Genomic DNA, 55837 nt, shown 5'->3' with positions numbered 1-55837 from the left:
CATGGCGGTCCGTTCCGCAACGCGGTGCTGGACGGCGTGCTCGATCCATCGCGCACGATCCAGATCGGCATCCGCGGCTCGGCCGAATATCTGTGGGAATTCACCTACGAGTCCGGCATGACCGTCGTGCATGCCGAGGAGGTGACCGGCCTCGGCATCCCGGCCATCATCGAAAAGGCGCGCAAGATCGTCGGCGACGGCCCGACCTACATCTCCTTCGATGTCGACAGCATCGATCCGGCCTTCGCGCCCGGCACCGGCACGCCGGAAGTCGGCGGGCTGACGACGCGCGAGGTGCTCGAATTGCTGCGCGGGCTGAAGGGCCTCAACATCGTCGGCGGCGACGTGGTCGAGGTGGCGCCGCAATATGACGCGACCACCAACACCGCCCATGTCGGCGCGCAGGTCCTGTTCGAGATTCTGAGCCTGATGGTGTTCAGCCCAGCGATCAAGAAGGGCTGATGCCTCGCGCAATTCCAGACGGACGCTATGGCCAAGGCGCCAAGCCTAAACCGCGTCTTCCGGAATTGCTCTCCCAACACGACCGCCGCGCTGGAGCCGGCGGCCGGTTTCAACAACAAGCTTCCAGCAGGGGAATAACAATGTTACTTCGCAACGCACTGAAATCCGTAATCACAGCGGCGATGATACTCAGCGCCGCCGGCCTCGCCACGCAGGCGAAAGCCGACGCCGTCGACGACATCACCAAGGCCGGCGCCATCAATGTCGGCATCTTCTCCGACTTCCCGCCCTTCTCCTCGGCCAGCGCCGACATGAGCATCAAGGGCTATGACATCGACGTCGCGCAGGCGATCGCCGATTCACTCAAGGTGAAGCTCAACCTGGTCAGCGTCACCGGCCAGAACCGCATCCCTTATCTCACCGACAAGCGCGTCGATATATTGATGAGCGTCGGCTACTCCAAGGAGCGCGAGCAGGTGATCGATTTCGCCGCCGCCTACGCGCCCTACTACATCGCCGTCATCGGCCCGGCCGAGCTTGCCGTCAAAGGCAAGGAAGACCTTGCCGACAAGTCGGTCGCCGTCAATCGCGGCACGCTTGAGGATACCTCGCTGACCCAGGCGGCGCCGACTTCCGCCGACATCCGCCGCTTCGACAACTACAATTCCGTCATCCAGGCCTTCATCTCCGGCCAGACGCAGCTGATGGTGGTCGGCAACGATGTCGGCGCCCAGGTGCTGGCCAAGCAGGATGCGCTGAAGCCGGAGCAGAAATTCCAGCTGCTCACCTCGCCCTCGCATATCGGCCTCAACAAGAATGAAGACCGGCTGAAGAAGGCGGTGAACGACGCCGTCGCCAAGATGCTGGCCGACGGCAAGCTAGACGAGAGCTCGAAGGCCTGGCTGAAGACCCCGCTCAATCCGGACAACCTCAAGGATTGATCTCGAGAGCGGCCCAGCCATGACGAGCGCTGAGCCGCTCCGACTGTTCCAAAAAGGTCAATCGCCATGGGCTACAGCCTGGACTTCGGCTGGCTTGCGGGCGCCGTGGGCGCGATCACGCGCGGCGCGGCGACGACGATCCTTCTGATCGCCGTCACCACGCTGGCGGGCACGTTCCTCAGTATCCTGGGCGCGGCCGGCAAGAGAAACGGCCCGAAGCCGCTTCAGCTGGCGATCGGCATCTATGTCGAGGTGATGCGCAACACGCCATTCCTGGTGCAGCTGTTCTTCATCTTTTTCGGACTGCCCAGCCTAGGCGTCAGGCTCGACCCGATCCTGGCCGCGATGCTGGCGATGACGCTCAACATGGCGGCCTATACGATCGAGATCGTCGGCGCCGGGCTCGACGCCGTGCCACGCGGGCAGACGGAAGCCGCGCTGGCGCTCGGCCTCAGGCCCCGCCAGGTGTTCGTCAAGATCGTGCTGCCGCAGGCGCTGAAGGTGATCTATCCGGCGCTGACCAGCCAGATCGTCATCATGATGCTTGAATCGGCCGTGGTGTCGCAGATCGCGGTGCGCGAATTGACCTACGAGGCCGACATGCTGCAGGCGCGCACTTTTCGCGCCTTCGAGACCTATTTCGTGGTGACGATGGTGTATCTCGGCCTGTCTATGGGGCTGCGCCGGCTGCTGGTCGGCGGCGGCCGCCGTGTTCTGGGGGCGGGCGTGTCATGATCGAATTCACCTTCTGGGACATCGTCCGCAACCTGCTGCTCGCCGCGCGCTGGACGGTGCTGCTGTCGCTCGCCGCCTTCATCGGCGGCGCGCTGGTCGGGCTGGCGGTGCTGTTCTTTCGCATCGCCAAGAACAAATGGGTGAAGCGGATCGCGTCAGGCTATATCGCGCTCTTCCAAGGCACACCGCTCTTGATGCAGCTCTTTTTGATGTTCTTCGGCCTGCCGATGCTGGGGTTGCGCATCGAGCCATGGACGGCGGCGGCGCTCGGGCTGACCTTTTTCGCCAGCGCCTATCTGGCCGAGATCTGGCGCAGCGGCGTCGACGCGCTGCCGCGCGGCCAGTGGGACGCCGGCGCCAGCCTCGGGCTGCACTATCTGCAGGAGCTCAGGCTGATCATCCTGCCGCAGGCCTTCGCCATCACCCGCGCGCCGACCGTCGGCTTCCTGGTGCAGCTCATCAAATCGACGGCACTGACCTCGATCATCGGCTTCGAGGAACTGGTCAGGACCTCCAACGCGATCAACAACGCGACCTTCGAGCCGTTCAAGGTCTACGGGCTGGTGGCGCTGATCTTCTTCGTGATGTGCTTCCCGCTGACGCAATATGCACGGCGGCTGGAGCAACGCGCGGGGGCGCGCTGAGCCGACGAAGGCTGCCGACTGGACCCGCAGCCTTGTCGATCAATGCCCGAAGGCGAGCGCCGGCGCGATGCGGTCGCGCCTGAGCCAGCGCGCGAGCAGCAGCGCCGCCACCACGGCCAGTCCCGAGGCCAGGCCGATCCAGATGCCGACGCCGTTTAGGCCGAAATGGAAGGCGAGCAGCACGCCGAGCGGCAGGCCGACGCCCCAATAGCCGATCGCGGCGTAGATCATCGGCACCTTCGTGTCGTGCAGGCCGCGCAGCATGCCGGCCGCAACGGCCTGGGCGCCATCGAAAATCTGGAACAGCGCGGCGAAGGCAAGGAACGAGACGGCAAGCGTGATCACCCGGGCATTGGCGGGATCGGCAAGATCTATGAAGGCGCTGATCAGCGTGTGCGGCCAGAGAATCATCACCAATCCCATCAGCGCCATGAAGGACACGCCGATGACGAAGGCGGTCCAGCCGGCGCGCGATACGCCTTCCGGGTTGCCGGCGCCATGCGCCAGCCCGACCCGGACCGTGACCGCCTGGTTGAGACCGAGCGGCACCATGAAGGAGATCGAGGCGATCTGGATGGCGATGGCGTGGGCGGCCAGCGAATCCGCGTCGATCAGGCCCATCAGCAGGGCCGCTGCGTTGAAGATCGTCACCTCGAAGGCGAGGATGCCGGCGATCGGCAGGCCGAGCCTCAACAGGCCGCGGAAGCGCGGCCAGTCGGCGCGCCAGAAGCGGCCGAACAGACGGTAACGGCGAAACTTTTTCTCCTTGATCACCACGGCGGCGAGGCCGACGAACATCAGGGTGCTGGACAAAGTCGTGGCGAGGCCCGAGCCGGCGATGCCCATCGACCTGACGCCGAGATTGCCGAACATGAACACCCAGTTGAAGAAGGCGTTGCAGGCGACCGCGACGAAAACGATGATCAGCGCCCAGCCCGGCCGTTCCAGCGCCGAGATGAAGGAGCGCAGCACGATATAGCCATAGAAAGGCAGCACCGCCCATTGCAGCCAATGCAGATAGATGCCGGCCTCATGCGCGAGCTCCGGCTTCTGGCCCATGGCCAAAAGCACCGCTTCGCCATGCCAGAGAAAAATCCAGATCGGGATCGAGATGAGGATCGCCAGCCACAGGCCCTGGCGCACGGTGCGGCGCAGGTCGCGCACCGAATGGCGGCGACGTCCGAGCTCGGTCGCCAGCATCAGGCCGAGGCCGAAGATCAGCGGCATGAAATAGAGATTGGAGCCGAGCGCGCCGGCGGCGAGCGTATCGGGCCCGAGGCGGCCCATCATCATGACGTCGGTCGCGGTCATGGCGGTCTGGCCGAGATTGGTCAGCACCATCGGCCAGGCGAGCGCGATCGTTGCCCTGATTTCCTGACGCCAAAGGTTTTCCGGCGCGCGAGCGCCGGCTTCGATCGCAGACATTGTTCCGCTCTTTCAGAACACGGCGCGTCGGCCAAAGGGCCGGAAGCCGCACAACAATGGCGCAAAATGGCGCCATTTGCGTCGCCTTGTGAACGAAATGCGACATGTTGGCAAGGGACGAGGCCCGGCTGGCGATTGATCCAGGCGGAGCCGGGATTCCGCGACGCCTCTTTCATTTGCCGGCCGGGGGCTGCTACGGATGCCCTGGCATATGCAGCCGGCGCGCCATGCCGGGAGGAACGAATGCCGTTCAGGCGCAGAAAGAACACAGCCGCGATCCCGCGCACGGTACCTGCCTTCGAGCACATCGTGACCGAGGCCAGCGAGAGCTTCCTGTGGCGGCTGGACGATTATCCGTGGGAGCGCAATGTCTGGAATTTCCATCCCGAATACGAAATCCATCTCTTGCGGAAATCGTCCGGCGTCGTGCTGGTCGGCGACCATATCGGCGAGTTCGGACCGGGCTATCTAACCATCGTCGGCGGCGGGCTGCCGCATGACTGGGTGACGGCGGTGCAACCCGGCGAGCTCATCGAAGGCCGCGATATCGTGCTGCAATTCGATCCCGAACGGCTGCGCGGCTCCTCGGGGCTGCTGCCGGAGCTGCGCGAGCTGGAGCCGTTCCTGGAACGCTCGCTGCGCGGCATGGTCTTCCATGGCCAGACGGCGCTCGACGGCGCCGAGCTGATGGAACGAATGGGCGAGGTGCATGGGCTGGCGAGGTTCCGCATGTTCCTCGAACTGCTGGACCTTCTGGCCACCACCCAGGAATACGAGCTTCTGTCGTCGCCGGATTTTTCTCCGCTTCTCGACGCGGAATCGCTGGATATTATCCAGCGCTCGCTGACCTATCTGTTCCAGCACTTTGCCGAGGATCTGAAGCTGCCGGAGGTGGCGGCGTTGGCCGGGATGAGCGAAAGCACTTTCTCGCGCTTCTTCCAGAAGAACACCGGCAACTCGTTCAGCGACCACGTCGCCAAGCTCAGGCTCTGGCAGGCCTGCAAGCTGCTCGCCGACACCGAGATCCCGATCACCGACATCTGCTTCCAGGTCGGCTATATGAACATCTCGAACTTCAACCGCGCCTTCCTGCGCAAGCACAAGATGACGCCGTCATCCTACCGCAAGCTGTCGCGGCAGCGGCTGACGCTGCGGGCCTGATTTCGCCACCTAGCTTTTTGTTTCATCGCAATTCCGGACGGAAAACCGCTGCACACTTTTCCTGGAATTGCTCTAATCGTACTGATACTCGTGTGACGAGCAGACTCTGCCGGCGCCGTTTTTTGCGCCGCACAATGCATAAAAGTACAGGTCTGCTGCAACGGGGCTTCTAGTCTCGCCCCTTCCAACTCCTCATTTTGGCGGCGGGTCGCAGTCATGCGGGCGACGGTGAGGGTCGCTTAGCCCGCGGACTTGCTTGTTCCTGGAGGAGAAACATCAATGAAATCAAACCGGCTCGCTGCCAGCCTCGGTGCAGCTTTCGTGCTTACCGCTTCCGTTTCAACCGCAGCACTGGCGCAAGCGCCGGTCTGCTCGGCGCCGGTCAAGGTGCTGGCGCAGCCGCGCGACGGGCTGACGCTTCTGGAGGACTCCAAGGACGAGTTCAAGAAGCTGTCCGGCGCCTCGTTCCAGATCGACTATCTCAACGAGAACGACCGCCGCGCCAAGTCGCGCGCCGACGCCTCGACCGTCGGCAACTACAATGTCTACTATGTCGACGAGGCGAACGTCGCGCTGTTCGCTTCCTCGGGCTGGATCGCGCCGCTGACCGATTATTATCCGGCTGAATACGATTTCGCCGATTTCGATCCGGGCCGCCAGAAGGTCGCCACCTATGACGGCAAGGTCTGGTTCGCGCCGCTGACCGGCGGCGGCGACCTGATGGTCTACCGCAAGGACGTGCTGGAGGCCGCCGGCATCCAGCCGCCCAAGACGCTGGACGAGCTGATCGCCGACGTGCCGAAGCTGACCAATGCCGACAAGGGCATGTACGGCATCGCGCTGCGCGGCGCACGCGGCTCGGGCGCCAATGTCTGGCGCTGGATGCCGTTCTTCAAGGCCTATGGCGGCAAGTGGTTCGACGGCGACAAGCCGGCTTTCAATTCGGACGCCGCCGTGAAGGCGACCGAGGCTTATTTGAAGCTGTTCAAGGACTCGGCCCCCGGCACGCAGACCGGCAGCTGGGACGAATCGACCGGCGCCTTCCTCTCCGGCCAGGTCGCCATCCTCGTCGAATCGACGCCGCTGTCGGGCATGGCGGTGGACCCGAAGACCTCGCAGGTGGTCGGCAAGGTCGGCTTCCTGCCGCCGCCTTCGCCGCTGCCGGGCGGCGGCTATGGGCATGGGCTTGCCATCGGCACCAAGGCCAATGCGGATGACGCAGCAAAGAAATGCGCCGGCCTGTTCATCGCCTGGGCGACCTCGAAGGAGAATGAGAAGCGCCGGCTCGATGCGCATCAGTTCGGCGAGCTCAACCGCACTAGCGTTCTCTCCAGCAAGGAATTCGCCGACATATACGGCGCCGACCTCGGCAAGGCGCTGGCCGACACCGGCAAGGTGACGGCGGTGAACTTCTGGCAGGATCCGCGCTGGCCGGATCTCGGCGACCGCTGGGGCATCATCCTGGAAGAGCTGGTCACGGGCACCCGCACCGACATCAAGGGCGGCCTCAACGAGCTCGAGGCCTACGCCAATGAACTGGTGAAGAAGAAGTAATCCTCCCGCCTGCGGCGCGCGATCCACGGCATTCGAAGGAATGCCGGGATCCGTGCGCCGCGGGACCTTCACCAGACAGCAGTAAAAAATCCGAGGAGGCCATGCGCCGACGTTCTTCCCTGCCGGTCACATTTCTGGTTCCTACTCTCGCCATCCTTCTGGTGCTGTCGATGGTGCCGACGCTCTACGCCATCGTGATCGCCTTGCAGAACCGCGAGTTGAGCACGACCGGTTACTCCTGGGTCTGGTTCTCGAACTTCGCCGATCTCTTCCTCGACCGCCGTTTCCTCAACGCCGTCTGGGTTTCGGTGAAATGGGAGATCGTCACCGTGGTAGCGACGATGGTGGTGGCGATCGGGCTGGGTGTGCTGATGTTCGAGGTCGCCGGCCCACGCCTGCGCAATTTCTATTGCCTTTTGTTCATCATCCCGGTGCTTTTGCCGCGCGTCTCGGCCGCCTTCGTCTGGAAGTTCGCCTATCATCCGCTCTACGGCATCGCCACCTATCCCTACCGGCTGATCACCGGCGGGCTGATCTTCGATCCGCTGTCGAAGCCCGCCACCGCATTGTTCGCCGTCGCTTCGGTGGACGTCTGGCAATGGGGGCTGTTCTTCGCCGTCATCGTGCTGAAGCTGCTTGAAACCTTGCCGCCGCAGCCGATCGAGGCGGCCAGGCTCGACCACGCCAGGCGTTGGCAAATCCACGCCTATGTCACCTTGCCGATGCTGAAGGCGCCGCTGATCAGCCTGATGTTCGTCAAGATGATCGAGTCGCTGCGCTCCTTCGACCTGATCTATGTGATGACGCGCGGCGGGCCCGGCGTCGCGACCGAAACGCTCGACATGTACGCCTTCTCGCAAGGCTTCATCGAGTCCGGCAAGGTCTCCTACGCATCGGCCATGGCGGTGCTGATGATGATCGCGACGGTCATCACCTTCACCATGCTGTGGAAGCGGGTGCAGGCATGAAGCCATATCCGATAAGACCGGGCCGTCTGGTCGCCAAGGCCATCCTGGCGCTGGCCGGGTTCCTGGCCGTGTTCCCGCTTCTGTGGACGGCGCTCAACGCACTGAAGAACAATGTCGACATCATCACGCGGGTGCCGAAGGTGATCTTCACGCCGACGCTCGCCAACATCGGCTACATCCTCGGCCGCGACAGCGTGCTGACCGGGCTCTACAACTCGGTCGTCGCCTGCGGTTCGGCGGTGCTGATCGGCGTCGTGCTCGGCCTGCCGGCGGCCTATGCGGTGGCGCGCTATCCCAACCGCTTCGCCGGCGACATCCAGTTCTTCGTCTTGTCGCTGCGCTTCCTGCCGCCGGTGGCGGTGGCGATCCCGCTGATGGTGATCTGGCTGCAGGTTGGCCTCTACGACACTTTGCCGGCGCTGATCGTCACCTATTCGCTGCTGACCATATCGGTGATCATGTGGCTCGCCATTCCCGCCTTCCAGGGCGTGCCGAAAGAGATTGAGGAGGCGGCCTTCGTCGACGGCTACGGCGCCTATTCGGTGTTCTGGCGGATCGCGCTTCCCGTCGCGGCGCGCTCGCTGATCGGCGCCATCGCCTTCAGCTTCGTGCTGGTCTGGAACGAGTTCCTGATTGCGCTGATGCTGTCGAGCTCCAACGCCAAGACGCTGCCGATCGTGGCTTCCGAGCTCTCCCAGCAAGGCATGAACGTGCCCTGGGGAATCCTCAACGCCTCGGTCGTGCTTCTGTCGCTGCCGCCGCTTTTGTTCCTCGGCGTTTTGAGCGGCTTCCTGAATTCCGTTTTCCGGCAAAAGAAAAGTTGATGCGAGGATAACCCGATGCGGGCACTGGTGCTTGAGAAAAAAGGCGAACTGTCGCTGCGCGAGATCGCGCTGCCGCAAGACGTCGGACCGGACGATGTCAGGATCGCCATCCACACGGTCGGGGTCTGCGGCAGCGACGTGCATTACTACACGCATGGCGCCATCGGCAGCTACATAGTTCGCGAGCCCATGGTGCTCGGCCATGAGGCTTCGGGAACCATCGTCGAGGTCGGCGCCAATGTCACGAATCTCAAGGTCGGCGACCGCGTCTGCATGGAGCCAGGCGTGCCGAACCTTTCATCGCGCGCGACCAAGCTCGGCATCTACAATGTCGACCCGGACGTCCGCTTCTGGGCAACGCCGCCGGTGCATGGCGTTCTCGCGCCCTACGCCGTCCATCCGGCGGCCTTTACCTACAAGCTGCCGGACAATGTCTCCTTCGCCGAGGGCGCGATGGTCGAGCCCTTCGCCATCGGCATGCAGGCGGCAGCGCGCGCGCGCATCGTGCCCGGCGATGTCGCCGTCGTCGTCGGCTGCGGCCCGATCGGCATCATGATCGCGCTCGCCGCGCTGGCGGGCGGCTGCTCCAAAGTGCTGATCTCGGACTTTTCCGCGCCGAAGCTTGCGGTCGCTGCCCAGTATCCCGGCATCGTGCCGGTCGATATCGGCAAGCAATCGCTGGTCGACGCCGTCGCGGCGGCCACCGACAATTGGGGCGCCGACATCGTGTTCGAGGCGAGCGGCAGCCCGAAGGCCTTCACCAACCTGTTCGACGTGGTGCGGCCGGGCGGCGCGGTGGTGCTGGTCGGGTTGCCGGTGGAGGCGGTCGAGCTCAACGTGCCGGCGGCGATTTCCAAGGAAGTGCGCATCGAGACCGTGTTCCGCTATGCCAACATCTTCGACCGCGCCCTGCAGTTGATCGCCTCAGGCAAGGTCGACCTCAAGCCGCTGATCACCGGCACCTATGATTTCTCCGAGAGCATCAAGGCGTTCGAGCGCGCGGCGCTGGGCAAGCCGCAGGACGTCAAGCTGCAGATCCTGCTGACCGGGGAGAAGGGATAAGGCATGTCCGCGATCGTTTGCTCCCATGTCGACAAGGCCTATGGCGCCACGACCGTCATCCGCGACCTCAACCTCGCGATCGAGGAACATGAATTCGTCGTGTTCCTCGGTCCGTCCGGCTGCGGCAAGTCCACGCTTCTTCGGATGCTGGCCGGGCTAGAGGATATCAGCGGCGGCGAGGTGTCGATCGGCGGCAAGGTGGTGAACGATCTCGAGCCCGGCGATCGCGGCATCGCCATGGTGTTCCAGAATTATGCGCTCTATCCGCATATGACGATCTTCGACAACATCGCCTTCGGATTGAAGCGGCAGAAGGTGCCGGCGAACGAGATCAGGAAGCGGGTCGAGGCGGTCTCGAAGACGCTCGGGCTGGAGCCCTATCTCGGCCGCAAGCCTACAGAGCTTTCCGGCGGTCAGCAGCAGCGCGTGGCGATCGCGCGCGCCATGATCAAGACGCCGAAAGTGTTCCTATTCGACGAGCCGCTCTCCAACCTCGACGCCAAGCTGCGCAACCATATGCGCGTCGAGATCGCCAGGCTGCACCAATCGCTGAAGACAACCACCGTATATGTCACGCATGACCAGCTCGAGGCGATGACGCTGGCCCACCGCATCGTGTTGTTGAAGGATGGCGTGATCGAGCAGATCGGCTCGCCGGCGGAGATCTATCGCCGCCCGGGCAATCTGTTCGTGGCCGGCTTCATCGGCACGCCGAACATGAATTTCATCGAGGCCATGGTCGGCCGGAAGGGGGATGACTGGACGCTGATGGGCGCGGGGACGGTGCTGTCGCTGCAAGGCGGCGACTTCGACCTGCGGCATGGCGATCGCGTGGTGCTCGGCATCCGGCCTCCGGATCTGAAGACGGCGCAAGCCGGCACGGCAAACCTTTTGCAAGGCACCGCCGATCTCATCGAGTTCCACGGCAATGACGCGCTGGTGACGTTCGGCTCGGGCGGCAAGGAGATCAGCGCGCTGGTGCCGGCGCGCGAATGCCCAGAGTTACGCGCGCCCGTGCGCTACAGCTTCGACGAGGAAAGCATTCACTTGTTTGACGCCGAGACCGGCAAGTCGTTGCGCAAGCAGTAGAGCAATTCCGCCCGGAATTGCCTGGGGGATGCACACATTTCCAAGTGGCTGGTCTATGGCGATAGCGTGCATTGGAGCTTGGCGCATGCATTGGCTAATGTAGCGCTGGTCGACCCCCACTCCGTCTCGGCTTCGCCGAGCCACCTCTCCCCCGTTCGACGGGGTAGAGGAAAGGCGCCAAGCTTTCAACGCTCGTCCAGCAAGGCTCCCTTCCTTTCCCTCCGGAGGGGGAAAGGTGGCGCTGCGAAGCAGCGACGGATTGGGGGAACCACGCGGCAATCAAGCCTCGGCCTGATCCGTCACGCCAGTCACAGAAGATGTGTGCATGGCGTAGCCGGAATTGCGTTGATGGAAGCTACCCGATCGCGTCGAGCGCCTGCCGCTGGCGGTGCATTTCGAGGAAGATGCGGTAGTCGCGGTCGAAGCGGGCGCCGGCTTCCTTGTTGGGGGCGCGCGTCCTGCCGCCCTGCTGCATGGCGACACAGGCCGCGTTGAGGTCAGGGTAGATCCCGGCGGCGGTCGCCGCCACCATGCCGGTGCCGAGCAGCACCGCCTCGTCGGCCAGCGGCTCGACCACCGTGCAGCCGGTGGCGTCGGCATAAAGCTCCATCAGAAGCGGGTTCTTGGTGTGGCCGCCGGTGACATGCAGCGTGTCGATCAGGTAGCCGTTCTCGTTCAGCGCTTCCAGCACATGGCGCACGCCGAGCGCGATGCCGACGGCAGTGCGCCAGTAGAGCTTGCATAGGCTGTCGAAGGAGGAATCGAGCGTCAGGCCGCTGATGACGCCGACCGCGTGCGGGTCGGCGAGCGGCGAACGATTGCCGTGGAAATCCGGCAGCACATGCAGCCTTGCCGCCAGCGCGTCGCCATCCTCGGCGCGCAGCTCGGCGACGCGCCGAGCGATCTTCATATGCATGGCCGCGTCCGGCTCGCCGCCGGCGCCATGCCAGCGGATGATGTGGTCGAGCAGCGCGCCGGTGGCCGACTGGCCGCCTTCCGACAGCCACAGCCTCGGCAATGCCGCGCCGTAATACGGTCCCCACACCCCGGCAAAGGGCTGCGGGTCTTGCGACATCGCCATGACGCAGGACGATGTGCCGGCGATCAGCGCCAAATGCCGGCTGATGTTCCTCTCGTCGCCGGCAAAACCGCCCAAAACGCCGAGCGCGCCGGCATAGGCATCGATGACGCCGGCGCCCACCCGGCATTTTTCGGTGAGGCCGAGCTCGGCCGCGGCATTCGCCGTCAGCGGACCGATATCGGTGCCGACCGGGCTTGCCTTTTCCGGCAGATTGCCGTGCTCGAACAGGTCGCCGAGGCCGACCAGCTCGAAGAAATCACGCCGCCAGCTTTTTTCCTCATGCGCGAGATAGGTCCATTTCGCCGTCAGCGTGCATTGCGAGCGGGCGAGCGAGCCCGATGCCTTCCAGGTCAGGAAATCGGCAAGATCGAATAGATAGCCAGCTTCATTCCATGTCTTCGGCAGATGACGCTTCAGCCACATCAGCTTCGGCGTTTCCATCTCCGGCGACATAACACCGCCGATATAATCGAGCACGGCGTGGCCGCTCGTCGTGCATTCATCGGCCTCGGCGATGGCGCGGTGGTCGAGCCAGACCATCGTGTCCCAGCGCTTCTCGCCCGTGACCGATACGCTGATCTGGCCGCCCTGCCTGTCGCGCGCGACCAGCGAGCAGGTCGCGTCGAAAGAGATGCCGGCGATATCGCCGGCGGCGACGCCGGATTTTTGGAGCGCGGACCGCACGGATTTGCACACCGCCGACCAGATATCTTCCGAATCGTGCTCGGCATGATCGGGCTTGGGCTGATGCATGGCGATCGGATGATCGGCGCGGCCGAGCAGGTTGCCGCGCACGTCGAGAATGCCCGCGCGGGCGCTCCCGGTGCCGACATCGACCGCGCAAACGAAACTCTTGATCAAGATGCTTTTTCTCTCGCTCCCAGGCCTGCAATCAAATCGGGCAATTGCAGCATGTCAGCGAATATAAAGTCCGGCTCCGTCGACGCAAGCCGCGCCTTGAGGGCGGGATTGGAAGCATGCGAGCCGCCGGTGAAGGCAAAGACGCGCATACCCGCCGCGCGGGCGGCGGCAACGCCGGCCGGGCTGTCCTCGATGACCAGACAATTGCGAGGACGCGCCTGCATGCTTGCCGCGGCATGAAGGAAAAGGTCGGGCGCGGGCTTGCCGCGTTCGACCATGCTGGCGCTGAACAGATGCGGCTCCAGCAGGGGGAGCAGGCCGGTGACGTCGAGCGCGTAGCGGATGCGTTCCAGCGTGCCGGACGAGGCGACACAGAAGGGCCGGCCGAGCTTCGGCAGCAGTTCCTTGACGCCGGGGATCGGCTTCAATTCCTCGCGGAATTTGCGCATCAGGTCGACGCGCATGGCAGTCAAATGCCGGTCGCCGATCTCGAGCCCGAAATCGCGGCCGAGGATCTCGCGCACGCTCTTCATGCTCTTGCCCAGGAAATGTTCGTAGGCGGCATCCTCGCTCACCGTGCCGCCGGCGAGTTCGATCATGCCAAGCAGCGCCGAGACCGAAAGCGCCTCACTATCGACCAGCACGCCGTCACAGTCGAAGATGACCAGTTCGGGCATCATGCTGTTGGTTCCGGTGCTTTCAGAGCTTTCCGGCGAGGTAACGCGTCAGGGTTTCGCGCGCGCCGTGCGCCCACAGGACCTTCAAGGCGTGGGCGAAGGCCTCGGCGAAGACGGACGAACGGCCGACATCGCCATAGATGTCCTCCATCGCCAGCCAGGCCTTTGGATCGTCTTTGGCCGCCTTCGCGGTCGCCTGCATGCGGTCCCAGCTCGGGTCGTTCGGCTCGATGACGGCGCCGCTGTCGGTGGTTCCGAAGCAGTAGCGGCACCACAGCGCCGATTCCAGCGCCAGGCCGGCGACGCCCTCGCCCGCCGTCAGTCGGTCGGCGATCGTCGGGATGATGAATTTCGGCTGACGGTTGGAGCCGTCGAGGCAAAGCCGTCGGATGGTGTCGCCGATCTTGGGATTGGAGAAGCGCCGCTCTATGAGCTGGTAATAGTCCTCCAGATCCGTATCCGGCACCGGCGGCACGGTCGGGATGATCTCGTCATGCTCGAGCTTCGACAGAAATGCGCGCACCAGCGGCTCCTGCATGGCTTCATGCACGAAATGGATGTCCATCAGGCCGGCTGGATAAGCGATCGTGGCGTGACCGCCATTGAGGATGCGGATCTTCATCAGCTCGTATGGCGATACATCCTTGACGAATTGCACGCCGACCTTTTCCAACGCCGGGCGGCCGGAGGTGAAATGGTCCTCCAGCACCCATTGCTTGAACGGCTCGCAGAACACCGGCCAATTGTCCTCCAGCCCGAAATCGTCGGCGAGGATCTTGCGCTCGCGGTCGGTGGTGGCAGGGGTGATGCGATCGACCATGCCATTCGGGAAGGCGACCTTGTCCTCCACCCATTTGGCGAGGTCCTCGTCGATCAGCCGCGCAAGGCCGATGACGCCGTCGGAGGTGACGTGGCCGTTATGGGGGATGTTGTCGCAGGACATGACGGTGAACGGCACGATGCCGTCGGTGCGCCGGCGCAGCAGACCGGCCAGGATGATGCCGAACACGGTCTTGGGCACAGCACCCGGCTGTGCGTCGGCGACGATATCGGGATGGGCCGGGTTGAACTTGCCGGAGGCCGGGTCGATGAAATAGCCGCCCTCGGTGATGGTCAGCGACACGATCTTGATCGCTGGATCGGCAAGCCGCTCGATGATCGCAGCCGCGTCGCCGGGCATCAGGAAATCGATCATGGCGCCGGTGACGCGGGCGCTCATATGACCCTGGTCCTGCTCGACCACAGTGGTCAGCCAGTCCTGTTCCTGCAGCTTGGCGCGACCGATCTTCTCGCCTTCGAACACGCCGGCGCCGATCAGCGCCCAGTCATGGGCCTCGCCGGTGCCGAACAGGTCGTCGAGATAGACCGCCTGATGCGAGCGATGGAAGTTGCCGACGCCGAAATGGACGATGCCCGCCTTCAGGACAGAGCGGTCATATTTCGGGCCGGCGACCTTGGCCGGCAGCATGGCGAGGTTCGAGGAAGAGAGTCTTACGGTCATCTCATTTACCCTTTGGCCGATCTGCAGCCCGACTGTTCCGCCTCCTTCGGATGGCGAGGATGAGGGGCAACACCCGGTATTCCAGTATGCTGCCCCTCACCTGCCCCATGGCGTCTTCTCCGGAGGAAAGAAGAGAAGCGCCTCCCCTCAACTCATCCACTGGCCGCCGTCGACATTGTAGGTCTGGGCGACAATGTATTCGGCCTCGTCACTGGCGAGGAACACGGCCATGCCGGCGAGATCTTCCGGCTTGCCCATGCGACCGTAAGGCACGCCTTCGCCGACCAGCCGCTTCTTCTCGCCCTTGGGCCGGTTCTCATATTTTGCGAAGAGCGCATCGACCTGGTCCCACATGTCGCTGTCGACGACACCCGGCGCGATGCCGTTGACGTTGATGCGATGCTTGATCAGGTCGAGCCCGGCCGATTGGGTGAGCGAGATGACGGCGGCCTTGGTGGCGCAGTAGACCGCGACCAGCGGCTCGCCGCGGCGACCGGCCTGGCTCGCCATGTTGATGATCCTGCCGCCTTTGCCACGCGCGATCATCGAACGGGCAGCCGCCTGCAGCATGAACAGCGTGCCGGCGACATTGACCGCGAACAGTTTTTCGTAGCTCGCCCTCGTTATCTCGACGATCGGCGCGAGGTCGAAGATCGCCGCGTTGTTGATCAGCACGTCAAGGCCGCCGGTCCTGGCCTCGACCGCTTTCACCGCCGCCTCGATCGAGGACTGGTCCGTGACGTCGAGTCGGACTGCGTAGGCGGCGGAACCGATCGCTTTCGCCGTTGCTTCCGCCGCTTCCAGGTCGATGTCGGCAATCGCCACCGTCGCGCCTTCGCGCGCATAGGCCTCGGCGAAGGCCTTGCCGATGCCGCGCGCCGATCCGGTGATCAGCGCCGATTTGCCTTTCAGCCTCACTGCACCAGTGCCTTGCCGTCGGCGCCGAAGCGATGGAGCTTGGTCTTGTCGGGGGTCAGGTAGACGGTGTCGCCATGCTTGACCGCGACCTCGCCGTCGGCGCGGACATTGATGGTGCCGACGCCGTCCGCCTGGACATGGAGGAAAGTGTCGGAACCGAGATGCTCCGCAACGCCGACCGTCGCCTTCCAGTCGCCGGCCGAGGTCGAGATGTTGAGATGCTCGGGCCGGATGCCGATGGTCTTGGCGCCATATTTCTCCGCCGGCGCGCCTTCGATCATGTTCATCTTGGGCGAGCCGATAAAGCCCGCGACGAAGAGGTTCTTCGGCGTCTTGTAGAGCTCCATCGGCGAGCCGACCTGCTCGATGTTGCCGGCATTGAGCACGACGATCTTGTCGGCCATGGTCATGGCTTCGACCTGGTCGTGGGTGACGTAGATCATCGTCGTCTTCAACTGATGATGCAGCTCGCTGATCTCAAGCCGCATGGTGCCGCGAAGCGCGGCGTCGAGGTTGGACAGCGGCTCGTCGAATAGGAACGCTGAAGGCTGGCGCACGATGGCGCGGCCGATGGCGACGCGCTGGCGCTGGCCGCCGGACAACTGGCCTGGGCGGCGCTCGAGATAGTTGGTGAGGTTCAAGATGCGCGCGGCGTCCTTCACCTTCTTGTCGATGGTCGCCTGGTCTTCGCCGGCCATCTTCAGCGGAAAGGCGATGTTCTTGGCAACCGTCATATGCGGATAGAGCGCGTAGGACTGGAACACCATGGCAAGCTTGCGCTTGGCCGGCGCCTCGCGGGTTACATCGCGTCCATCGATGCTGATGGCGCCGCCGCTGGTGTCTTCGAGCCCGGCGATCAGCCTGAGCAGCGTGGACTTGCCGCAACCCGAGGGGCCGACGAACACCACGAACTCGCCGTCCTCGATGTTGAGGTCGATGTTCGGAATGATCGTCGTCGACCCGAAGGACTTGGAGACGTTCTTGAGCGCGATGTTTCCCATGGTTTCCTCCCGGGGATGGTCTTCGTCGTCCGCCGCTTGGGCGTTGCTACTTCACGGCGCCAAAGGTGAGGCCGCGCACCAGCTGCTTCTGGCTGAACCAGCCCATGATCAGGATCGGCGCGATCGCCAGCGTCGAGGCCGCCGACAGCTTTGCCCAGAACAGGCCTTGCGGACTGGAGAAGGAGCTGATGAAGGCCGTCAGCGGCGCGGCATTGGTGGTGGTGAGCCGGATGGTCCAGAACGCCTCGTTCCAGGCCAGGATGATGTTCAAGAGCATGGTCGAGGCGATGCCGGGAACCGCCATCGGCGTCAGCACATAGATGATCTCGTTCCACAGCGAGGCGCCGTCCATCCGCGCCGCTTCCAGGATCTCGCCCGGGATTTCGCGGAAATAGGTGTAGAGCATCCAGACCACGATCGGCAGGTTGATCAGCATCAGCATGACGGTGAGGCCGACGCGGCTGTCGAGCAGGCCGGTGTCGCGGAAGATCAGGTAGATCGGGAACAGCACCGCGACGGCCGGCATCATCTTGGTGGACAGCATCCACATCAGGATGTCCTTGGTGCGCTTGGTCGGTGAGAACGCCATCGACCAGGCTGCCGGAACCGCAATCAGGATCGCAAGCAGCGTCGAGCCGACCGACAGGATCACCGAGTTCAGGAAGAACTTGAAATAGCCGCTCTGCGCCTGCACCTCGGCATAGCTCTCCATGGTGCCGGACGGGATCAGTGCAAAGCCCTGGATCGCCTCCTGCTCGGACTTGAACGAGGTGATGATCGTATAAAGGATCGGAAAGAAGATCAGCAAGGCGACGATCCAGGCCGCGGCCGTGGCGATGGTCTTGTGCTGGGTGGTGACTGCGCGTGCCATGATCAGGTCCTCCCGTATCGGCGATGTTGGCAGCAGGGTCGACCCCCACTCCGGTTTGCTGCGCAAACCACCTCTCCCCCGATCGACGGGGTAGAGGAAGGGCGCGGCTTCGATGCAGGCGTTTCCTCTCCCCCGGGCAGGGGGAGAGGTGTCCCGCGCAGCGGGACGGAGTGGGGGTGGTTCAGCGCAAGCGGCATCGTCTCCCCCTACTTGTCCAGGTTCTTGCCGACGGCGCGCATGGCGAAGAAGGCAACGATGTTGGCGAGAATGACGGCGATCACGCCGCCAGCGGACGCCTGACCGATTTTGAACTCCAGGAGCGCCTTCTGGTAGACGAGGAAGGGCAGGTTGGTGGAGGCATAGCCCGGGCCGCCATTGGTGGTGACCAGGATCTCGGCATAGACCGACAGCAGGAAGATCGTCTGGATCAGGATGACGACGGTGATGGCGCGCGACATATGCGGCAGCGTCAGATAGATGAACCGGCTAATAAAGCCGGCGCCGTCCATCTCGGCCGCTTCCTTCTGCTCGCCGTCGAGCGATTGCAGCGAAGTCAGCAGGATCAGCGTGGCGAAGGGCAGCCACTGCCAGGCGACGATGAGGATGATAGCGGTCAGCGGATGCTGGCCGAACCAGTCGATCGGCTCGGCGCCGAAAAAGCGCGCTATATCGGCAAAGACGCCGTATTGCGGATGCATGATCATGTTCTTCCAGACCAGCGCCGCGACCGGCGGCATGACGAAGAACGGCGAGATGACCAGGATGCGCACGATGCCCTGGCCCCAGATCGGCTGGTCGAGCAACAACGCCAAAAGGATGCCCCCGACCACGGTGATGACCAGCACGCTGACAACGATGATGAGCGTGTTGAGGATCGAGGAGAGGAAGGCCGGGTTGGAATAGAACAGCGCGTAGTTCGAGAAGCCGACAAAGCCGTTACGGATCGGGTTCAGCGGATTGTATTGCTGGAACGAGAACCACAGCGTGAACAGCAGCGGCACGATCATCCAGACGAACAGCAGGATTACCGAGGGCGCCATCATGAAACGGGCAAGCGAACGGGTTTGCTGAGTAGCCATGACGGTCACCCTCCCAAGGTCAGCCGGATTTTCAGAGTCGTGCCAGAATTTTCCCGATTTTGAAGGGTGGCCGCCCGAACTGGGTTTCGGGCGGCCCCTTGCCGGTCATGATGCGCTACCGGCGTTCGGCACCGGGAGGAGCCTTACTTGATGTAGCCGCCTTCGGTCATCGCCGCGGTGGCGGCGTCCTGAGCCTGCTTCAGCGCGTCGTCGACGCTCGACTGGCCGGCAAGGGCTGCCGAGAAGAGCTGGCCGACGGTGGTGCCGAGGCCCTGGAATTCAGGGATGGCGACGAACTGCACGCCGACATAGGGCACCGGCTTGACGGTCGGATGCGTCGGGTCGGCGGCATTGATGGAGTCCAGCGTCATCTTCGCGAAGGGCGCCGCCTTCTGGTACTCCGGATTGGCGTAGAGCGAGGAGCGCGTTCCAGGCGGAACGTTGGCCCAGCCCTCCTTCGAGGCGACGAGCTCGAGATAGTGCTTCGAGGTCGCCCATGAAACGAATTTCTCGGCGGCGTCGGCTTTCTGGGTGCCGGCGGGGATGGCGAGCGACCATGCCCACAGCCAGTTGCCGCGCTTGCCGAGGCCGTTGTCGGGCGCTAGCGCATAGCCGACCTTGTCCGCAACCTTCGAGGCCTTCGGATCGGAGACGAAGGACGCCGCGACCGTGGCGTCGATCCACATGCCGCACTTGCCCTGCTGGAAGAGCGCCAGGTTCTCGTTGAAGCCGTTGGAGGAAGCGCCTTCCGGACCGTCGGCTTTCATCAGGTCGACATAGAACTGCAGCGTGTTCTTCCATTCGGGCTGATCGAATTGCGGCTTCCAGTTCTCGTCGAACCAGCGGGCGCCGAAGGAATTCGACATGGCGGTGAGGAAAGCCATGTTCTCGCCCCAGCCGGCCTTGCCGCGCAGGCACACGCCGTTCACGCCGTTGGCGCGGTCGGTCATCTTGTCGGCGGCCTGCTTGATGAAGTCCCAGGTCGGCGCGTCGGGCATCTTCAAGCCCGCTTTCTCCATCAGGTCCTTACGGTACATGACGAAGGAGCTCTCGCCGTAGAAGGGCGCGGCATAGAGCTTGCCGTCGACCGAAAGGCCGCCGGCGATGGCCGGGATGATGTCCTTGACGTCGTAGTCGTCGCCGAGCTTGTCGAGCGGCAGGAGCCAGCTCTGCTTTGCCCAGATCGGAACCTCATAGGTGCCGATGGTCATGACGTCGTACTGGCCGCCCTTGGTGGCGATATCGGTCGTGACGCGCTCGCGCAGCACGTTCTCTTCAAGCGTCACCCAGTTGAGCTGGATGTCGGGGTTGGCCTTGGTGAAGTCGTCCGTCAGCTTCTGCATGCGGACCATGTCGCCATTGTTGACGGTGGCGATGGTGATGGATTCGGCATTCGCGGCGAAAGCGAGGGCGCTGGCCGACAACAGGCCCAGGGTGAGCGTGCGAAGTTTCATCAAATTCCTCCCATAAACCAAGATGAGCATTTGCCTTGGTTCTGGGCAATTACTCACCTGGCGTGAATTATGTCAACCCTGAATCTGTGCTGCAGCGCAGCAGAAACGACGCCGCACGACCCGGTCGGGCGACGCGCCGGTATCCTAGGGAGGAGGAACGTCAGGGCGATTGGCTTACGGGCAGGCGATCTCGGCCAGGAGCCAGTCGCGGAAGGCGCGGATCTTCGGCACGTTGCGGCGCGCCGTCGGATAGACCAGCCAATAGGCATGGCCGTCATCGCCGACGAGGTCGAATGGCTGGATCAGGCGGCCGTCGGCGATCTCGTTCTTGAACAACGACCTGGTCAGGATCGCAACGCCATGGCCGGCCATGGCCGCGTTCGCTTCATAGGCCTGCGCGCCCATGCTGGAGCCCGGCCGTTTGGCGAGGTCGTGCCCGGTCACGCCGGCGGCCTCGAACCATTGCATCCACCAGATGTCACCAGGGTCGAGGATCGGCAGGCGCAACAGGTCCGCCGGCTCCCTGACGCCGCCGATGCTCGCCGCGAGCTTCGGGCTCAGCATCGGCGTGAAATCGGCGTCGAGCAGCTTATGCGCCTCCAGGCCCGGCCATTTGCCGGCGCCGGAGCGGATGGCGAGATCGACATCCTCGCGCGCGAAATCGGTCAGGCGGCTCGACGTGTCGAGCCCCACGGCAAGTGCCGGATGCGCGAGCTGGAACGCGCCCAGATGCTGCGCCAGCCAGTTCGAGGCAAAGGTCAGCACGGTGGTGATGCAGAGCAGGCCGTCGGCGCCACCGCGCGCCGCGGCATAGGCCTGACCCAGGATAGCGAAGGCTTCGCTGACGGCGGGCGCCAGGCGCTGGCCGGGCTCGGTCAACTCGATCTGTCGTGGACGGCGCAGGAACAGCGGCGCGCCGATGCGCTCCTCGAGCAGCTTGATCTGGTAGCTCGCAGCCGCCTGGGTCATGCCCAGCTCCTGCGCGGCCTTGGTGAAGGACAGGTGCCTGGCCACCGCCTCGAACACTCGGATCGCCTGCAGCGGCGGCAGGGGCGCAAGCTGCGGAGAGCTGAGATCGGGCATAAGACCTCCTTATGGGTCATGATCGAGGTTTGATTGGAAGCACGAACCGGCCAGACCGATATTTGGGGTCGACGATCAATCCAGTTCAAGCATTGCGAAGGCTGACGATCATGGTCACGGTTCAGGAAAAGCTCGTTTCCACCCCGGCACAAGGCTGGTTTTTCACGCTCCTGCGGGAATTTGCAAGGTTTTCGGGCCGCAGGCGCGGTTATCTCGATGTCCGGGAATTTTCCGAGCATCTGCAGCGCGACATGGGTTTTCTCGACGGCAACGATCCGCGCGGCCGCTCGCAATAGCCGGCACTTTTTTATGGGCAATCAGCCGGCAAGCAGTGCTTCGGCCGTGCGTTCGTCGGTGATGAGGCCGTTGACCAGCCGGCGGTTGACGGCGGCCAGGATGCCCGCCAGCTTGCGTTCGCCCATGGCCAGAGCGATGACCAGCGACCTTTCCCGCGACGGCAGCGCGGCGGAAGACACGCGGTCGTTGGTGATGCCTTCGATCATGCGGCCTTCGCGGTCGTACACCCAGCCGACGATCTCGGCGATACCGCCTGCCTTCTGCAGCGCCTTCAACTCGTTTTCGGAAATGAAGCCGTCCTCGTAGAGCGGGGCCTTGGGCCCGAGATCGCCGATGCCGACGAAGGTGACATCGGCCTCGGCCGCCAGCGCCAATGTAGGCTGGATCATCGGCTGGTTGAGCAGCATCTCGCGCTCTTCCGGCGAGGACGCAATGACCGGCAGCGGCATCGGGAACGACCGCGCCTTGACGCGGTCGGCCATGGTGAAGATGACGTTGTAGAAGGCGGCCGAGCCATCGGGCGAGATGTTGCCGGTCAAGGACACGACCTTGTGCTGCGGGCAGTCCATCGGCGGCAGTTGCTCGATCGCCGCCTTCAGCGTGCGCCCGGTGCCGATCGCCATGACGATGGGAGCCTCGGAGCGCAGCCGGCGTTCGATCTCGGCCGCGGCCGCCTCCGCGATGCCGATCGTCGTCGAGCTCGACGTCGGGTCGCTCGGCACCACTTCGACAAGGTCGAGCGCGAAGCGCGACTTAAGCCGCGCGGCGAGGTCCAGGCAGTTTGCGATCGGATGATCGACCCGCACCTTGATCAGGCCCTCCGACATGGCGAGCGATACCAGCCGCTGCGCCGTCTGCCTGGAGATGCCCAGTTTGGCGGCGATCTGGTCCTGCGTGTTGCCGGCAACATAATAAAGCCAGCCGGCGCGCGCGGCGTCGTCCAACCTGGTGCTGCCGATTTCCTGTCGCGAATTCACGTCTCGCCTCCCAGCCCGCAGAATGCTGAAACGGGCGCCATAGCTTACAGCGATTGCGCCGACGCGCAATTGTCTATCGAAAGAGCAATTGCTTGGCAGTTTTCCTGATCCCCAAGGATCAATCCGCCGCTTGCCCAACCATTTGCCGGCGGGACGGTTTATCTCCACCGGGAAACCGATTAAGGGGATCGGCGAAGGGAGCCGCGCATGACGCCGAAAGCCGTTTTCTGGGATATGGACGGGACGCTGGTCGACAGCGAGCCGCTGCACGAGGCGGCACTTGTGGCGGCGCTGCGCAGCGTCGGCATCGCCCCGCCGCCCGACCTGCATCAGCGCGTGCTGGGCATCGCGGCATGGCCGGTCTACGAAATGCTGCGCGACGAGTTCGGCCTCGCACTGCCCTTCGACGATTGGATCGTGCGCAAATACGATCACTATCTGCCGCTGGCCGAAACGCTGAAGCCCCGCCCCGGCGCGATCGAGGTGTTCAACGAATTGCGCGCGCTCGGCGTCGAGCAGGCGGTGGTGTCCAACTCCGACCGGCTGATCGTCGACGCCAATCTGCGCGCCGTCGGCCTCACCTATCCGGGCATGATGACGGTCAGCCGCAATGACGTAATTGACGGCAAGCCGCTTCCCGAACCATTCCTGCGCGCCGCCTATCTCGCCGGCGTCGATCCGGCGGATGCTTTTGCCGTCGACGACAGCCTGACAGGCGCCATGGCCGGACTGGCGGCGGGCATGAAGACGATCTTCTGGCCGGAGGCGCCGATGGAAGGCCCGGCCGGCGCGATCATCATCAACAGCGCCGAGGAGCTGCGGGCGCAACTGGGGCTCTGAGCAGCTTCAGACCTCGGCGCCGCCCCGCCCTTCGGGCATCTTCTCCCCGTAAAACGGGCTACGGCATGCACACATTTCCAAGCGGGCTGGCCTTTGGCGATAGCGTGCATGGCAGCTTGGCGCATGCATTGTCTTATGTAGCGGTGGTCGACCCCCACTCCGTCTCGGCTTCGCCGAGCCACCTCTCCCCCGATCGACGGGGTAGAGGAAAGGCGCCAAGCCTTTTGCCGTCAACGCCCGCCCAGCAACGCTCCCTTCCTTTCCCTCCGGAGGGGGGAAGGTGGCGCTGCGAAGCAGCGACGGATCGGGGGAACCACCTGGCAATCAAGCCTCGGCCTGATCAGTCGCGCCAGTCACAGAAGATGTGTGCATAGCGTAACCGGGGGAAGAAGGAAGGAGTCCAGCATCAATTCCGGTAGACCGGCTCTTCCTCGTCGAGGATCGCCTTCAGCTCGGCCAGATGACGCTCGGCCTGGCCGGGATAATCGTCCATCTCGCGCGCGGTCTTCTCGGCGATCTCGTCCGAGAGCGTGCGCAGCGGACGGCCGGTCCACAGCGCCTTGATGTAGGTCTCGGCGGCGCGTTCGAAATAGAACATGCGGTTGAAGGTGTCGGCGACGGTGTCGCCGATGACCATGACGCCGTGATTGCCCATGACCATCACCTTGACCTTGGGGTCGGTGAGAAGCTGCGAGCAGCGCTCGCCCTCTTCCTCGAAGGCCAAGCCGCCATAATTTGCATCGACGACATGGCGGTTGAAGAACATGGCCGAGTTCTGGTCGACCGGCGGCAGCGTCGAATCGGCGAGCGAAGCAAGCACGGTGGCGTGGATTGAATGGACATGCATGGCGCAGCGCGCATGCGGGACGTTGCGGTGGATGGCGCCGTGCAGGCCCCAGGCGGTCGGGTCGGGCGCGTTGGGGCCGGACAGCGTGTCGGGATCGTTGGCGTCGATCAGCAGCAGGTCGCTCGCCTTGATGCGCGAGAAATGCACCTGGTTGGGATTCATCAGAAACTTCGTGCCTTCGTCGTTGACGGACAGCGAGAAGTGGTTGGCCACCGCCTCATGCATGTTGAGCCGCGCCGTCCAGCGGAAGGCGGCGGCGAGATCGACCCGCTCCTCATAATAGGGCAGGTTGCTCAGCGGTTCCTTGTGCAGGCGGGCAAGGCTCATCGAAAATCCTCCGCTTGGGTTTGTTTTCCGAGAATGCCGCGCATGGCGGCTGCCAGCAACCGATAAACGCTGGCTCAGCGGATCAAGCCGCCGGGCGCGCCGACTGCAGCCCGCCCTGCTCGACGATGAAGTCGATCACGTCCTGCAATCCCTTGCCGCGCGAAAGGTCGGTGAAGCCGAACGGCCTTTTGCCGCGCATGCGGCCGGCATCGCTCTCCATGACGTCGAGGTTGACGTTCACATAGGGCGCCAGATCGCTCTTGTTGATGATCAGGAAATCCGAGCGGGTGATGGCCGGGCCGCCCTTGCGCGGGATCTCCTCGCCCTGGCAGACCGAGATGACGTAGAGGGTCAAGTCGGCAAGGTCGGGCGAGAAGGTGGCTGCGAGATTGTCGCCGCCGGATTCAATGAAGATGATGTCGAGATCGGGGAATTTCTTGTTCAGCTCGGCAATGGCCCTCAAATTGATCGAGGCGTCCTCGCGGATGGCGGTATGCGGGCAGCCGCCGGTCTCGACGCCGACGATGCGTTCTTCGGGCAATGCTTGTAGCCGCGCGAGCATCATCGCATCCTCCTTGGTGTAGATGTCGTTGGTGACGACGGCGATCGAAAAATCGTCGCGCAACGCCTTGCAGAGCTTTTCGGTGAGCGTCGTCTTGCCGGAGCCGACCGGGCCGCCGATGCCGATGCGAAGAGGACCGTTTTTCGACGTCATGCCGGAAACTCCGTGATGGCAAGGATTGCGAAGCCTGCCCCGATCAAGAGGCAAAGCGGCGAATAAAGACTTTGGTCAAGCCGCGCGAAAGGCTGTTCGGGCGCAAGCCGGCGCCACCAGGGCGTGAAGCCGGCAATGCCGCGGCCGAGGAAGACGAGGCCGATCATCAATGCCGAGGCCGCCAGGCCCTCTCTTGGAAAGGGCGTCGCAAAGACGCCGGCCAACGCCAGCGGCCAGAGCGTTGCCAATGCCAGGCAGGCCGCGACAGCAAAACTCGCGAATGACGACGGCATCTCATCGACACCGCGGAAGCCGACGACGGCGCGGGCGCAGGATGCCTGGTCCGTGCCCGGCCAGATGCCGCCTATGCCCCAATAGACATGCAGCGTTGTGATCAGGAGCAGGACGAAGGAGAGGATGCCGGCAAGGATGGTCATCAGCGATCACTTCCCGGAGAGAGGATATCTCGACCGGTTCTTAGGTCCCAGCCGTCAAAATCGTAGCGGTCCGGCTGGATCCGTAATGTCCGGCGATCGGTAAAGTGGATCTGGACCTGTCGGTGAAATCCATTCAGCGAGGTTTTCACGACTGTCTTACCTATCAAGGACTGTACTTCCTTTGCGATCCGACCCGGATTGTCCGACGAACGAAGGCGATAACCGCAAGCTCCCTGAACCTCCCAGTCCGCCGAAAGCAGAAACAGGTCTCGTTCAGCCAGCTTTGCGTAACCGGGGCGGCGACGCCCCGATCGGCGCTTCGCGTAACGGAGTGGAAGCAATCTTCCAAATCCAATATTGATCGTCGATCCTGCGGAATGCCCCACCACAGTGACGGGCAATGATCGGAGGTCTCGAAAGGCGTTTACTATGCGTATCCTGTTTGCGCTAAAGGTCATGACCGGAACAGCCGCGAATATTGCGTTTCATGGTTCATCGCCATGATGTCCGACATGAAGGCGGCGCCACCCAGATTATCGAGCGTCGATGCGGCGGCGCGCGACGCAGTCGCCAGCGCCAGCGATTCGAAGCCGGCTAACAATGCGACGGCATCGACCTGGCCCACGACACCCAACCTGATTGCCGCCTGCAGGAGGTTGGAGAAGAAAGCCTGGAGGAAGGCGGAAAGCGCATCCGAAAGGCCGATGCCGCTGCCGCCCGCAAGGGCGCCGACTGCTACGCAATAGGGGCAATCGGCCGGCAGGCGCTCCAGCGCTCGAGACGACCAGGCCGACGCCGCGTGGAGGAAGGCTGTGCCCTGCAGCATGGTTTCCGTATGCCGCTCCTGCGACCCGGCAAGCGCTTCGGCCAGCGCGGCAACCTCGCTGAGATCGCCGCCGTCACGTCCGCGGCGCCAGCTTTCGGCGAAGAGCACAGCGTCGTTCCAGCCCGAGCCGATCTCGACCAGCGTCTCCAGCCAGCCGGCGAGATCGTCACGATCCGCGATCAGCCCGTCATGCACGGCGCGCTCGATCCCGTGGCTGTAGGAGAAGCCGCCGACCGGAAAGGACGGCGACAGCCAGGCCATCAGTCGCAGCAGCGCGACGCTGGAAAGCTCCTCAGTCATGATGGTGGTCGTGGTGATGGTCGTGCGCATGATCGTGGTGATCGTGATCATGGCCGTGGTGATCATGGCCGTGGTGGTCATGATCGTGATCATGCGAATGGCCGTGGTCATGGCCGGAATAGGCGCCACGCACCGGGCTGAACGGCTGCGAAACCTCATTCACCGTGGCGCCGAGGCCTTCCAGCATCGCCTTGATGACATGATCGCGCAGGATAAGGATGCGCTCCGCCTCGATCGCCGCCGCGAGGTGACGGTTGCCGATGTGCCAGGCAAGTTCGGTGAGATGAACCGCGTCGCGGGCGCGGATGTCGTAGACCTCCTCGGGCGCGGCGACGATTTCGAGCTGGCGGCCGTCTTCCAGCACCAGCCGGTCGCCATTACCGAGCGCCACCGGCTCGGGCAGGTCGACCAGCACCTTGTCGCCGCCGGCGGTTTCAACGGCGCGGCGGCGCAGGTGCCGCTCGTCATGCGGCAGCACTGCCTTGTCGTAGGGCGGCGCTGAGCCGGCCTCGCCGGCTGGAACGACCGAGACAGCGCGCGGAAACTTGGTGAAATCGGTGGTGATGTTGAGCTTCATTTCATGGCTCCGCCATTGGCTTGGGCACGGGCACGAGCGGGGCGCCCGAGGACACGATCGAAATAGGTGTTGACGCGCTGGGACTCGATCGGAAAACGGCCGGCACGAGCCCAGGCGCCAATATCGCCCAGCAGCACGTCGACGGCCGAGAAGCGGTCGCCCAGCGCAAAGGGCTTGTCGCCAAGCCGCCGTTCCAGCGCCTTTATTTCGGATGCGAAATCATAGGCTGCGGCCGGGCCGACATCGACCCGCACATCCTTGGGCAGCAGGAAGCGGTGGCGCAGCTTGTTCCACAGCGGCGCTTCCAGCTCGCTCTGGGCGAAATGCATCCAGGAATCCATCTCGGCACGGCCGGCAAGACCCGGATTGGCGCCCATGCCTTTGTCGGCATGCTTGTCCGCCAGATAGACGCAGATCGCCGCCGAGTCGGTCACCTGGAGGTCGCCGTCGATCAGGATCGGCACCTTGCCGGAGGGGTTGAGCGCGTAAGCCTCCGGCGAGCGCAGCTTCACCTCGACGAATTCGTAGGGCTGCCCGAGCTCCTCGAGCATCCAGAGCACCCGGCTGACCCGGGATCCGCGCGATCCGACGGCCTTGTACATGGTTAACCTTGCTTTTCCGAAACCTTAGACCATCGCCCGTATCAGCCCAATGGCGCTCAGACGATGGTGTCGAAGAGCCGCAGGATGAACGATACCTGGTAGACAAGCGCAGCCGCGACGAAAGCGATGTGGAAACGGCGGTCGCGTACCAGGATCGCCACCAGGCAAAGCGCGACGAAGACCGGCGTGCGGAACAGATACTCATTGCCGAAGCGGGCAAAGTGCTCGGGACCCTTGAGCAGCGTGTCGACGACGTCGAGCAGATAGGTGAAGCCGAGCAGTCCGAAGAACCAGGCGCGGCGCGAATAAAAATAGTCCTCGTAGCTGGTGTAATCGAGCATCGAATCCGGAAACAGCAGCGCGCAAAGCAGGAACAGCGTGATGGCGTAGAAGATGATGAAAAGATATTTGCCGAAGGTCCAGTTCTCGATGGCGTAGAGGCCGAATTCCCACCACCAGAAATGCACCAGCATCAACAGCACCGAAGCGACCCAGGCGAGATGCACCGCATAGAGCCGGTACTGGCCTGGATGCTGGACGATGCGGGCAGTTCCCGAAAGCAGACGCGTGACGCCGAGGCCGATCACCATGCCCATGACGATGCGGATATGCGGAAAGATGTCGGGGAGGCGATTTCGGTGGGCATGCGTAATCACAATGCGGCTGCTGCTTTGCCGCATATTGCGGTCTGCGCGCGCGAGCCGCAACGATATTTGCCCATTCGCCGATCAGCCGCCTGTCAAAACAGGAAATACCGTTGCGCCATCGGCAGCACGGTCGCGGGCTCGCAGGTCAACAGCTCGCCGTCGGCCCGCACTTCGTAGGTTTCGGGATCGACCTCGACATGTGGCGTGGCGTCGTTGAGCACCATCGAATGCTTGCCGATGCCGCCGCGCGTGTTCTCGACCGCGATCATCGCCTTGTCGACGCCCAGCCTGCCCTGCAGGCCGGCGTCGAAGGCGGCCTTCGAGACGAAGGTCACCGATGAATTGGTCAAGGCCTTGCCATAGGCGCCGAACATCGGCCGGTAGTGCATCGGCTGCGGCGTCGGGATCGAGGCGTTCGGATCGCCCATGGGTGCTGCGGCGATCGAGCCGCCGACCAGCACCATCTCCGGCTTGACCCCGAAGAAGGCCGGATTCCACAGCACGAGATCGGCGCGCTTGCCGACGGTGATCGAGCCGATCTCCTTCGACAGGCCATGCGCGATGGCCGGATTGATCGTGTATTTGGCGATGTAGCGGCGGACGCGGAAATTGTCGTTGTCGCCGGTCTCGTCCGGCAGCGCGCCGCGCTGGCGCTTCATCTTGTCGGCGGTCTGCCAGCAGCGGATCGCCACCTCGCCGACGCGGCCCATGGCCTGGCTGTCGGAAGAGATTATCGAGAAGGCGCCGATGTCGTGCAGTATGTCCTCGGCGGCGATCGTCTCCTTGCGGATGCGGCTTTCGGCAAAGGCGATGTCCTCCGGGATCGACGGCGACAGATGGTGGCACACCATCAGCATATCGAGATGCTCGGCGAGCGTGTTGACCGTGTATGGCCGGGTCGGGTTGGTCGAGGAAGGGATGACGTTGGGCAGGCCGCAGATCTTGATGATGTCGGGCGCGTGGCCGCCGCCGGCGCCCTCGGTGTGAAAGGCATGGATGGTGCGGCCCCTGATGGCCGCCACCGTGTTCTCGACGAAGCCCGACTCGTTCAGCGTGTCGGTGTGGATCATCACCTGCACGTCGTAATCGTCGGCGACCGACAGGCAGCAGTCGATGGCGGCCGGGGTCGTGCCCCAGTCCTCATGCAATTTCAGCGAGCAGGCGCCGGCCAGCACCATCTCTTCCAGCGCCGCGGGCTTTGAGGCATTGCCCTTGCCCGACAGGCCGATATTCATAGGAAAGGCATCGAAGGACTGGATCATGCGCGCCATGTGCCAGGGCCCGGGCGTGCAGGTGGTGGCCAAGGTGCCGTGCGCCGGGCCGGTACCGCCGCCAAGCATGGTGGTGACCCCGCTCATCAGCGCTTCCTCGATCTGCTGCGGGCAGATGAAATGGATATGCGCGTCGAATCCGCCGGCCGTCAGGATCTTGCCTTCGCCGGCGATGATCTCGGTGCCGGGGCCGATGATGATGGTGACGCCGGCCTGCGTGTCCAGATTGCCGGCCTTGCCGATCGCGGCGATGCGGCCATCCTTCAGGCCGATATCGGCCTTGACGATGCCGATGAGCGCATCGACGACCAGCGCATTGGTGATGACGGTATCGACCGCACCGCCGGCCCGCGTCACCTGGCTTTGGCCCATGCCGTCGCGGATGACCTTGCCGCCGCCGAATTTTACTTCCTCGCCGTATACGGTGAGATCCTTCTCCACCTCAATGAAGAGCTCGGTGTCGGCAAGCCGCACCTTGTCGCCGACCGTCGGTCCATACATCTGCGCATAGGCGGCACGGCTTATCCTGGCCATCAGCGATTGCTCCCGAAATTCAAGTTGAATGAACGCGAGGTGCACATTGTCGCCACCCAATGGTCACGCAATGACCCGCTCGGCGACACCTTGCGCTCCCATTTGGCGGTTGAGGTGCCCCGGTCAGCCCAAAAGGACCGTTTGCCAAACCGATGGAAGGAATATCCATGCTCAAAGCGATTCTTCTCGCCGCAACCGCCACCACGTTGATGGCGGGCACTGCCAATGCCCAGCAGCAGCCGACGCCGCAGCCCAGCCCCGCGCCGACCGCGCCCGCCGCACCGAAGGCCCAGTCTGCGGCGCCCGCTATCCAGAGCGTCAACGTCGTCGATATCACCGAACTGCCCAAGGACACGCAGACGCAGGTCAACCAGATCGTGGCGCAGCGCGGCGATGCCGGCCTGCAGACATTGCGCAAGTCGATCGACGCCACGCCCAAGGTCAAATCCGCGCTCGAAGCCAAAGGCATGAGCTCCGCGCAGGTGATCGCCGCAAGCATGCAGCCCAATGGCGCGCTGACGCTGATCACCAAGAAAGCGAGCTGATTGCACGCCCAGGCGGGCCGCCTTGCGGTCCGCCAGCCATATTTTGAAGGGAATGCGGGCCGCGTCACGGTCCGCCTGCCGGCTTTTGAAGGGAACCTCCGGCCAAGCAGGACCGTTTCGCTGTTGTCGCCCCGCCACGAGTTCAGTCAGGAGCGAGCGATGGCGAAAGCCCCGCGTTTTAAAAGATGGAGTTCCGCGGTTGCCGCCACGCTTTTCGTGGCTGCGCCGCATGCGGCGCCCGCGGCGCAGCCGCTGGACAACGACAGGCCTGCCGCGGCAATCGTCGATTCCGATGTCCGGCAGGAAGAGGCGCTTTCCTCGACGGAGGCCGGAAAGGTCATCACTGCCATCGACCGCACCCGCGACAACATCGGCACGGTGCGCAAGACAACCAAGCTCGATACGGTCGACATCGTGTTCCTGACCGACGCGGCGCGCAGCGAGGGCGGGCCGCCGCCGGCGATAGAGAACAAGGTGAAGCAGCATCAGGAGGATGTCGCCGAATTGCGCCAGGAGATCGAGGCGAACGCCCTGCTCTTCAACGCGATCGATTCGCGGCGCGTGCAGGCCGAGGACGTGCTCGCCGTAGAATTCGACAATCCGGGGAAGGTCGTCATCTATGCCGCCGCCAAGCCTCCGAAGTGACGTGAGCGCGCCGGCGGACGTCACAGCTTGCCCATCACCTTTTGCTGGAAGCCATAGACCTCGCGTTTGCCGCCCAGCGGCACCAGCGTGACGTCGCGCTCCTGCCCGGGCTCGAAGCGCGTCGCGGTGCCGGCGGCGATGTCGAGCCGCATGCCGCGCGCGCTCTCGCGGTCGAATTTCAGGCCCTCATTGGTTTCGTAGAAATGATAGTGGCTGCCGACCTGGATCGGCCGGTCGCCGCTGTTGGCGACCTTGAGCGTTACGGTCGGCAGCCCCTTGTTGAGCTCGATCTCGCCCTTGGCCGCGATGATTTCGCCGGGGATCATCGCGCCCTCACAACACGCCGAAGGCGAGGCCGACGCCGGCCGCCGCGCAAGCCGCACCTGCAGCGCGCGCCAGGCTGCGGAAGCGCATGCCGAGGCTGAGGGCCGCCGCGATGCCCACGGCATGGAGAAGGGCCGTCGCGGCGGCGAAGCCCGCAATGTATTCCAGCCCGCCGGCGTTTTCGGGCACTTCCGTGCCGTGGGCGTGACCATGGAACAGCGCGAACAGACCGATGACCGCGATCCCGGTCGAGACCGGCAGGTCAATCGCCAGTGCCACCAGCAGGCCAAGCGTCACCACGGAAGCGAGGATGCCGGGCTCGACGAAAGGCATCGGCACATGCAGCATACCGAGCGCGCCGCCGGCCAGCATCACGCCGACAAAGGCCAGCGGCCAGGCCCAGATAGCCTTGCCGCCCTTCAGCGCCGCCCACAGGCCGACGGCGATCATGACCGTCATGTGGTCGAGACCGGACAGCGGGTGCGCGAAACCGGCGGCGAAGGACGAGGTCGTGGCGATGCCGACATGGGCATAGGCCGGCATGGCGGCTGCCAGGAAAAGGATCGCGGCAAGCGTGGCACGTTTCGTCGAAGCGGGGATCATCTTTCTGCCCTTCCAATTGAACCGGTCAAGCGGCCTTGCGCGGACCGCAGCCTTCGGCCTTGAGCACGCGCCTGGTCGACGGCGGATATTTCGTCAGCTTGGCCGCCGGCCGGATCGGCCGCGGCGCGAAATTGCCGCCGCAATTGGGGCAGACGCCACCCAGCACATTGTCCACGCAGTCGGCGCAGAAGGTGCATTCGAAGGTGCAGATCAGCGCATCGGTCGCTTCCGGCGGCAGATCCTTGTCGCAGCATTCGCAATTCGGCCTGAGCTCCAGCATCTGTCTTCCTCCTCACCGGATCGGTTCATGCACGGTCACCAGCTTGGTGCCGTCGGGAAATGTCGCCTCGACCTGGACGTCGTGGATCATCTCGGCGATGCCGTCCATGACCTGGGCGCGAGTGACGACATGCGCACCCGCCTCCATCAATTCCGCGACCGGGCGGCCGTCACGCGCGCCTTCGACGACGAAGTCGGTGATCAAGGCGATGGCTTCGGGATGGTTGAGCTTGACGCCGCGCTCCAGCCGCTTGCGCGCCACCATCGCCGCCATGGCGATGAGCAGCTTGTCTTTTTCACGCGGCGTCAGGTTCATGCAACTTCCCGGCAATCGAAATCAGAGTGACCACAATTTAGGCAGGCCCGCCCGCCCATTGAGCAGTTCGACGAGCGGAACCAGCCGCTTGCGGAGCTGGTAGCCGTCGCCGGCACAGAGCCTCGCAAGAAGCTTGCCAGATCGGCCGACGCGCCAGAAACTGGCGCCGCCCCAACCACCGATGGCGGGGTCGCCGATGATGGCGCGGGCGGGCTCCAGCAGACTTTCGGCCTGCGGCGACACCAGCAGCAATGTGGCGACGGCAAGCGCGCCGCCGGTCGCCGCCGGCCGCTGGAGCGTTGCGGCGATGTCCGGGCCGAGCCGAAAATCCTCCGCATGGATCAGCGCGCCGCCCTGGCGGACCCGCCAGCGGTCATGGAAACTGCCGTTGGTTGTCCGCTCGCCCATCGCCAGCCGGCCGAACAGCGCGGCCTCCAGCACCAGTGCCTCGGCATCGTCGCCAAGCTCGACATCCAGCGTGCGGGCGAAGGCGGCGCGGTCGAAAACGATAGTTTCCTGCGGCAGCCAGGCGATGCGGCCGCCCGGACCGACCCGCAGGTTGACGCTTGTCTCGGCCCTGTCGGCGGCGGCACGATAAATCTTCTCGCAGGCCTGGGTGGTGACGGCGGCGGAGGCGTCGGCGCCGACCTCGACCGTCCAGCCGAGGCGATCGCCGCCGGTCAGTCCGCCGGCGGTGTTGATCAGCACCGCCTCGAGCGGATCGCCTTGCACCGCCGGCAGGCGGATCTTGGCCGATCCGTCCTGATAGAGCCGCCGCAGGCGCGTCCGGCCCCCGCTCTTGCCGCAGAAAAGCCTGCCTAGGCCGGCAACGCGTTGCGCGGCAGGCAAGGGAGGGGCGGCCAAAGGCGAGGCAAGCTGGGATGTCAAAGTGTTGCCGATCATGTCCATGATCCCAGGTTAAGCACTCCGGCGGCTTTGTCGATATCGCTTGTTGCTTGACATCGTTTCGGTTTCTATAGAGGGAAGCCACCTTGGAGCGGTCGCGCGGTGCCTGGCGAGGTAAGGCAACGGCGTTTGTTGGATCCGGGGATCAAAAAAAGAGGCGCTGATCAGTTGGCGTCGGGCAACGACAGGGAAGGAACCGAATGGCTGACCAGCTGACGACCGAGATCATCGAAAAGATCAAGGCGCATGCCGATACCGGCGGCGAGGAAATCACCGCCAGCACCGATCTCGGCACGCTCGGCATCCATTCGCTGGAGCTGACCGAGATCATCTTCGATCTCGAGGAAAAGTACGGCATCGAGATCGAGATGAACACGGTTGATGCCTGGAGCAACCTCAAGAACGTCGGCGACATGGTCGAGGCGGTTCGCGAACTGATCGCGAAAAAAGCCTGACTGCATGCAAAAACGCGTCGTCATCACCGGTATTGGCGGGATTTGCGGGCTCGGCAACGATGCGGCGGCGATATGGGACGCCATGCGCGCCGGCCGCTCGGCCATCGGCCCTATCGACAATCCGTCGCTGCATGACCTCAAGGTCAAGACCGGCTGCGAAATCAAGCAATTGCCGGACCATGGCATCGACCGCAAGCAGGTCGTGTCGATGGACCGCTTCAGCCTGCTGGCCGTGATCGCGGCGCGGGAAGCCATGCAGCAATCGGGCTTGACCGCGCATGCCGACAACACTTACCGGATGGGCGCAATCGTCGGCATCGGCGTCGCGGGCTTCGAGACGATCGAGGAGAATTACCGCGCCATCCTGCTCGAAGGGCGCAACCGCGCCGCCATCTTCACCGTGCCGAAAGTGATGCCGGGCGCGGCCGCCGGCCAGGTCAGCATGAATCTCGGGTTGCGCGGTCCTGTTTTCGGGGCCACTTCGGCCTGCTCGTCGGCCAACCATGCGATTTCCTCGGCCGTCGACCAGATCAGGCTCGGCCGCGCCGACGTGATGGTCGCCGGCGGCACCGAAGCGCCGCTGGTGTGGGGCGTGCTCAAGGGCTGGGAGGCGCTCAGGGTGCTTTCGCCCGATACGTGCCGGCCGTTCTCGGCCGATCGCGCCGGCCTGGTGCTCGGCGAAGGTGCCGGCATGGCGGTGCTGGAAAGCTACGATCACGCGATGGCGCGCGGCGCCACGATTCTGGCCGAGATCGCCGGCGTCGGGCTTTCGGCCGATGCCTCCGACATCGTCGCGCCGACCATCGAGGGACCGGAAGCGGCAATGCGTTTTTGCCTGGCGGATGCCGGGCTCAATCCGGAAGATGTCGACTACCTCAACGCGCACGGCACCGGCACCAAGGCCAACGACCAGATCGAGACCGCGGCAATCAAGCGCGTCTTCGGCGAGCATGCCCGTTCGCTTTCGGTGTCGTCGACGAAGTCGATGCATGCGCATTGCCTCGGCGCTTCGGGCGGACTGGAGATGATCGCCTGCGTGATGGCGATCCGCGACGGCATCGTGCCGCCGACCGCCAATTACCGCGAGCCGGACCCCGAATGCGATCTCGACGTGACGCCGAACACGGCGCGCGAGCGCAGGGTGCGCGCGGCGCTCAGCAACAGTTTCGCCTTCGGCGGAACCAATGCGGTGCTGGCCTTCAAGACGGTTTGACCGCGGCCCACTGGTTGACTGTGTGTCCATGCCAAGCCGCTTGCCGGTGTATTGATCCCGGCCGGCCGGGATCCTAATTCTCCCTGACCCGCCATGAGCGCCGCCCGCCGCCGATCCGCATCCGGAGTTTGCGATGACCGACCTGTCCGCCTTTCCGATCGCCAAGCGCTGGCCGGCCAAGCACCCCGAGCGCCTGCAGCTTTATTCCGCCACGACGCCCAATGGCGTGAAGGCGTCGATCGCGCTGGAGGAGATCGGCCTGCCCTATGAGCCGCATTATGTCGATATCGGCAAGAATGAGAGTTGGACGCCGGAATTCCTGTCGCTCAATCCGAACGGCAAGATACCGGCGATCATCGATCCGGACGGTCCGGGCGGCAAGCCGATCGGCTTGTTCGAGTCCGGCGCCATCCTGCTCTATCTGGCCGACAAGACCGGCAAGCTCATTCCCGCCGATCCGGCGCGCCGCTACGAGACGATCCAATGGGTGTTCTTCCAGATGGCGGCGATCGGCCCGATCTTCGGGCAGGTCGGCTTCTTCCACAAATTCGCCGGACGCGAGATTGCCGACAAGCGGCCGCTGGAGCGTTACCGCGACGAGTCGCGGCGGCTGATCGGCGTGCTCGAAACGCGCCTGAAGGGCCGCAAGTGGATCATGGACGACGACTACACCATCGCCGATGTCTCGATGCTGGGCTGGGTGCGCAACCTGATCGGGTTCTACGAGGCGCGCGACCTGGTCGGTTTCGACGATTTCCCTACCGTTGCCAAATGGCTGGAGCGCGGCCTGGCACGGCCTGCGGTGAAGAGGGGCCTGACCATCCCGGCGAAGGGCTGAAGTAGCTTCGGGAAACGTGCAGCGGTGGGCGCAACAAAAAAAGCCCTGCGGGCGCGCTTGACCGAGGTTGATCGCGCGGCCCATGCCGGGCTGGTTCGACGCTCGGAAAAGGCGCTTTGGCTGAAGATGGCGGTGGCTAAGCGGGCGCGGCTAGCGCCTGCGTTGGAGATTAGCCGAAACCTCGTCGTCATACTCGGGCTTGACCCGAGTATCCATGCCGTGGCCCTTGCCGTAGAGTGCAACGGTGCAGAATTCTGTAACCGCAGCAACGCCTTAGCGTCACGGCATGGATTCTAGGGTCTGCGCGCGTCGCTTCGCTCCTTGCTCCGCCCTAGAATGACGACCGTGCTGTCGTGGTGGCCAATCGCGAAGGTCCGGCTCGGCGACTTCGCCGTCCGGAATCGCGTAAAGGGGCTACTTCGCCTTGGCCTTGGCACCACCGCGACCGAACACGGAAGCCGCGAGCCGCGCGGTGGCGACGACCGCTCCTGTGGCGACGCTGGCCACGGTGCGGATCGGCCCCGATTTGCTTGCCGGCGACTTGGCATGTTTCGCGCTCTTGGCTGCGACCTTGTGGGCCGCGCCGGGCGTCACTCTCTTCGGCGCCGCCTTACCGAAGGCCGGCTTGGCGTCCTTCGATCGTTCGGCCGCCGCCGGGCCGGCTTGGGCTTGCGTCGTCCTGGATTGGCTAGCCCTGGCCTTCTTGGGCGCGGTTTTTCTGCTGTTCGTTGCCATCTGACGGCTCCTGCATTCTCGGTTCGCAGTTTCGGAGGGAAAGCGTACACCGCCTTCCTGGAATTGCTCCGGCGCCGGACAATTCGGGATAGGGTCATAACGGCGCGAAAACCTTAAGGTTCCCGCCCGAAACTATTGAAAATTGAGCAGGTTAACCAATAACCAAGGAACCAACGACCATGTCGGCAGGCCGGCGCCGCGCCAGCACCCGCTCGATGTTGGGCATGTCGTTGGAGGTGATCCAGGCGCGGGCGTCCTCGTCGGACTTGCCGTGCTCCCGCCAGCGCTCCATCAGGCGGCTTTCGAGCTCGCCCCGCGGCACGTCGACGAAGATGGTGAAATCGAACAAAGGCGCCAGCCGCGACCACGGCTCCTCGTCGAGCAGCAGATAGTTGCCCTCGACCAGGATGAACTTGGTGTCGGTGCCGACGATTTCGGCCGCCGCGCGCGACAGTTCCATGCTGCGGTCGAACACGGGAATCGCGATATCGGGTTCGCCGGAGCGGATGCGCTTCAAGAGCGTCTCGAAACCGGCGAAATCGAACGTTTCCGGCGCGCCCTTGCGGGGGCGCAGGCCGCGGCGGTTGAGAATGATGTCGTCATAATGAAAGCCGTCCATCGGTACGACCTCGGATGTGCCCTCCGGCAGCAGTTCATGCAATGCAGCTGACAGTGTCGACTTGCCGGAGCCGGGCGGACCGGCGATGGCGACGACGAAGCGCCTGGCTCCGCCGGCGCGCTTGAAGATGGCGGCTGTGATATGGGCGATCTCGGACATCGGCGGCTTTCCGGCTGCGGTTCAGCCGACATCTTGGCGGGTGTCGGCGGAAAATTCAAACCTCGTTCCGAAGTTCAGGCGGCCTGCGCACCTTCGAGGTTAGCCGAGGCGTCCATCCTCGTCGCCCTGGAATGGCGAACTCTCAGGCGCTGGCCGACCTCTCACGCAGGAACCGAGCGGCCGATGCGCAGGAACCCCCCGTCGAACGGCAGTTCCCGCGCTGCCCCGCCGGCAGCGAGGACACGCAGGCGGTCGGGCGCGGTTTCCAGACTCCCCGGCGGTTCGGTGTTCGCGAACGGCACCGCGCCGATGACATGGCGGAAGGAGACCGACCGCCCCTCGGCCAGCGCAAAGGCCGTCGCCACGCCTTCATGCTTCAGCCAGTTGTCGCCGAGCGAAGCGGCATGGCCGATCGCGGTGCGGCCGTCCTCGATGCCGAGCACGCCGAGATGGCGGCCGCTCCAGGGCGCGTAGTCGCGGCCGCCATTCGAGAACCACAGCATGGTGACCGGCAGTTCGGCCGGGTTCTTCAGCACAAGAACCAGATCCCGCTCGGCGCGCCGCGCAATCGCCGTCCAGCCCGGCCCGCCGTGATCCGCCTCCACCAGGGTGATAAAATCCTCGCGCTTGTTTTCGATGCGGTAGTCGGTGAGATCGGTTGTGCCGCCGGCGGCGAGCGGAAACTGCGTGAGATCGCTGGCGCGGGCCGGATAGGCCAGCATGAAGCGGCCGCGCGCCGGATCGGGCTCGAGCGGCGAGGCGGGCGTGACAGCCACGCGTTTCGGCGAGAAAGCCAACCGGCCGCCGCCTTGCATGACCGTCATTGGATGATGGGCGACGGAAATCGCGCCGGCGCCGCCGGAAAACATGTGCTCCTGGTAGAGGAAGGGATGGGTGTCGCGCAGTGTGAAGACCTTGTCGACAGTGGCGCCCATGACCTTGCGGCGCAGCCGGACGACGGCGCGCCAGCCGCCGGGAACCGCGCCGTTGTCGACGACGTCCCACTCGCTGTTGGCCGGCCAGCCATGCAGGGGCGCGGTCTCGACGTCACTGGTGGAGAAAGGCGCGCAGAGAAAATCGCCTGAGAGCCGCACCGTGCCTTCGGGCAGGGTTTCCGGCAGGCTCTCGCGCGGCGAGCCGACCCAGGGGGCGCGGTGCAGGGGCTTCAGGATGCGGCCTTCGGCCTCGACCTCCATGGCACTGATGTGACCGACGGCAAGATCGAGCGAAACCGAGATGCCCTTTGCGCCGATGGTGAGCGTGTCCATGAATGCTTCCCGAATCTCTTCTCGCGGCAGCAAAGCCTGTCCAGCACCGGATACGCAAGCGTGATGGCTGGCAATTTGCATCAGGCGTTTTCGCCCCCGCCAACCTATCCTTCGTCATTCTAGGGTCTGCGCGCGTCGCTTCGCTCCTTGCTCCGCCCTAGAATGACGAAGGATAGGTCGCCGCTTCACGCGCGATAAAAAATCGCAAGAGAGGGGAACAGCGCCACGCTGAAAACGACCCTACTGCCTTTTATACTCCCTGACCGGCGACTTGGTGCCATCGGTATAGGTCACCTGCACCGCCATCGATTTCACGTCGTCCTTGACCTTGAAATAGGGTTGGTAGTCGGAAGGAATGGCGTAGGGGTCCTTGACGTCGCAGGGCGGCATCTTGATCTCCTTGTCGAGCGCGGTTCCGTTCAGGCTGTAATGCACTTGCCTGATGGCGCAGCGGAAGGAGAGCATCTGGGTGAAATAGACCAGGCCGCGATTGCCGCCTGCATCGAAGGCGATCCACGACGTCCAGAACTGGTCGAGGATCTGCTTGTTGCCCTGCTGGAGCGCTGAATCTGGATCGAAGCGGATGTCGAACGGGCCGGTCTCACGACCGCGGACGTCGAGATATTTGATGCCGATATTGGTCGCCGCGGTGCTGTCCGGCAATTCGAAGCTCGGATTGGGCATCGGCTTGCCGGTGCGCTGGTCGTTCATCGCCAGCATGCCGGTCTCGGTGAACGGGCCATTGGCGCCGAGCCGCCAGGAAATCGCCGTCGCCGGCTCGGGCAGCGAGATCGTCATCGACCAGCCGGCGTTGGAGCGCGTCGGCGTCAGCGTCGGCACGAAGCGCGACGGGTCGAGCACGTCGCCCAATGCCGTCAGCCGGGTGCGGCTGCGGTCGAGCCAGTCGGCCAGTTGGGTCTGATCGACGAAATATTTGAGCAGGCCGCCGTCTTTTTCGTACGAAACGAATTTGGTCAGCGCGGTCGCCTCGCTGCGCTTGTCGGCCAGCGTCTGGCTGCCCAGGCGGTCTTCCGAAAATTCCTGCGCCAGGAGAAAGTAAGCCGGCGCGTAATCCGGGTTAGCGGCGATGAAGGCGTTGAGCTTGTCGAGCCGCTGCGCGTCGTCGAACTGCAACAGATGGACGAGCTTGAGCGAGGGCGCCTTGGCCTTTTCGGCGAGCTGGCCGAACACTTCGCGGGCGCCCGCCTTGCCGTCCTGGACCCTGAGCAGCGTGGCAAAGCGCGTATAGGGGTCGATCGCATCGACATCGAAGCCGGCAAAGGCAAGATAGGAACGGCGGGCGTTGAGCATGTCGCCGGCCAGCTCGTAGACGCGGGCATTGTGATAGAACTCGTCCGGGCGCTTCGGATCGGCGATCGTTCCGCCTTGCGCCGCAAGCTGCGCAAAGCCCTTGGCGATGGTGTCGATAGAAGCGGCGATCTGCTCGGTGGTCGCCTGCAGCTTTTCCACCTGCGCCTGCTGCCGTTGCTGGCCTGCGGCCAAAGTGTCGGTGGTCTGCTTCACCACATCCACGGTCTTCTGCGTCTCGGTGCCCTGTTGGGTCTGCCTGGTCTGCGTCAGCGCGATCTCTTCGGTCGTCTTCGCTACCGTGTCGGTGGACTTCTTGACCGCTTCGAGGGTCTTCTGCGTCTCTGTGACGGTCTTTTCGATCTTCGCCACTTTCTGCGAGACGATGCCCAGCGACTGCTGCAGCTCGGCCACCGCCGGCACGAGGCCGGCGATCACGCCATTCTGCGAATTCGTTTGCTGCTGGATGCCGTAGACGCCGCCGGCGATTGCCGCCGCGCTGGTGGCGAAGATCAGTGCTGGCATGGCTTTTGCCGCCAGCACCAGGCGCAGCACCATGGCGATGGCGATGATCAACGCCGCGACCGCGGCGCCGAGCGCGATATAGGCGGCAAAGGGTCCGAGCGGGTTGAGCACGTCGCCGACCGCGCCGCTGACAAAGGCGAAGCTCGCCGCCCATTTGCCGGTGCGGCTGAGCGATGCCCGCAGAAGCGAGGTGGTGCCCGTGGCGATTTCCGACATTGCCGATCCCCCCAAAAACCAAGCCGCGCGCATATTAACGGAAAGGTGGAGCGGAACGCAAAGCGGGGGTGAGCAAGCGGCCGGCGATTGGCGAAGGCCTGCGCGACATCCGATCTCCCCCTTGCGGGCCGCAAGGGGAGATTGGCAGCTTCGGCGAGGGCTCGAACCTCCAAAACCTGGGCAAATGCCTTATTGCCGCCGTTAACCAGTTGGACGCGGCACATGCGTTACGTTAGCTTCGCCGCATCTCAGCAACAGCTTTAGAACCGTCTTGCCCCGTCCCTTCCCTTTCCTCCAAAAACTCATCGCTACGATGGCCCTGCTCCTGCTGGTGGCCGGCTGCACCACGGCCGCGCCGCCGGAAAGCGTGCTGGCCGTGCCGGCGCAGCCGCAGAAATATGCGGCGATCGTGGTCGATGCCTCGACCGGCAAGACCTTGTTCGAGGTGAACTCGAGGTCGCAGCGCTATCCCGCCTCGCTGACCAAGATGATGACGCTCTACATGCTGTTCGAGGCGCTGGAGTCCGGCCGCGTCACCAAGCAGACGCAGATTCCGGTTTCCGACCACGCCGCCTCGCAGCCGCCGACGAAGCTGCGCTTCCGGCGCGGCGAGACGATCGACGTCGATTCCGCCATCCGCGCCATGGTGGTGAAGTCGGCGAACGATGTGGCGGTGGCGGTGGGCGAGTATCTGGGCGGCGGCTCAGAGGACCAGTTCGCCGCCATGATGACTGCCAAGGCGCGCCAGCTCGGCATGACCGCCACCAACTTCCGCAATGCATGCGGCCTGCCCGACGACGGCCAGGTGACCACGGCGCGCGACATGGCGGTGCTGGGCATGGCGCTGGAAAAGCGCTTTCCGCAGCATTTCCACTATTTCTCCGAAAGCGACTTCATGTTCCGCGGCCGGCTGGTGCGCGGCCACAATGACATGCTTGGGCGCGTGCGCGGCGTCGACGGCATCAAGACCGGCTATATCCGTGCCTCCGGCTACAACATCGTCACCTCCTACAATGCCGACGGCAGGCATCTGATCGTGGTGGTGATGGGCGCCGACAGCGCGCGCCAGCGCAACAACCATGTCGAGGCGCTGATCCAGCGAAGCCTGGGGCCGACGACAGCCGATGCCGGCCAGCCCAGGCTGATGTATTCCGGGCAGCAGCCGGCTTCGCCGCCACCTGGCCTGCAGCCGCCCGGCTCGGCATTGCCCGGCCTGTCCAAGCCGAATCAGGCGACGCCTGCATCGACGCTGCCGGGCCAGCCGGCGTCGGATCTGCCGTCGCCGGATCTGGCGTCGCCCAGTTCGCCTCTGCTGCCGGCGCAGTAGTATGGCGCGCTCGACGTCCAGCGCCTCGCCGTCCTAGGACCTACCGAACCACCAGCACCGGGATCTGCGTCAGCGACACCACCTCCGCCGTCTGGCTGCCCAGCACAAGGCGCCCCAGCCCGCGGCGGCCATGTGAGGCCATGACGATCAGGTCGCAGGCCTCCGCGGTAGCCACCTCGAGGATCGCCTCGGCGGGGGTGCGGTTCTCGATGTGCAGGGTTTTCGAACCGATGCCCTTCGCATCCGCCTCGGCCTTGCATTTGTCGAGCAGCTCGCGGGCAAATTTGCGCGCGCTTTCCTGGTAATTGGTGAGCTCGTCGGCGGCGACATAGCCGGCCATGGCGCCGCCCCAGGCCAGCGTCGGGAACGGCTCGGAGACGGTGACGAAGACGACAGTGGCGCCGAGCCCCTTGGCCAGCTCAAGCCCGTGGGCGACGCCCTTTTGGGCGAGTTCCGAACCGTCGGTGGCAATCAGGATTGTCTTGTACATGGTGGCGATCCCTCATTTGCGGGGCGCTGCGCGCGGCCCAGGTGCCGGGAGCCTGAACGGTCAGGCCTGATGTCGATATAGTCAGCCTATCAGGCCCGCCACAGGGGCCAGCTTGATCCGGATCAAGGCCAGGCGGCGGAGACGATTGCTCCAGGGTGGTGAGAAATTGCCGACGGCGCTCCCCCTCTCCGTCTCGGCTTCGCCGAGCCAGCTCTCCCCCGCCTCCGGCGGGGGCGAGGAACCCAGGATTGCGAACGGCGCGGCAATGGCGATTGGCGTTTCCTCGCCCCCGCAAAGCGGGGGAGAGGTGGATCGGCGCGAAGCGCCGAGACGGAGAGGGGGCTGCGCCGACCTGTGCGATCGCGGCGCGAAGGTCGGCGAAGAACGCACCCTGCCCCCCATCACAAGAACTTGTTCCGTCACACGCTTTTCATACTGACCATGGATATGCCGCGCCGGCTTGGCGTATCGTATCGCAAAGCCTCGAACAGGAGCACCGACCATGGCCAGCGACCCGAAGGCAGCCGCGCAGAAGCAGGCGGACAACGAGAACGACGTCGCCGGCGAATATCTCGAGGCGGAAACCGTGTTGGAGGATGCCCAGCACGGAGCCGACGAGATCCTCGAAGCGCCGGAAGTGCCGGATTCCGAACCGCATGTGCCCGGCCGGATCAAGCCGAAGAAAAAACCCTCGGCGATCAGCGGCCGGAAATTCCGCAAGCGCGACCTGGTGCGCATCGACGATCTCAGGCCCAGCCTTGCCGACCGCATCCGCTCCGACCATCCCGACCTGCCGCGCGGCGCCCGCATCAGCCGCGAGGAGCTCGGCCGCTACCGCATGCGCTACATGGAGGAGTTGCTGCAGCAGGAGCACGGCGAATTCTCCGAGCTCGACCGCCAGGTGGTTGAATCGATCGCGAGACAAGACACGATCTCGGAAAACTCGGAAGAGGAGTTCGAGGAGCACCGCTCCTTCGCCGACCGCGTCTCCGACACGATGGCCGAGTTCGGCGGCAGCTGGTGGTTCCTGATTTCGTTTGCTACCGTGCTTCTGGTCTGGATCGGCATCAACCTGATCGGCGGCCTGGCGCACGCCTTCGATCCTTACCCGTTCATCCTGCTCAACCTTCTGCTCTCCTGCATCGCCGCCATCCAGGCGCCGGTGATCATGATGAGCCAGAAGCGGCAGGAAGCCAAAGACCGGCTGCGCTCCTTCAACGACTACCGGGTGAACCTGAAGGCCGAGCTCGAAGTGCGCCATCTGCACGAAAAGCTCGACTATTTGATCTCGCGCCAATGGCAGCGGCTGGCTGAAATGCAGCAGATGCAGCTGGATGCGATGCACGAGTTGGCGGGGGCTAAGAAGCAGAAGCGGGCGACAAGGGCGGTGAGGAGGAGAGTTGCGAAGGTGGAGGCGGAGGGGTGAGACCCAAGAGCTTGGGTCCCTCGACAAAACGGCAGGTCCGAAGGGCGGCGAGACCCGCGGCTTGCTCCGAAACGGTGGGCTCGGCGAAGCCGCGATGTCGAGGGAGCGCCATGTCCGATAGCTATCGGTGAAACAATCAACCCGTCTCAGGCCGCCGCACAATCGCCAATTGGCCGTTGAAGCCACGGCCGGCTTCCGCTATGAAGCCGTGGCTGGCCGGCTCACCGGCCGGTTCGTTTTCCCGGGAAGCACCCGTAGCTCAGCTGGATAGAGCGCTGCCCTCCGAAGGCAGAGGTCACAAGTTCGAATCTTGTCGGGTGCGCCATTTTTATACTGTCAAAACAGGTGGTTAGCAAGGTATTTTTCCCGCGAGACGAGGTCGGGAAGTGCGTCGCGGAAGCACCACGGAAGCAGTCGGACATGTATTCGGGCTAGGCTTTGACCGATCACTGTGGAGTCAGACGCCCATTCCGCGCCAACTTACCACTGGTCGCGGCCGGGTGCAGCTTGTGGCTCCGGCTAAGGCCCAACTCTACTCATGGGACTGTGGTTTCTTCACGGTCAATATGTCGAATTTTCTGCGGGGGCGGCCGGAGACTGTCTAACGGGTGCTGGCTGAGGCATAGATCAGATTGCTATAGCTCACCTTTTTCGATATCATGAGTTATAGAAAGGGGCTCTATAGCTCATGGCATGGAATTGGGAGCAGGCCGACTGGCCGCATTTTACCTACGACAAGATGGCATTGGACCCGCTGGAAAGCGAGTTCCTATTGCGATCGGGCGAGTTCCTGGGCGTGTTTCGCCATGTCGGCCCCGATGACCGCGACCAGATCCGCATCGATCTAATCAGCGAAGAGGCCTTGAAGACATCCGAGATCGAGGGTGAGTATCTCAACCGGGAAAGCCTGCAATCATCCTTGCGGCAGCAGCTTGGGCTCGGAGGCGAGAATAGGCGCATACCGCCCGCCGAGCGGGGCATCGCCGAAATGATGGCCGACGTGTATCTGCATTTTGCCAAGCCGCTCTCGCATCGCACGCTCTATGCCTGGCACAAGATGGTGATGTCCGGAGAGCGACGCATCGAGACGATCGGCAACTATCGCCAGCACGCCGATGCCATGCAGATCGTCTCTAACCGGCTGGACAAACCCAAAGTGCATTTCGAGGCGCCGCCCTCATCGCGCGTGAAAGCCGAGATGGACGCCTTTACCATCTGGTTCAACGATACCGCGCCCAAGGGTAAGACTCCGCTTCCCGCGCTGACGCGCGCCGGTATCGCGCATCTTTATTTCGAGAGCATACATCCGTTCGAAGACGGCAACGGCCGCATAGGACGCGCGCTTTGCGAAAAGGCGATGGCGCAAAATCTGGGCGAGCCGAGTCTCATCGCGTTGGCCTATACGATCGAACGTCATCGCAAGGCTTATTACGACCGGCTGGAAGCCAGCAACAAAAGCAACGCGATTACCGACTGGCTGCTATATTTCGCCGACACGATCCTCGAAGCGCAGCGCGTAACGCTTGCTCGTGTCGAATTCTCCGTCGCCAAGGCCAAATTCTACGAGCGCCATCGGGATCAGTTCAACGAGCGCCAGGAAAAAGTCATCGCTCGAATGTTCCGCGAAGGTATCGACGGCTTCAAGGGCGGTCTTAGCGCCGAGAATTACATCGCCATCACCCAGGCGTCGCGCGCTACGGCGACGAGGGACCTGCAGGATCTCGTTGCCAAGAGTGCGCTGATAAGAGCTGGTGAACTCCGACACACACGTTACACGCTGAATATTTGTGACGATCGTGCGTAAATCCCATCGAAAGAAGAGGCAGGCTGTCAAAGAGCCTGCTTGCCTCAACATCAGTGAATGGCGGGCAGCTACCCGGCAGGAAGTGGTGGAATGGGTAACAGCGACAGGAAACCTAAGAAGAAGAAAGGCGGCGCCATTCTCGCGGTCAGGTCACGGCTTAGGCCGGTGGATATCTACTGTTATCTGAAAGCTCGCTTTGGCGAACCGAACGGTTTTCAAAACTTTCTGCGCAAGGATGACAGCGATAACTGGATACACTGGGACTACAGCCTCAAGGCCGGCGAGACCGACGTGTATATCTTGGGCATGTCGCGCGAGATTCATATCATGGTCGGCGAGGCGCTCACGCACCAGCAGTGGCGGGACCTGATTGTCGGTATTAGAACGGACTATGCGAGGATCGGTCCGCAGAAATCTGCCGTACTGCAGAGCCTGGAAAAATTCGTCGTCTTTCAGAATAAGTTTGTCAGTATCGCGGGCCTGTGCGCCGACTTGCACGCAGCTATTATCGATGCCCCGGCAAAGACGGCTTTTCCAGAAAGATCGCCAGGTGCCAAATCGCGGCTGAAAACTTTGGAAAAAGCCATGCAAGGAGTATCCACACGTGCGAACGACCTCTTCGGGAACTGTCTAAAGCTTCACCTTCTGATGCCGGTTATGGCCGAGGCCTTCATCAATATGGTGATCCTCATGTTCACCCGCGATGAAATCCGGAATGCCCCTGAAGCCTATCAGGCCTTCATCCGGGCTAAGATTCCCGACCGCCTCGCGCTGCTCAGCCAGCATTGCGATGGCTTTGCACGCGATATCGACAAGAGCACCAATGCCTATGCGCATTTCATGCGAGTCATCGATAAGAGAAATTTCGCATTGCACGGTAATGTCGATCCTATCCGCGAGCAGATCGAGGTGGTCTATTTCGACGGCAGACGCCCGCTCTTCAATATGCCAGGAAACCATGTCGAAAGGTTCTTCGAGCATCTCGAAGCGATTCATCGACCCGAAGAGATCGTGTCCGATTACGAAGCCGTCCACGCATTTCTGTGGGAAATTACGGAATGCCTGAAGCCTCGCACGCAGACGTTCTTCAAGCAAGTCATTGGGGATGCATACCCCGGGTTCGAAGTCCATAAGAAGCGGGCTACTCGCATCCTGCCCGACCATGTGATGATGGGTATGTTGCCAAGTGTGCTCTACGACGACGACCTCGTTGTTAAGTGGTGAGTGAGTCGATTCTTTGGCCCAATAGCTCTAGCCCACATAAGAATTGGCGCGACATGACAAACATGGAATTGGGAAACCCAGGGCGACCAAAGGCGCGTTCTCTCGAAAATATATTCGACGACTTGCGTGTTCTCGCGCAGAGCCCCGGGACATTGCATGATATTTCCGCCATCATGTATCGCGACTGGATCGTTGCTATTGATTTGCGAGAAGCTAAAGTTGCCGACGATCCAGAAAAGCGCTGGTCTACCACCAAGCTAAACAGCAATGAGTTCATGCTCTTGCTCGGGCTGATGGTTCAGTCCGCGTCGGATTGCACTTACTCCATCGTCAATACTGACATCGATTTTGCAGACAAAGCTGACAGACTTCTCAGGGAATTCCACGACCGGCTCACATTGGATTCGATGCCGGATTTCAGTGATCCTGGAAAGATCGAAAGGGCTCTGGGCGCCGCGGCTCGGGAAGCCATTTATTACGGTGCTGACAGCTTCTTTCTCCATCAGCTAGAGCGTTTTGCCCGAGACCGATATCGCGATGATTTTGAATGGCTGATCCGCAATGCTGGGCTTTCAGCGCGTCCAATGGTCGAAATTGCACGGTTCATCATGGAGCATACATCGCGGCAGATGTCAGCGATCAACGCGAGGAAGGAGGATGGAACGGTTCCGACCAAGGCAGATTTAACGGACAGCCTCTTGATCGCCAAAGCCGAGCTGATCAAGAAATTCGGTGCCAGCAAGGCGAAGGCCTTCATGGCCAAGTTCGCAACCCCTGTCACAAACGCAAATGCCAACTTCACGTCTGCGTTTGTTGTGAATCAAGCCAATCTTGCGCCGCTGATCGATATTGGGGAGCATCTCTATGCACCAAACGCATACAGGCTGGCTGAGAGCGTCTACGAGAGCCCGACCTATTGGATGATAGCCGACAAGACATATGTCGACATAGCAGCCAAGCATCGAGGTGCCTTTCTGGAGAAAGCAGCTGCTGACCTCTTTCGATCGGTATTCGGCACGGCGAATGTGTATGAGAACGTCACGATCCAGCCAAGCAAAAAGAAGACAGCCGGCGAAGCCGACGCGCTCATAGTTTACGGCGAGTTCGTGATCGTCGTGCAGGCGAAATCCAAGCGTGTGACGTTAACGGCAAGAGCGGGTGATGAAGAGGCATTAAACAAGGATTTCGAAGGCGCCATTCAAGCCCCATACCGCCAAGCCTACGAGTTTGCCGAGCTAGTCCAGGCCGGAGCGGAATGCAAAACGAAAGACGGCAAAGCACTGACGTTCCCACCAACGGTGCGGGTGTTCCCTGCCGTCATATTGAGCGACGCTTTTCCTGCTGCGACGTTTCTCTCAAACATCATGCTGAAGAGAAGCGACAGGATCGCGCCCGTCATTTGGGACCTAGGCGTTCTCGATTGTGTGGCGCGCATGCTGCCAACGCCCATCGAGTTTCTTTACTACCTTAAGTGCCGCTCGGACGTTTTTGATAAGATGCATTCGGATAGTGAATACAATTTTCTCGGCTATCATTTGAAATACAAACTGGCGATGGATCCTGAATATGACTTCATGCATCTTGAGAAGGATTTTGCCGAAATCGTCGAGGATTTTATGATGCCGCGGGACGTCGGGGTGAAGACGGTTCGCCCAGTTAGCATCCTTGAGCGGTTGGACATTCCGGTTATCTCCGAATTGTTCAAGAGCCTGAAGACGGCACCCCCCGAACTGGCATCGGTAGTCATCGACCTCTACGATTTTTCCTATGGCTCGCTGACGGACTTATCTAAAACCGTGCTGGCAATCCGAGAAGAAGTTGCGGCGGGCAAGGAGATGAAATCGTTCTCGATTCTAACAGAAACAGGCGGTCTTACCTACTTGGCTTGCCGGACTCTGAACGACAAAATATGGCTGGCCGCTGAGGCAATCGGCCAAAAACACAAGTACGATTCGAAGCGAGATCGATGGTACGTCATCGTGGACGACATCAGCACATCAGCGCCTGTCGATGCGGCCCTCCCGCTGGTGGAGAAGTGGCATGAGGATGCTGATCTAGCCGAAAACTCCCGCAAGGTAGACGAACTATTCAAGACCAAATGGCAGCCACGTGCCATTCTCCCTAGGCATCAGAAGAATGGGCCGAAGTTGACATGACTTGGCATTCATTTGGGGATTGAATGACACGGGAGGGGTGCACGGAGAACCCCAATTGAAGGTTGGCGGCCCGGTTTTCCAGACCGATGAGGTTGGCCGCGATCGCTTGATATTGCCTGCAGTTCGCCTGAACGACGGATCGCTCAGGCCGCCCAAGCGGTAGGCTGCCGGCGATTTTCTTCAAGTCGTCGAGGATCGAAGCAATATGCGGCCAGGGAAAGTCTGTTGGATCATCGATATCGCGATCTGCGCCAGCGATGATTTCGAGCTTGGCGACGATGCCAAGAAGCGACCGCGCCTGTATGTGGGGAAGTTTGTCCTGAAGCTTTAAAACCGCCGTTGTGGCCTCGACCTCCGCTTGGCAAGCGATCGAATAGCCGACTTTCTCATCGATCGCTTTTGGGTCTGCAGCGCCGAGAACGCGCCTCTCTAGGCGCTGTTGAAGTCGGCAAAGGACATGCGAGACATGCTGCGCCCGCGCCCAATCTCGCAGCAGTTGAATTGCAGGGTCTGCATCCGGCAACCGGTCCAACGCGTTGGCAGTCTTGCCATTCGTGACGGGAGGCATAGTCGTGCTATGGTCGGAATCAGCCATGATCCGAGCTCCGCAAAGCCTAGGCGTGGTCAGACCGTTGGAGGCGGACGCACCACTTCCAACTGTCGTTTCCTAAAACAAGCATATTTGCGCTTTTTGCGCAACAGGGCATTTGAACAATGAAGGTAAGTGCGGCCCAAGTTCGCGCGGCCCGTGGGCTCCTCGACATTTCTCAGCAGGAACTGGCGGATTTATCCAAGGTGAGTTTGAGGACGATCGTGCAATTCGAACGTGGTTCGAAACCCGCATCTGAATCAATCCTCCAAGCGCTGAAGCTGTCACTCGAAGCTGCCGGAATAGAATTCATTCCAGAGAATGGTGGCGGCCCGGGCGTGCGCTTGTCACGCAATCACTGATCTTCTGTTCGCCATGCGACGGGATTTTCGATCCATTGATTTACGTCTGATTCCCGCCAACCCGCACCGTTGACGCTGATCTTGATCTGAGCCGGGAATGTGCCTTCGGCGATTTTGCGGTACATCGTTGAGCGGGACAGGCCGGTCCGCGCCAGGACGGTTCTAAGGCGAATGATACGATCCGGTTCAGGCATGACTGCGTTGCCTTCGCTGAGAGCATTTGGCACCTGTTGGAACCAAACAGGACAACCCAAGGCTCGCAGGCAATCAGATTTGTCATCTGATCGATTTGGGGCGTCGGAACGGCGGCAAATCGGATGTTTAGATTCCTATGCCACGCCCGCTGCCAATGCCGTGGTTGAACGCGAGTTCCACACCCAGACGGCGGCCGGATTCGACTTGGATGCCGAGCACCTTCTTGTGATTGGCGAGTAGCGATTCCAGTTGGGGATCGCGTTCAAGGCTCTTGGCCATATCGGACATGGCCGCACGCGTTGACTTGTAGCCGGACATGTCGCCGGCCTGATATTGCTGCTGTGCCGTCCGATCGAGTCTTTGCCAACGTTCCATGAACAGGTCGGCGCGGCGGCCGGGATTGATGTCCATCCCGGTGCGGATTTCCGTCTCAAGCTGGAGAGCAAGCACGATGCGGTTGACGCGGCCGGCACCCGCCTCGCGGACAAGTTCGGGATTTTTCACATATGCCGCTTCGGCATCGCGCCAGCCATGCGGCCGCACCTTCTCGAAAGCGCTACGCGCATCTCTCAATTCGCGCATCTGCTCGGGACTGCCCTGCCCGTCTGCATTTCCAGTACTGAGGATCGCGTCGAGCGCACGCGCGTGCCGAACAAGCGCCTTCGTGCGAGCGCTGCGCAATGCCGCTTCCGCGTCCACCGGCACATTCACGTCGGGCGGCACGCCTGTGGCGAGATTTCCTCCGCCGGGCGTCCGGCCTGCATCTCCGATCCGCGCGCCAACACTTTGCCTTGCCGGCCCAGGTCCACGTTCCTGCATCGGCTCGCCGTCTTCGGGAGAGCGCAACCCGTCCAGCAGCCCGCCAATCCTGTCACGCAGCTTCTCCGGAACGATCCGGCGCACGATTTCGACCACACGCTGTCGAAAGGTGATCCCGCGTCGCTCGGCATAGGTCTGCGCCGGGTCGACCTGGTCGTAATCCGACGCCATGTCCTTGGCGCGATCGCGTGAGAGCGTGCGGACGAGCCGGTCTCGTGTCGCGAAGTCGTCGCTGCCGTAGTGCAGTTCCATCCCGTCGCGATGCCGCGACAGGGCAACGTAGCTGCCATGGGCATCCATGCCCGGCGTTGCCAGCACATGGGTCCGGTCGACGGTCATGCCCTGAGCCTTGTGGATGGTCGCGGCATAGCCGTGGTCGATGTGGGCATAGTCTTTCAGGTCGAAGCGCACCGACCTGCCGTCGTCAGTGCGAGCCGTCATGCTCTGCGTGCTGACCTCTTCGATCACACCGAGCGTGCCGTTCTTGACGCCGAGCGACCGCTCGTTCCGCAAGAACATCACCCGGTCGCCACTGGCAAAGTTTCTCGCGCCGCGTTCCACACCCACGTGAACATCGTCGCCGAGATCTCCAGCAACGCGCATGCGCTCGCGCGCTGCCTTGTTGAGCGCGCGCACTTCGTCGTTTGTGTGAGTGAGGATGATGCGGCTTGCCTCTGGGTCTGCCTGCCTGTCGCGATCCCAGCGTTCGACCAGATCACTGCGGGCCTCATCGCGCGAGGCAGCCCGGTGCACCATTCCTCTGTCGTCATAAGCGCCGATCGCAGCGCCGATCCTGCCGGTCGCCAGATCGCGCGTGGCGTCACGCTGCCACTCCTCGCGCTGCCGGCGCACTTGACCGATTTCGACGCCGCCATGGCGCTCATGAATCGAACGGAATGCGGCGCCCGCCTCGATCGCCTGCAACTGCCGCGGATCGCCGACCAGCACGACTTTTGCGCCAACGTCCGAGGCGTGGGAGAGCACGCGCTCCAACTGGCGCGTGCCGACCATGCCTGCCTCGTCGATCACCAGGATATCACGCGCTTTGAGCAGATCGCGGCCCTGTCCCCAGCTGTGTTCCATGCTGGCGATGGTTCTCGACGAGATGCCCGAACCGCTTGTGAGATTCTCGGCCGCAATGCCGGAAAGTGCCGCGCCTCGGACCTCATAGCCGGCGGCTGCCCATGCCTGGCGCGCAACACCCAGCATGGCGCTCTTGCCGGTACCGGCAAAACCGACAACGATACCAAGACCGCGGTCATCTGTGATGTGATCCAGTGCATCGGTCTGCTCGTCAGAGAGAACAAGGCTACGATGCTTGGCATCCGCCAACGCCGTCGCACGATCCCGGTCACTCACAGCATGCTGCCGCTCGCCGGCCATGCGTTCTGCCGCGCGATGCAGGCGCTGTTCCGTTTCGATCATTTGCCGGGTGGTGAAGCGATCGGCACCGCGTCCGTCCTTGCCGAGTTCGACCAGATCGGGTGCGTTGCCGATGGCTGCCGCCACCGTGTTGAACTGCTCCATCCCTTCGCTGTGTCGGTGCGAGAACTTCGCAATGTCTTTTCGGGTGAAGGTCGATTGCTGATGCGTGATGGCATCCAGCGCCACGGATGGATCGGCAATAATGCGATCGCCATTGTTGCGCGCGATCTGGCGGTGCAGTTCGGCGCGATCCGCTTCAATGCCGGCAGCGTCAAGGCCACCGCCCTCGATGCGTTGCGCCGGTGCACCAATCTGGGTTTGCGGCTCAAGGGCAATGCCCTGGGCTTCCAGACTGCGATGGTCGATGCGGGCGTCTATGTCGAGTTCGGCAAGCCGCTCATTGGCAAGCTCGGCCCATCGCTCGCGCCAGCGCTCGACCAGCTCAGTGCTGTTCCAGTCGCGGACTTTCGGACCAAAGCCGTTCTCGTCCACCGACCGCATGGTCAGCATGACATGAGCATGAGGTTTTGGACTGCCATCCTCTGCCCTGTCCCAATGCACATTGAGATCGGCGACCATGCCCCGGCTGACAAACTCGGCCTGCACGAAGTCGCGCGCCAGTCCGATGCCTTGCGCGTGGCTTAGTTCGCGTGGAAGGGCAAACTCCACCTCGCGGGCAAGCTGCGCATCCTTCCTCACCTCGAAAGCCTCGACGTCGTTCCACAGCCGTTCGCGGTCGCTCCAGGCGCCCAGTGCATTCTCTGGCAAGATCACCTCGGAATGGACGACACCGCGCTTAGCCGAAAAGTCATGGCTGCGTTCGATGCGCTCGTCGCGCAGCCGCGAGGCCGAGCGGTAGGCGGCCGACGCCACGGCACTTGAGCCAGCTTTGCGGCCAATGACCTTGACGTGAAGATGATAGATCGCCATCGCGACCAGATCATTTGCACGGCAAAGCGAACGTCGGCACGACGTATAAGCGCGCCCTCCCTCGAAAAAATCTGGGGAGCGACCAGCCCGTCCCGGGCTGTCTCGGCAACCCTGAAGCCTTCAGGCAAGTGCTCGTCTATCATCGCCGCATTGACGTCAGATGGAGACGGCCATGCGTAAACCACGGGATTTCGACGCGGAACTGAAGGCACTGGAAGAAAAGGCGCGGGAACTCAAAACGCGAAAAGTGCAGCAACTCGGCGAACTGGTCATCTCGACCGGAGCCGATGCGCTCACCGCCGATGAACTGGCGGGCGCATTGGTCGCCATCGCCGAGGCGAAGGATGCCGGAAAAAGGGAGGCATGGGCGAAGCGCGGGGCCGCTTTCTTTCAAGGGCGGGCGCGGCGATCTGGGTCAGCGCTTAACCGCGACAACGGCAGCGCTCAAAGGCAACCGGGCGGCGCGCAGTCGCCATCAGGCGGCGCGGGCGCGGCATGACATGCGCATATGGCAGGTCGAGCGCCGCAAGCGCACGCGCCATCTGATCGAACTCGGCGGTCTCGTCATCAAGGCCGGGATCGTCGACCTGACCGGCGATGATCGTGCCACCATCTATGGCGCGCTGCTCTGGATGGCCGACAAGCTCAAAAGCCATCAAGGGGCACAGGCGCGGGCGCTCTGGGCAGCAAAGGGAAAGCAGGCGTTCGAGAATGAATGAAGTACATCAGCATCGCCAAATGACAGGGCCCGTTTGGCCGCCATTGAGACAGGCGGGCGCAAGGTCCTCGAACAGACGTGGGGCTCCTTATCGACCATTGAGCGACCCGCAACGGCAGATACCGATGTCTTGGTACTCGTCCACCAATGTCCAACAATAACTCTGGATCAGCGTTTCGCGTTGCCCGTCTGCCTAAAGCTTGCTCAGGCCCTCGCCGTTCAGCTGACGCACAGCTTCCATGACAACCCCGTGAAAGTCGTGCGACTCCCTCGCTGGGCCGGCAAAGCTGGCGCCTACCAGTTGGGCCATCAGTACGCGCAACACGGGACCCGATATCCATGCCGACAAGAATCGATGCTAGTGAAGCGCGCCGGTGGTTTGCCGAAGACCTGCGTGTCTCGTCACCTGTCTTGCACAATCCTGCGGTCATCGAGGCCTTCGCAAAGGTTCCGCGCGAACATTACCTTGGCAACGGGCATGGCGTATCCATTCGCGATTGCAAATCGGAGCGAGCCATACCAGCCCTTCAGCCGCACTTCATAAGATTTACCATGACGTTCTGGTCTCGCTTGACGAAAGACGCGGACTAACAGCGGCTTGCCGTCGCTTTGGGCCTTGGTTTTCGACCATCTGAACACCGCTCCTGGCCAGACCGTGCTTCAGGTGGGCGCCGGTGCCGGCTATTTCACCGCCATCCTCGCTGAGCTGACGGATTCTGGAGGACGCGTGATCGCCTATGAGATCGACGAAGAATTCGCGCGGCGCGCGCAAGCAATCTTGCTCATTATGCCCAGGTCGAAGTGGTATCCGGTGATGCACCGCAGGCGGT

General features: G+C 63.0%; 57 protein-coding genes, 1 tRNA gene and 1 pseudogene (2 of these 59 running past the window's edge). 27 read left to right on the top strand and 32 right to left on the bottom strand.

The genetic code is table 11. The features are described from left to right. The 4 genes from speB to LB526_RS21335 form a co-directional block, all read left to right on the top strand. Window positions 1-462: the 3' portion of an agmatinase gene (gene speB, locus LB526_RS21350; RefSeq protein ID WP_224531636.1), read on the top strand. Its footprint begins 594 nt before the window's first position; the window shows 462 of its 1056 coding nt (coding positions 595-1056); the start codon falls outside the window, past its left edge; the stop codon is at window positions 460-462. A 140-nt stretch (window positions 463-602) separates the two neighbouring features. Then, entirely contained in the window at window positions 603-1403 is an 801-nt protein-coding gene (locus LB526_RS21345) for a transporter substrate-binding domain-containing protein (RefSeq protein WP_224629657.1), read from the top strand. 66 nt (window positions 1404-1469) lie between these two features. Next, the gene (locus LB526_RS21340; RefSeq protein WP_224629656.1) at window positions 1470-2138 is read left to right on the top strand and encodes an amino acid ABC transporter permease; all 669 of its coding nucleotides are present in this window, start codon (window positions 1470-1472) and stop codon (window positions 2136-2138) included. Beyond that, on the top strand, window positions 2135-2782 hold the full coding sequence (locus LB526_RS21335) for an amino acid ABC transporter permease (RefSeq protein ID WP_224629654.1): 648 nt from the start codon (window positions 2135-2137) through the stop codon (window positions 2780-2782). The genes LB526_RS21340 and LB526_RS21335 overlap by 4 nt, the downstream gene beginning before the upstream one ends. A 39-nt stretch (window positions 2783-2821) precedes the next feature. Here the strand turns inward: LB526_RS21335 and LB526_RS21330 are convergent, their stop codons facing one another. Then, the gene (locus LB526_RS21330) at window positions 2822-4207 is read right to left on the bottom strand and encodes an MATE family efflux transporter (RefSeq protein ID WP_224629653.1); all 1386 of its coding nucleotides are present in this window, start codon (window positions 4205-4207) and stop codon (window positions 2822-2824) included. Between the two features lie 243 nt (window positions 4208-4450). Here LB526_RS21330 and LB526_RS21325 point away from each other — a divergent pair, with 243 nt between their 5' ends. The 6 genes from LB526_RS21325 to LB526_RS21300 all read left to right on the top strand — a co-directional run bounded on the left by LB526_RS21325 (window position 4451) and on the right by LB526_RS21300 (window position 10865). After that, on the top strand, window positions 4451-5368 hold the full coding sequence (locus LB526_RS21325) for an AraC family transcriptional regulator (RefSeq protein ID WP_224604499.1): 918 nt from the start codon (window positions 4451-4453) through the stop codon (window positions 5366-5368). A gap of 279 nt (window positions 5369-5647) precedes the next feature. Then, window positions 5648-6922, top strand: coding sequence for an ABC transporter substrate-binding protein (locus LB526_RS21320; protein ID WP_224629651.1), 1275 nt, complete (start codon window positions 5648-5650; stop codon window positions 6920-6922). 101 nt (window positions 6923-7023) lie between these two features. Beyond that, window positions 7024-7890 (top strand): carbohydrate ABC transporter permease, encoded by an 867-nt coding sequence (locus tag LB526_RS21315; protein ID WP_224629649.1) that lies wholly within the window; start codon window positions 7024-7026, stop codon window positions 7888-7890. Window positions 7891-7901: 11 nt separating this feature from the next. Next, complete coding sequence (locus LB526_RS21310) at window positions 7902-8714, top strand: carbohydrate ABC transporter permease (RefSeq protein ID WP_411967933.1); 813 nt, start codon at window positions 7902-7904, stop codon at window positions 8712-8714. 15 nt (window positions 8715-8729) lie between these two features. Then, window positions 8730-9776: an NAD(P)-dependent alcohol dehydrogenase gene (locus tag LB526_RS21305; RefSeq protein WP_224629643.1), complete on the top strand. Its 1047-nt coding sequence runs from the start codon at window positions 8730-8732 to the stop codon at window positions 9774-9776. Window positions 9777-9779: 3 nt separating this feature from the next. Further along, the gene (locus LB526_RS21300; protein ID WP_224629641.1) at window positions 9780-10865 is read left to right on the top strand and encodes an ABC transporter ATP-binding protein; all 1086 of its coding nucleotides are present in this window, start codon (window positions 9780-9782) and stop codon (window positions 10863-10865) included. 355 nt (window positions 10866-11220) lie between these two features. On the opposite strand, the gene LB526_RS21295 is transcribed toward LB526_RS21300, so the two are convergent. The 9 genes from LB526_RS21295 to LB526_RS21255 all read right to left on the bottom strand — a co-directional run bounded on the left by LB526_RS21295 (window position 11221) and on the right by LB526_RS21255 (window position 21391). Next, window positions 11221-12807, bottom strand: a complete 1587-nt coding sequence (locus tag LB526_RS21295) for an FGGY-family carbohydrate kinase (protein WP_224629640.1) — start codon at window positions 12805-12807, stop codon at window positions 11221-11223. Next, window positions 12804-13487, bottom strand: coding sequence for an HAD family hydrolase (locus tag LB526_RS21290; protein ID WP_224629638.1), 684 nt, complete (start codon window positions 13485-13487; stop codon window positions 12804-12806). Before LB526_RS21290 ends, LB526_RS21295 begins: the two co-directional genes overlap by 4 nt. A 19-nt stretch (window positions 13488-13506) precedes the next feature. Continuing rightward, window positions 13507-14985 carry a mannitol dehydrogenase family protein gene (locus tag LB526_RS21285; RefSeq protein WP_224629636.1) on the bottom strand — a complete coding sequence of 493 codons (1479 nt, stop codon included), beginning with the start codon at window positions 14983-14985 and terminating at the stop codon, window positions 13507-13509. A gap of 147 nt (window positions 14986-15132) precedes the next feature. Further along, window positions 15133-15903, bottom strand: a complete 771-nt coding sequence (locus LB526_RS21280; protein ID WP_224629635.1) for an L-iditol 2-dehydrogenase — start codon at window positions 15901-15903, stop codon at window positions 15133-15135. After that, complete coding sequence (locus LB526_RS21275; RefSeq protein ID WP_224629634.1) at window positions 15900-16904, bottom strand: ABC transporter ATP-binding protein; 1005 nt, start codon at window positions 16902-16904, stop codon at window positions 15900-15902. Before LB526_RS21275 ends, LB526_RS21280 begins: the two co-directional genes overlap by 4 nt. A 46-nt stretch (window positions 16905-16950) precedes the next feature. Next, window positions 16951-17775, bottom strand: a complete 825-nt coding sequence (locus tag LB526_RS21270) for a carbohydrate ABC transporter permease (protein ID WP_095768104.1) — start codon at window positions 17773-17775, stop codon at window positions 16951-16953. 206 nt (window positions 17776-17981) lie between these two features. Further along, window positions 17982-18854 (bottom strand): carbohydrate ABC transporter permease, encoded by an 873-nt coding sequence (locus tag LB526_RS21265; protein WP_095768103.1) that lies wholly within the window; start codon window positions 18852-18854, stop codon window positions 17982-17984. A gap of 143 nt (window positions 18855-18997) precedes the next feature. Continuing rightward, a complete protein-coding gene (locus LB526_RS21260) occupies window positions 18998-20308 on the bottom strand; it encodes an ABC transporter substrate-binding protein (RefSeq protein WP_224525737.1) in 1311 nt (436 codons plus the stop codon). Window positions 20309-20482: 174 nt separating this feature from the next. Continuing rightward, window positions 20483-21391, bottom strand: a complete 909-nt coding sequence (locus tag LB526_RS21255; RefSeq protein WP_224629632.1) for a LysR substrate-binding domain-containing protein — start codon at window positions 21389-21391, stop codon at window positions 20483-20485. A gap of 62 nt (window positions 21392-21453) precedes the next feature. Here LB526_RS21255 and LB526_RS21250 point away from each other — a divergent pair, with 62 nt between their 5' ends. Beyond that, a complete protein-coding gene (locus tag LB526_RS21250; protein WP_224629626.1) occupies window positions 21454-21687 on the top strand; it encodes a hypothetical protein in 234 nt (77 codons plus the stop codon). Window positions 21688-21708: 21 nt separating this feature from the next. On the opposite strand, the gene LB526_RS21245 is transcribed toward LB526_RS21250, so the two are convergent. After that, window positions 21709-22665 (bottom strand): sugar-binding transcriptional regulator, encoded by a 957-nt coding sequence (locus LB526_RS21245; protein WP_095768100.1) that lies wholly within the window; start codon window positions 22663-22665, stop codon window positions 21709-21711. A 207-nt stretch (window positions 22666-22872) separates the two neighbouring features. Between LB526_RS21245 and LB526_RS21240 the strand changes: the two genes are divergently transcribed. Beyond that, the gene (locus LB526_RS21240; protein WP_224525742.1) at window positions 22873-23505 is read left to right on the top strand and encodes an HAD family hydrolase; all 633 of its coding nucleotides are present in this window, start codon (window positions 22873-22875) and stop codon (window positions 23503-23505) included. A 406-nt stretch (window positions 23506-23911) separates the two neighbouring features. Here LB526_RS21240 and LB526_RS21235 read toward each other — a convergent pair whose 3' ends face one another. From LB526_RS21235 to ureC, 8 genes are all read right to left on the bottom strand, one after another. Then, entirely contained in the window at window positions 23912-24679 is a 768-nt protein-coding gene (locus tag LB526_RS21235; RefSeq protein WP_140628305.1) for a class II aldolase and adducin N-terminal domain-containing protein, read from the bottom strand. A gap of 82 nt (window positions 24680-24761) precedes the next feature. Beyond that, window positions 24762-25394: an urease accessory protein UreG gene (ureG, locus tag LB526_RS21230; protein WP_042637471.1), complete on the bottom strand. Its 633-nt coding sequence runs from the start codon at window positions 25392-25394 to the stop codon at window positions 24762-24764. Further along, complete coding sequence (locus LB526_RS21225) at window positions 25391-25831, bottom strand: DUF3995 domain-containing protein (protein ID WP_224525743.1); 441 nt, start codon at window positions 25829-25831, stop codon at window positions 25391-25393. Before LB526_RS21225 ends, ureG begins: the two co-directional genes overlap by 4 nt. Window positions 25832-26285: 454 nt before the next feature. Continuing rightward, complete coding sequence (locus LB526_RS21220; protein WP_411909038.1) at window positions 26286-26987, bottom strand: urease accessory protein UreF; 702 nt, start codon at window positions 26985-26987, stop codon at window positions 26286-26288. Continuing rightward, entirely contained in the window at window positions 26950-27534 is a 585-nt protein-coding gene (gene ureE, locus LB526_RS21215) for an urease accessory protein UreE (RefSeq protein ID WP_224525744.1), read from the bottom strand. Before ureE ends, LB526_RS21220 begins: the two co-directional genes overlap by 38 nt. After that, window positions 27531-28136 (bottom strand): glutathione S-transferase family protein, encoded by a 606-nt coding sequence (locus LB526_RS21210; RefSeq protein WP_224525745.1) that lies wholly within the window; start codon window positions 28134-28136, stop codon window positions 27531-27533. Before LB526_RS21210 ends, ureE begins: the two co-directional genes overlap by 4 nt. A 56-nt stretch (window positions 28137-28192) precedes the next feature. Further along, the gene (locus LB526_RS21205) at window positions 28193-28732 is read right to left on the bottom strand and encodes a hypothetical protein (protein ID WP_224629765.1); all 540 of its coding nucleotides are present in this window, start codon (window positions 28730-28732) and stop codon (window positions 28193-28195) included. Window positions 28733-28875: 143 nt separating this feature from the next. After that, window positions 28876-30588 (bottom strand): urease subunit alpha, encoded by a 1713-nt coding sequence (ureC, locus tag LB526_RS21200; protein WP_411967905.1) that lies wholly within the window; start codon window positions 30586-30588, stop codon window positions 28876-28878. A 167-nt stretch (window positions 30589-30755) separates the two neighbouring features. On the opposite strand from ureC, the gene LB526_RS21195 reads away from it, so the two are divergent. Together LB526_RS21195 and LB526_RS21190 are read left to right on the top strand one after the other, a co-directional pair. Beyond that, the gene (locus LB526_RS21195; RefSeq protein ID WP_140546156.1) at window positions 30756-31133 is read left to right on the top strand and encodes a hypothetical protein; all 378 of its coding nucleotides are present in this window, start codon (window positions 30756-30758) and stop codon (window positions 31131-31133) included. Window positions 31134-31292: 159 nt separating this feature from the next. Further along, the gene (locus LB526_RS21190; RefSeq protein WP_140843683.1) at window positions 31293-31778 is read left to right on the top strand and encodes a hypothetical protein; all 486 of its coding nucleotides are present in this window, start codon (window positions 31293-31295) and stop codon (window positions 31776-31778) included. A 20-nt stretch (window positions 31779-31798) separates the two neighbouring features. Here LB526_RS21190 and LB526_RS21185 read toward each other — a convergent pair whose 3' ends face one another. From LB526_RS21185 to LB526_RS21165, 5 genes are read right to left on the bottom strand one after another with little or no spacing between them, the layout of a single operon-like run. Continuing rightward, a complete protein-coding gene (locus LB526_RS21185; protein ID WP_224546641.1) occupies window positions 31799-32104 on the bottom strand; it encodes an urease subunit beta in 306 nt (101 codons plus the stop codon). A 7-nt stretch (window positions 32105-32111) separates the two neighbouring features. Continuing rightward, window positions 32112-32705, bottom strand: a complete 594-nt coding sequence (locus LB526_RS21180) for a HupE/UreJ family protein (RefSeq protein WP_224546631.1) — start codon at window positions 32703-32705, stop codon at window positions 32112-32114. A 25-nt stretch (window positions 32706-32730) separates the two neighbouring features. Next, window positions 32731-32985, bottom strand: a complete 255-nt coding sequence (locus tag LB526_RS21175) for a DUF1272 domain-containing protein (RefSeq protein WP_140756795.1) — start codon at window positions 32983-32985, stop codon at window positions 32731-32733. Between the two features lie 12 nt (window positions 32986-32997). Further along, window positions 32998-33300 carry an urease subunit gamma gene (locus tag LB526_RS21170; protein ID WP_041003069.1) on the bottom strand — a complete coding sequence of 101 codons (303 nt, stop codon included), beginning with the start codon at window positions 33298-33300 and terminating at the stop codon, window positions 32998-33000. A gap of 21 nt (window positions 33301-33321) precedes the next feature. After that, window positions 33322-34203 carry an urease accessory protein UreD gene (locus LB526_RS21165; RefSeq protein WP_411967903.1) on the bottom strand — a complete coding sequence of 294 codons (882 nt, stop codon included), beginning with the start codon at window positions 34201-34203 and terminating at the stop codon, window positions 33322-33324. A 203-nt stretch (window positions 34204-34406) separates the two neighbouring features. Between LB526_RS21165 and LB526_RS21160 the strand changes: the two genes are divergently transcribed. From LB526_RS21160 to LB526_RS21150, 3 genes are all read left to right on the top strand, one after another. Then, window positions 34407-34661, top strand: coding sequence for an acyl carrier protein (locus LB526_RS21160; RefSeq protein ID WP_041003067.1), 255 nt, complete (start codon window positions 34407-34409; stop codon window positions 34659-34661). 4 nt (window positions 34662-34665) lie between these two features. Continuing rightward, window positions 34666-35874, top strand: coding sequence for a beta-ketoacyl-[acyl-carrier-protein] synthase family protein (locus tag LB526_RS21155; protein ID WP_224525758.1), 1209 nt, complete (start codon window positions 34666-34668; stop codon window positions 35872-35874). A 133-nt stretch (window positions 35875-36007) separates the two neighbouring features. Next, window positions 36008-36712, top strand: coding sequence for a glutathione S-transferase family protein (locus tag LB526_RS21150; RefSeq protein WP_224629623.1), 705 nt, complete (start codon window positions 36008-36010; stop codon window positions 36710-36712). 414 nt (window positions 36713-37126) lie between these two features. On the opposite strand, the gene LB526_RS21145 is transcribed toward LB526_RS21150, so the two are convergent. The 4 genes from LB526_RS21145 to LB526_RS21130 all read right to left on the bottom strand — a co-directional run bounded on the left by LB526_RS21145 (window position 37127) and on the right by LB526_RS21130 (window position 41542). Next, window positions 37127-37447, bottom strand: a complete 321-nt coding sequence (locus LB526_RS21145; RefSeq protein ID WP_224629622.1) for a hypothetical protein — start codon at window positions 37445-37447, stop codon at window positions 37127-37129. A 151-nt stretch (window positions 37448-37598) separates the two neighbouring features. Further along, window positions 37599-38225, bottom strand: a complete 627-nt coding sequence (locus tag LB526_RS21140) for a nucleoside triphosphate hydrolase (RefSeq protein WP_224629616.1) — start codon at window positions 38223-38225, stop codon at window positions 37599-37601. 161 nt (window positions 38226-38386) lie between these two features. Further along, complete coding sequence (locus LB526_RS21135; RefSeq protein ID WP_224629615.1) at window positions 38387-39493, bottom strand: hypothetical protein; 1107 nt, start codon at window positions 39491-39493, stop codon at window positions 38387-38389. A gap of 240 nt (window positions 39494-39733) precedes the next feature. After that, on the bottom strand, window positions 39734-41542 hold the full coding sequence (locus tag LB526_RS21130; protein ID WP_224629613.1) for a methyl-accepting chemotaxis protein: 1809 nt from the start codon (window positions 41540-41542) through the stop codon (window positions 39734-39736). Window positions 41543-41855: 313 nt separating this feature from the next. Between LB526_RS21130 and LB526_RS21125 the strand changes: the two are divergent. Further along, window positions 41856-42704, top strand: a pseudogene (locus LB526_RS21125) (D-alanyl-D-alanine carboxypeptidase family protein); the annotation flags it as partial. A 205-nt stretch (window positions 42705-42909) separates the two neighbouring features. Here LB526_RS21125 and LB526_RS21120 read toward each other — a convergent pair. Continuing rightward, complete coding sequence (locus LB526_RS21120) at window positions 42910-43359, bottom strand: universal stress protein (protein WP_224629609.1); 450 nt, start codon at window positions 43357-43359, stop codon at window positions 42910-42912. A 502-nt stretch (window positions 43360-43861) separates the two neighbouring features. Here LB526_RS21120 and LB526_RS21115 point away from each other — a divergent pair. From LB526_RS21115 to LB526_RS21095, 5 genes are all read left to right on the top strand, one after another. Continuing rightward, window positions 43862-44785, top strand: coding sequence for a DUF1003 domain-containing protein (locus LB526_RS21115; RefSeq protein WP_224629608.1), 924 nt, complete (start codon window positions 43862-43864; stop codon window positions 44783-44785). Between the two features lie 248 nt (window positions 44786-45033). After that, window positions 45034-45110, top strand: a tRNA-Arg gene (locus LB526_RS21110). A gap of 363 nt (window positions 45111-45473) precedes the next feature. Next, complete coding sequence (locus LB526_RS21105; RefSeq protein ID WP_224546577.1) at window positions 45474-46589, top strand: Fic family protein; 1116 nt, start codon at window positions 45474-45476, stop codon at window positions 46587-46589. Window positions 46590-46679: 90 nt separating this feature from the next. Continuing rightward, on the top strand, window positions 46680-47813 hold the full coding sequence (locus LB526_RS21100) for a hypothetical protein (protein ID WP_224546574.1): 1134 nt from the start codon (window positions 46680-46682) through the stop codon (window positions 47811-47813). 53 nt (window positions 47814-47866) lie between these two features. Beyond that, entirely contained in the window at window positions 47867-49969 is a 2103-nt protein-coding gene (locus tag LB526_RS21095; protein WP_224585957.1) for a nuclease-related domain-containing protein, read from the top strand. On the opposite strand, the gene LB526_RS21090 is transcribed toward LB526_RS21095, so the two are convergent. Then, the gene (locus LB526_RS21090; RefSeq protein ID WP_224546559.1) at window positions 49935-50564 is read right to left on the bottom strand and encodes a hypothetical protein; all 630 of its coding nucleotides are present in this window, start codon (window positions 50562-50564) and stop codon (window positions 49935-49937) included. The two genes, LB526_RS21095 and LB526_RS21090, sit on opposite strands and share 35 nt — an antisense overlap. Window positions 50565-50683: 119 nt before the next feature. On the opposite strand from LB526_RS21090, the gene LB526_RS21085 reads away from it, so the two are divergent. After that, window positions 50684-50920 (top strand): helix-turn-helix domain-containing protein, encoded by a 237-nt coding sequence (locus tag LB526_RS21085; RefSeq protein WP_224525795.1) that lies wholly within the window; start codon window positions 50684-50686, stop codon window positions 50918-50920. On the opposite strand, the gene LB526_RS21080 is transcribed toward LB526_RS21085, so the two are convergent. Beyond that, window positions 50914-51114, bottom strand: coding sequence for a helix-turn-helix transcriptional regulator (locus LB526_RS21080; RefSeq protein WP_224525796.1), 201 nt, complete (start codon window positions 51112-51114; stop codon window positions 50914-50916). The genes LB526_RS21085 and LB526_RS21080 overlap by 7 nt on opposite strands. A gap of 127 nt (window positions 51115-51241) precedes the next feature. Next, window positions 51242-54289, bottom strand: coding sequence for a Ti-type conjugative transfer relaxase TraA (gene traA, locus LB526_RS21075; RefSeq protein ID WP_224629606.1), 3048 nt, complete (start codon window positions 54287-54289; stop codon window positions 51242-51244). A 172-nt stretch (window positions 54290-54461) separates the two neighbouring features. On the opposite strand from traA, the gene LB526_RS21070 reads away from it, so the two are divergent. The 3 genes from LB526_RS21070 to LB526_RS21060 form a co-directional block, all read left to right on the top strand. Further along, window positions 54462-54788: a conjugal transfer protein TraD gene (locus tag LB526_RS21070; protein WP_224546657.1), complete on the top strand. Its 327-nt coding sequence runs from the start codon at window positions 54462-54464 to the stop codon at window positions 54786-54788. Between the two features lies 1 nt (window position 54789). Beyond that, a complete protein-coding gene (locus tag LB526_RS21065) occupies window positions 54790-55008 on the top strand; it encodes a conjugal transfer protein TraD (protein WP_224546555.1) in 219 nt (72 codons plus the stop codon). A gap of 597 nt (window positions 55009-55605) precedes the next feature. After that, window positions 55606-55837: the 5' portion of an rRNA adenine N-6-methyltransferase family protein gene (locus tag LB526_RS21060; RefSeq protein ID WP_224546553.1), read on the top strand. It continues 44 nt past the right edge of the window; the window shows 232 of its 276 coding nt (coding positions 1-232); it begins with the start codon at window positions 55606-55608; its stop codon lies beyond the right edge, outside the window.

It is taken from the genome of Mesorhizobium sp. CA6 (assembly GCF_020165035.1).
In the GTDB taxonomy this organism is placed as follows: domain Bacteria; phylum Pseudomonadota; class Alphaproteobacteria; order Rhizobiales; family Rhizobiaceae; genus Mesorhizobium.
This window is presented reverse-complemented; position numbering and strand designations above follow the sequence as displayed.

Excerpts from the sequence above, each read along its gene's own strand:
- LB526_RS21345 (WP_224629657.1), top strand. The coding sequence starts at position 603 with ATGTTACTTCGCAACGCACTGAAATCCGTAATCACAGCGGCGATGATA.
- LB526_RS21340 (WP_224629656.1), top strand. The coding sequence starts at position 1,470 with ATGGGCTACAGCCTGGACTTCGGCTGGCTTGCGGGCGCCGTGGGCGCG.
- LB526_RS21335 (WP_224629654.1), top strand. The coding sequence starts at position 2,135 with ATGATCGAATTCACCTTCTGGGACATCGTCCGCAACCTGCTGCTCGCC.
- LB526_RS21330 (WP_224629653.1), bottom strand. The coding sequence starts at position 4,207 with ATGTCTGCGATCGAAGCCGGCGCTCGCGCGCCGGAAAACCTTTGGCGT.
- LB526_RS21325 (WP_224604499.1), top strand. The coding sequence starts at position 4,451 with ATGCCGTTCAGGCGCAGAAAGAACACAGCCGCGATCCCGCGCACGGTA.
- LB526_RS21320 (WP_224629651.1), top strand. The coding sequence starts at position 5,648 with ATGAAATCAAACCGGCTCGCTGCCAGCCTCGGTGCAGCTTTCGTGCTT.
- LB526_RS21315 (WP_224629649.1), top strand. The coding sequence starts at position 7,024 with ATGCGCCGACGTTCTTCCCTGCCGGTCACATTTCTGGTTCCTACTCTC.
- LB526_RS21305 (WP_224629643.1), top strand. The coding sequence starts at position 8,730 with ATGCGGGCACTGGTGCTTGAGAAAAAAGGCGAACTGTCGCTGCGCGAG.
- LB526_RS21300 (WP_224629641.1), top strand. The coding sequence starts at position 9,780 with ATGTCCGCGATCGTTTGCTCCCATGTCGACAAGGCCTATGGCGCCACG.
- LB526_RS21290 (WP_224629638.1), bottom strand. The coding sequence starts at position 13,487 with ATGATGCCCGAACTGGTCATCTTCGACTGTGACGGCGTGCTGGTCGAT.
- LB526_RS21285 (WP_224629636.1), bottom strand. The coding sequence starts at position 14,985 with ATGACCGTAAGACTCTCTTCCTCGAACCTCGCCATGCTGCCGGCCAAG.
- LB526_RS21275 (WP_224629634.1), bottom strand. The coding sequence starts at position 16,904 with ATGGGAAACATCGCGCTCAAGAACGTCTCCAAGTCCTTCGGGTCGACG.
- LB526_RS21270 (WP_095768104.1), bottom strand. The coding sequence starts at position 17,775 with ATGGCACGCGCAGTCACCACCCAGCACAAGACCATCGCCACGGCCGCG.
- LB526_RS21265 (WP_095768103.1), bottom strand. The coding sequence starts at position 18,854 with ATGGCTACTCAGCAAACCCGTTCGCTTGCCCGTTTCATGATGGCGCCC.
- LB526_RS21260 (WP_224525737.1), bottom strand. The coding sequence starts at position 20,308 with ATGAAACTTCGCACGCTCACCCTGGGCCTGTTGTCGGCCAGCGCCCTC.
- LB526_RS21255 (WP_224629632.1), bottom strand. The coding sequence starts at position 21,391 with ATGCCCGATCTCAGCTCTCCGCAGCTTGCGCCCCTGCCGCCGCTGCAG.
- LB526_RS21240 (WP_224525742.1), top strand. The coding sequence starts at position 22,873 with ATGACGCCGAAAGCCGTTTTCTGGGATATGGACGGGACGCTGGTCGAC.
- LB526_RS21235 (WP_140628305.1), bottom strand. The coding sequence starts at position 24,679 with ATGAGCCTTGCCCGCCTGCACAAGGAACCGCTGAGCAACCTGCCCTAT.
- ureG (WP_042637471.1), bottom strand. The coding sequence starts at position 25,394 with ATGACGTCGAAAAACGGTCCTCTTCGCATCGGCATCGGCGGCCCGGTC.
- LB526_RS21225 (WP_224525743.1), bottom strand. The coding sequence starts at position 25,831 with ATGACCATCCTTGCCGGCATCCTCTCCTTCGTCCTGCTCCTGATCACA.
- LB526_RS21220 (WP_411909038.1), bottom strand. The coding sequence starts at position 26,987 with ATGCGCACGACCATCACCACGACCACCATCATGACTGAGGAGCTTTCC.
- ureE (WP_224525744.1), bottom strand. The coding sequence starts at position 27,534 with ATGAAGCTCAACATCACCACCGATTTCACCAAGTTTCCGCGCGCTGTC.
- LB526_RS21210 (WP_224525745.1), bottom strand. The coding sequence starts at position 28,136 with ATGTACAAGGCCGTCGGATCGCGCGGATCCCGGGTCAGCCGGGTGCTC.
- LB526_RS21205 (WP_224629765.1), bottom strand. The coding sequence starts at position 28,732 with ATGGGCATGGTGATCGGCCTCGGCGTCACGCGTCTGCTTTCGGGAACT.
- ureC (WP_411967905.1), bottom strand. The coding sequence starts at position 30,588 with ATGGCCAGGATAAGCCGTGCCGCCTATGCGCAGATGTATGGACCGACG.
- LB526_RS21195 (WP_140546156.1), top strand. The coding sequence starts at position 30,756 with ATGCTCAAAGCGATTCTTCTCGCCGCAACCGCCACCACGTTGATGGCG.
- LB526_RS21190 (WP_140843683.1), top strand. The coding sequence starts at position 31,293 with ATGGCGAAAGCCCCGCGTTTTAAAAGATGGAGTTCCGCGGTTGCCGCC.
- LB526_RS21185 (WP_224546641.1), bottom strand. The coding sequence starts at position 32,104 with ATGATCCCCGGCGAAATCATCGCGGCCAAGGGCGAGATCGAGCTCAAC.
- LB526_RS21180 (WP_224546631.1), bottom strand. The coding sequence starts at position 32,705 with ATGATCCCCGCTTCGACGAAACGTGCCACGCTTGCCGCGATCCTTTTC.
- LB526_RS21175 (WP_140756795.1), bottom strand. The coding sequence starts at position 32,985 with ATGCTGGAGCTCAGGCCGAATTGCGAATGCTGCGACAAGGATCTGCCG.
- LB526_RS21170 (WP_041003069.1), bottom strand. The coding sequence starts at position 33,300 with ATGAACCTGACGCCGCGTGAAAAAGACAAGCTGCTCATCGCCATGGCG.
- LB526_RS21165 (WP_411967903.1), bottom strand. The coding sequence starts at position 34,203 with ATGATCGGCAACACTTTGACATCCCAGCTTGCCTCGCCTTTGGCCGCC.
- LB526_RS21160 (WP_041003067.1), top strand. The coding sequence starts at position 34,407 with ATGGCTGACCAGCTGACGACCGAGATCATCGAAAAGATCAAGGCGCAT.
- LB526_RS21155 (WP_224525758.1), top strand. The coding sequence starts at position 34,666 with ATGCAAAAACGCGTCGTCATCACCGGTATTGGCGGGATTTGCGGGCTC.
- LB526_RS21150 (WP_224629623.1), top strand. The coding sequence starts at position 36,008 with ATGACCGACCTGTCCGCCTTTCCGATCGCCAAGCGCTGGCCGGCCAAG.
- LB526_RS21145 (WP_224629622.1), bottom strand. The coding sequence starts at position 37,447 with ATGGCAACGAACAGCAGAAAAACCGCGCCCAAGAAGGCCAGGGCTAGC.
- LB526_RS21140 (WP_224629616.1), bottom strand. The coding sequence starts at position 38,225 with ATGTCCGAGATCGCCCATATCACAGCCGCCATCTTCAAGCGCGCCGGC.
- LB526_RS21135 (WP_224629615.1), bottom strand. The coding sequence starts at position 39,493 with ATGGACACGCTCACCATCGGCGCAAAGGGCATCTCGGTTTCGCTCGAT.
- LB526_RS21130 (WP_224629613.1), bottom strand. The coding sequence starts at position 41,542 with ATGTCGGAAATCGCCACGGGCACCACCTCGCTTCTGCGGGCATCGCTC.
- LB526_RS21120 (WP_224629609.1), bottom strand. The coding sequence starts at position 43,359 with ATGTACAAGACAATCCTGATTGCCACCGACGGTTCGGAACTCGCCCAA.
- LB526_RS21115 (WP_224629608.1), top strand. The coding sequence starts at position 43,862 with ATGGCCAGCGACCCGAAGGCAGCCGCGCAGAAGCAGGCGGACAACGAG.
- LB526_RS21105 (WP_224546577.1), top strand. The coding sequence starts at position 45,474 with ATGGCATGGAATTGGGAGCAGGCCGACTGGCCGCATTTTACCTACGAC.
- LB526_RS21100 (WP_224546574.1), top strand. The coding sequence starts at position 46,680 with ATGGGTAACAGCGACAGGAAACCTAAGAAGAAGAAAGGCGGCGCCATT.
- LB526_RS21095 (WP_224585957.1), top strand. The coding sequence starts at position 47,867 with ATGACAAACATGGAATTGGGAAACCCAGGGCGACCAAAGGCGCGTTCT.
- LB526_RS21090 (WP_224546559.1), bottom strand. The coding sequence starts at position 50,564 with ATGGCTGATTCCGACCATAGCACGACTATGCCTCCCGTCACGAATGGC.
- LB526_RS21085 (WP_224525795.1), top strand. The coding sequence starts at position 50,684 with ATGAAGGTAAGTGCGGCCCAAGTTCGCGCGGCCCGTGGGCTCCTCGAC.
- LB526_RS21080 (WP_224525796.1), bottom strand. The coding sequence starts at position 51,114 with ATGCCTGAACCGGATCGTATCATTCGCCTTAGAACCGTCCTGGCGCGG.
- traA (WP_224629606.1), bottom strand. The coding sequence starts at position 54,289 with ATGGCGATCTATCATCTTCACGTCAAGGTCATTGGCCGCAAAGCTGGC.
- LB526_RS21070 (WP_224546657.1), top strand. The coding sequence starts at position 54,462 with ATGCGTAAACCACGGGATTTCGACGCGGAACTGAAGGCACTGGAAGAA.
- LB526_RS21065 (WP_224546555.1), top strand. The coding sequence starts at position 54,790 with ATGCGCATATGGCAGGTCGAGCGCCGCAAGCGCACGCGCCATCTGATC.